At 64.1% G+C, this 50475-nt stretch carries 44 protein-coding genes, 1 tRNA gene and 3 pseudogenes; 28 read left to right on the forward strand and 20 right to left on the reverse strand.

All coding sequences use genetic code 11. The features are described from left to right. Positions 1 to 48 precede the first annotated feature (48 nt). Entirely contained in the window at positions 49 to 1434 is a 1386-nt protein-coding gene (locus CWO91_RS21260) for an MFS transporter (protein WP_130215986.1), read from the reverse strand. 101 nt (positions 1435 to 1535) lie between these two features. Here CWO91_RS21260 and ggt point away from each other — a divergent pair, with 101 nt between their 5' ends. After that, complete coding sequence (gene ggt / locus CWO91_RS21265) at positions 1536 to 3287, forward strand: gamma-glutamyltransferase (RefSeq protein ID WP_130215988.1); 1752 nt, start codon at positions 1536 to 1538, stop codon at positions 3285 to 3287. 75 nt (positions 3288 to 3362) lie between these two features. Here ggt and CWO91_RS21270 read toward each other — a convergent pair whose 3' ends face one another. Next, positions 3363 to 4028, reverse strand: coding sequence for a glutathione S-transferase family protein (locus CWO91_RS21270; protein WP_130215990.1), 666 nt, complete (start codon positions 4026 to 4028; stop codon positions 3363 to 3365). Positions 4029 to 4189: 161 nt separating this feature from the next. On the opposite strand from CWO91_RS21270, the gene CWO91_RS21275 reads away from it, so the two are divergent. From CWO91_RS21275 to panE, 4 genes are all read left to right on the forward strand, one after another. After that, positions 4190 to 4774: a DUF2239 family protein gene (locus CWO91_RS21275; RefSeq protein WP_165405602.1), complete on the forward strand. Its 585-nt coding sequence runs from the start codon at positions 4190 to 4192 to the stop codon at positions 4772 to 4774. Positions 4775 to 4858: 84 nt separating this feature from the next. Next, positions 4859 to 6208, forward strand: a complete 1350-nt coding sequence (locus CWO91_RS21280; protein WP_245471325.1) for an MATE family efflux transporter — start codon at positions 4859 to 4861, stop codon at positions 6206 to 6208. A 95-nt stretch (positions 6209 to 6303) separates the two neighbouring features. Then, the gene (locus CWO91_RS21285) at positions 6304 to 6912 is read left to right on the forward strand and encodes a 2-hydroxychromene-2-carboxylate isomerase (protein ID WP_130215995.1); all 609 of its coding nucleotides are present in this window, start codon (positions 6304 to 6306) and stop codon (positions 6910 to 6912) included. A 92-nt stretch (positions 6913 to 7004) separates the two neighbouring features. Then, positions 7005 to 7928 carry a 2-dehydropantoate 2-reductase gene (gene panE, locus CWO91_RS21290; protein WP_130215997.1) on the forward strand — a complete coding sequence of 308 codons (924 nt, stop codon included), beginning with the start codon at positions 7005 to 7007 and terminating at the stop codon, positions 7926 to 7928. A gap of 205 nt (positions 7929 to 8133) precedes the next feature. Here the strand turns inward: panE and CWO91_RS21295 are convergent, their stop codons facing one another. The 4 genes and pseudogenes from CWO91_RS21295 to CWO91_RS21315 form a co-directional block, all read right to left on the reverse strand. Further along, on the reverse strand, positions 8134 to 8727 hold the full coding sequence (locus tag CWO91_RS21295) for a c-type cytochrome (RefSeq protein WP_130215999.1): 594 nt from the start codon (positions 8725 to 8727) through the stop codon (positions 8134 to 8136). 186 nt (positions 8728 to 8913) lie between these two features. After that, positions 8914 to 10194 carry a PQQ-dependent sugar dehydrogenase gene (locus CWO91_RS21300; RefSeq protein WP_130216009.1) on the reverse strand — a complete coding sequence of 427 codons (1281 nt, stop codon included), beginning with the start codon at positions 10192 to 10194 and terminating at the stop codon, positions 8914 to 8916. A gap of 381 nt (positions 10195 to 10575) precedes the next feature. Continuing rightward, positions 10576 to 11561, reverse strand: a pseudogene (locus tag CWO91_RS21310) (NAD-dependent epimerase/dehydratase family protein). A gap of 76 nt (positions 11562 to 11637) precedes the next feature. Continuing rightward, positions 11638 to 11712: transfer RNA gene (locus CWO91_RS21315), tRNA-Gly, on the reverse strand. A gap of 272 nt (positions 11713 to 11984) precedes the next feature. Here CWO91_RS21315 and trxA point away from each other — a divergent pair. Then, positions 11985 to 12908 (forward strand): thioredoxin, encoded by a 924-nt coding sequence (gene trxA / locus CWO91_RS21320; protein ID WP_130216011.1) that lies wholly within the window; start codon positions 11985 to 11987, stop codon positions 12906 to 12908. A gap of 32 nt (positions 12909 to 12940) precedes the next feature. Beyond that, positions 12941 to 13618 (forward strand): LON peptidase substrate-binding domain-containing protein, encoded by a 678-nt coding sequence (locus CWO91_RS21325; protein ID WP_130216013.1) that lies wholly within the window; start codon positions 12941 to 12943, stop codon positions 13616 to 13618. Between the two features lie 12 nt (positions 13619 to 13630). On the opposite strand, the gene CWO91_RS21330 is transcribed toward CWO91_RS21325, so the two are convergent. From CWO91_RS21330 to CWO91_RS21345, 4 genes are all read right to left on the reverse strand, one after another. Continuing rightward, positions 13631 to 16132, reverse strand: a complete 2502-nt coding sequence (locus CWO91_RS21330; protein WP_130216015.1) for an EAL domain-containing protein — start codon at positions 16130 to 16132, stop codon at positions 13631 to 13633. A gap of 202 nt (positions 16133 to 16334) precedes the next feature. After that, a complete protein-coding gene (locus CWO91_RS21335; RefSeq protein WP_130216063.1) occupies positions 16335 to 16925 on the reverse strand; it encodes a cytochrome b/b6 domain-containing protein in 591 nt (196 codons plus the stop codon). 49 nt (positions 16926 to 16974) lie between these two features. Further along, entirely contained in the window at positions 16975 to 17253 is a 279-nt protein-coding gene (locus CWO91_RS21340; RefSeq protein ID WP_130216017.1) for a PepSY domain-containing protein, read from the reverse strand. Positions 17254 to 17462: 209 nt separating this feature from the next. After that, positions 17463 to 17813, reverse strand: coding sequence for a hypothetical protein (locus CWO91_RS21345; RefSeq protein WP_130216019.1), 351 nt, complete (start codon positions 17811 to 17813; stop codon positions 17463 to 17465). A gap of 108 nt (positions 17814 to 17921) precedes the next feature. Between CWO91_RS21345 and CWO91_RS21350 the strand changes: the two genes are divergently transcribed. Both CWO91_RS21350 and CWO91_RS21355 read left to right on the forward strand, forming a co-directional pair. Further along, positions 17922 to 18452 (forward strand): TetR/AcrR family transcriptional regulator, encoded by a 531-nt coding sequence (locus CWO91_RS21350; RefSeq protein ID WP_165405603.1) that lies wholly within the window; start codon positions 17922 to 17924, stop codon positions 18450 to 18452. 123 nt (positions 18453 to 18575) lie between these two features. After that, positions 18576 to 18773: a Trm112 family protein gene (locus CWO91_RS21355; protein ID WP_028133418.1), complete on the forward strand. Its 198-nt coding sequence runs from the start codon at positions 18576 to 18578 to the stop codon at positions 18771 to 18773. 227 nt (positions 18774 to 19000) lie between these two features. On the opposite strand, the gene CWO91_RS21360 is transcribed toward CWO91_RS21355, so the two are convergent. Then, positions 19001 to 20221: a ubiquinone biosynthesis hydroxylase gene (locus CWO91_RS21360; protein WP_130216023.1), complete on the reverse strand. Its 1221-nt coding sequence runs from the start codon at positions 20219 to 20221 to the stop codon at positions 19001 to 19003. A gap of 136 nt (positions 20222 to 20357) precedes the next feature. Here CWO91_RS21360 and tesB point away from each other — a divergent pair, with 136 nt between their 5' ends. Continuing rightward, the gene (tesB, locus tag CWO91_RS21365) at positions 20358 to 21221 is read left to right on the forward strand and encodes an acyl-CoA thioesterase II (protein WP_130216025.1); all 864 of its coding nucleotides are present in this window, start codon (positions 20358 to 20360) and stop codon (positions 21219 to 21221) included. 4 nt (positions 21222 to 21225) lie between these two features. Here tesB and CWO91_RS21370 read toward each other — a convergent pair whose 3' ends face one another. Next, positions 21226 to 22122, reverse strand: coding sequence for a DUF4339 domain-containing protein (locus CWO91_RS21370; protein ID WP_130216027.1), 897 nt, complete (start codon positions 22120 to 22122; stop codon positions 21226 to 21228). 237 nt (positions 22123 to 22359) lie between these two features. Between CWO91_RS21370 and CWO91_RS21375 the strand changes: the two genes are divergently transcribed. The 12 genes and pseudogenes from CWO91_RS21375 (at position 22360) to xth (ending at position 34130) form a co-directional block, all read left to right on the forward strand. Continuing rightward, positions 22360 to 22698 (forward strand): P-II family nitrogen regulator, encoded by a 339-nt coding sequence (locus tag CWO91_RS21375; protein WP_028176997.1) that lies wholly within the window; start codon positions 22360 to 22362, stop codon positions 22696 to 22698. Between the two features lie 80 nt (positions 22699 to 22778). Next, a complete protein-coding gene (locus CWO91_RS21380; RefSeq protein ID WP_130216029.1) occupies positions 22779 to 24080 on the forward strand; it encodes an ammonium transporter in 1302 nt (433 codons plus the stop codon). A gap of 41 nt (positions 24081 to 24121) precedes the next feature. Continuing rightward, on the forward strand, positions 24122 to 24436 hold the full coding sequence (locus CWO91_RS21385) for an ArsR/SmtB family transcription factor (protein WP_018646000.1): 315 nt from the start codon (positions 24122 to 24124) through the stop codon (positions 24434 to 24436). Positions 24437 to 24448: 12 nt separating this feature from the next. Then, the gene (locus tag CWO91_RS21390; protein ID WP_130216031.1) at positions 24449 to 24805 is read left to right on the forward strand and encodes an SRPBCC family protein; all 357 of its coding nucleotides are present in this window, start codon (positions 24449 to 24451) and stop codon (positions 24803 to 24805) included. 41 nt (positions 24806 to 24846) lie between these two features. Beyond that, positions 24847 to 25449: an ATP-dependent Clp protease proteolytic subunit gene (locus tag CWO91_RS21395; protein WP_128930524.1), complete on the forward strand. Its 603-nt coding sequence runs from the start codon at positions 24847 to 24849 to the stop codon at positions 25447 to 25449. 425 nt (positions 25450 to 25874) lie between these two features. Next, complete coding sequence (locus tag CWO91_RS21400; RefSeq protein ID WP_008142813.1) at positions 25875 to 26213, forward strand: P-II family nitrogen regulator; 339 nt, start codon at positions 25875 to 25877, stop codon at positions 26211 to 26213. Positions 26214 to 26251: 38 nt separating this feature from the next. Next, positions 26252 to 27700, forward strand: coding sequence for an ammonium transporter (locus CWO91_RS21405; RefSeq protein WP_130216033.1), 1449 nt, complete (start codon positions 26252 to 26254; stop codon positions 27698 to 27700). Between the two features lie 201 nt (positions 27701 to 27901). Further along, positions 27902 to 28306, forward strand: coding sequence for a GFA family protein (locus CWO91_RS21410; protein ID WP_130216035.1), 405 nt, complete (start codon positions 27902 to 27904; stop codon positions 28304 to 28306). A 196-nt stretch (positions 28307 to 28502) separates the two neighbouring features. Further along, positions 28503 to 29716 (forward strand): annotated as a pseudogene (locus CWO91_RS21415) (aminotransferase class I/II-fold pyridoxal phosphate-dependent enzyme). A 9-nt stretch (positions 29717 to 29725) separates the two neighbouring features. Further along, positions 29726 to 32200, forward strand: coding sequence for a DNA translocase FtsK (locus CWO91_RS21420; protein ID WP_130216037.1), 2475 nt, complete (start codon positions 29726 to 29728; stop codon positions 32198 to 32200). Positions 32201 to 32353: 153 nt separating this feature from the next. Beyond that, complete coding sequence (locus CWO91_RS21425) at positions 32354 to 33109, forward strand: outer membrane lipoprotein carrier protein LolA (RefSeq protein WP_130216039.1); 756 nt, start codon at positions 32354 to 32356, stop codon at positions 33107 to 33109. A gap of 205 nt (positions 33110 to 33314) precedes the next feature. After that, positions 33315 to 34130 (forward strand): exodeoxyribonuclease III, encoded by an 816-nt coding sequence (gene xth, locus CWO91_RS21430; RefSeq protein ID WP_130216041.1) that lies wholly within the window; start codon positions 33315 to 33317, stop codon positions 34128 to 34130. Between the two features lie 106 nt (positions 34131 to 34236). Here xth and CWO91_RS21435 read toward each other — a convergent pair whose 3' ends face one another. Then, positions 34237 to 34680 (reverse strand): cyclic nucleotide-binding domain-containing protein, encoded by a 444-nt coding sequence (locus CWO91_RS21435; protein ID WP_091882654.1) that lies wholly within the window; start codon positions 34678 to 34680, stop codon positions 34237 to 34239. Between the two features lie 59 nt (positions 34681 to 34739). Continuing rightward, on the reverse strand, positions 34740 to 35426 hold the full coding sequence (locus CWO91_RS21440; RefSeq protein WP_007598630.1) for a response regulator transcription factor: 687 nt from the start codon (positions 35424 to 35426) through the stop codon (positions 34740 to 34742). 200 nt (positions 35427 to 35626) lie between these two features. On the opposite strand from CWO91_RS21440, the gene CWO91_RS21445 reads away from it, so the two are divergent. Next, on the forward strand, positions 35627 to 36196 hold the full coding sequence (locus tag CWO91_RS21445) for a L,D-transpeptidase family protein (RefSeq protein ID WP_165405604.1): 570 nt from the start codon (positions 35627 to 35629) through the stop codon (positions 36194 to 36196). 6 nt (positions 36197 to 36202) lie between these two features. Then, positions 36203 to 36988: a 2-keto-4-pentenoate hydratase gene (locus tag CWO91_RS21450; RefSeq protein ID WP_130216045.1), complete on the forward strand. Its 786-nt coding sequence runs from the start codon at positions 36203 to 36205 to the stop codon at positions 36986 to 36988. A gap of 144 nt (positions 36989 to 37132) precedes the next feature. Here the strand turns inward: CWO91_RS21450 and CWO91_RS21460 are convergent, their stop codons facing one another. Continuing rightward, positions 37133 to 37822, reverse strand: a complete 690-nt coding sequence (locus CWO91_RS21460) for a YggS family pyridoxal phosphate-dependent enzyme (protein ID WP_130216047.1) — start codon at positions 37820 to 37822, stop codon at positions 37133 to 37135. 108 nt (positions 37823 to 37930) lie between these two features. On the opposite strand from CWO91_RS21460, the gene CWO91_RS21465 reads away from it, so the two are divergent. Beyond that, positions 37931 to 39634 (forward strand): diguanylate cyclase domain-containing protein, encoded by a 1704-nt coding sequence (locus tag CWO91_RS21465; RefSeq protein ID WP_165405605.1) that lies wholly within the window; start codon positions 37931 to 37933, stop codon positions 39632 to 39634. 99 nt (positions 39635 to 39733) lie between these two features. On the opposite strand, the gene CWO91_RS21470 is transcribed toward CWO91_RS21465, so the two are convergent. Beyond that, on the reverse strand, positions 39734 to 40780 hold the full coding sequence (locus tag CWO91_RS21470; protein WP_208753056.1) for a GGDEF domain-containing protein: 1047 nt from the start codon (positions 40778 to 40780) through the stop codon (positions 39734 to 39736). A 196-nt stretch (positions 40781 to 40976) separates the two neighbouring features. Here CWO91_RS21470 and leuS point away from each other — a divergent pair, with 196 nt between their 5' ends. The 3 genes and pseudogenes from leuS (at position 40977) to holA (ending at position 45290) form a co-directional block, all read left to right on the forward strand. Next, entirely contained in the window at positions 40977 to 43595 is a 2619-nt protein-coding gene (gene leuS, locus CWO91_RS21475; RefSeq protein WP_130216051.1) for a leucine--tRNA ligase, read from the forward strand. Then, the gene (lptE, locus tag CWO91_RS21480; protein WP_130216053.1) at positions 43582 to 44133 is read left to right on the forward strand and encodes an LPS assembly lipoprotein LptE; all 552 of its coding nucleotides are present in this window, start codon (positions 43582 to 43584) and stop codon (positions 44131 to 44133) included. Before leuS ends, lptE begins: the two co-directional genes overlap by 14 nt. Before the next feature lie 129 nt (positions 44134 to 44262). Next, positions 44263 to 45290: pseudogene (gene holA, locus CWO91_RS21485) on the forward strand (DNA polymerase III subunit delta). Between the two features lie 159 nt (positions 45291 to 45449). Here holA and CWO91_RS21490 read toward each other — a convergent pair. From CWO91_RS21490 to mnmG, 4 genes are all read right to left on the reverse strand, one after another. Continuing rightward, positions 45450 to 46334: a ParB/RepB/Spo0J family partition protein gene (locus tag CWO91_RS21490; RefSeq protein ID WP_165405606.1), complete on the reverse strand. Its 885-nt coding sequence runs from the start codon at positions 46332 to 46334 to the stop codon at positions 45450 to 45452. A 156-nt stretch (positions 46335 to 46490) separates the two neighbouring features. Next, entirely contained in the window at positions 46491 to 47357 is an 867-nt protein-coding gene (locus CWO91_RS21495; protein ID WP_130216057.1) for a ParA family protein, read from the reverse strand. 31 nt (positions 47358 to 47388) lie between these two features. Further along, a complete protein-coding gene (gene rsmG / locus CWO91_RS21500) occupies positions 47389 to 48066 on the reverse strand; it encodes a 16S rRNA (guanine(527)-N(7))-methyltransferase RsmG (RefSeq protein ID WP_433995569.1) in 678 nt (225 codons plus the stop codon). Between the two features lie 105 nt (positions 48067 to 48171). Then, positions 48172 to 50052 carry a tRNA uridine-5-carboxymethylaminomethyl(34) synthesis enzyme MnmG gene (gene mnmG, locus CWO91_RS21505; RefSeq protein WP_130216061.1) on the reverse strand — a complete coding sequence of 627 codons (1881 nt, stop codon included), beginning with the start codon at positions 50050 to 50052 and terminating at the stop codon, positions 48172 to 48174. Positions 50053 to 50475 lie beyond the last annotated feature (423 nt).

Genomic DNA, 50475 nt, shown 5'->3' on the forward strand with positions numbered 1-50475 from the left:
GATTCCGGGCTCGCGCTCCGCGCGCCCCGGAGTGACGGCGAGTTGCGGCTACTCCCGCACCCGCATCAGCAGCCCCAGCCCCGCGACGAAGAACACCACCAGCACGGCCATACCGGCTTTCTGGCTCGCCGTCGCCGCGGTGATCATGCCGATCAACAAAGGGCCGATGAAGGACGTCACCTTCCCGGTCAATGCGAACAGGCCGAAATACTGCGCGATGCGATCCTTTGGTGCGAGACGGATCAACAGCGTGCGTGAAGCGGCCTGGAGCGGGCCGCCGGCCGCGCCGATGAGACAGCCCAGCACCAGATAGGCGCGCTCCGCGGCGCTTGAGAACAGCGGAGCGCCCGGCTGGGGGGCCGCGACCTTGACGAACAACACACTGTCCTTGTCGACCAGCAGGATCGCCGCCACCGACAGCAGCAGGATCAGCAGGCTGCCGGCGATCACGCGCTTCGGGCCGAGATGATCGTCGAGCTTGCCGCCAAGCCACGCGCCAAACGCACCAGCGATCGCGAGCATGATGCCGAACGTGCCGATCTGGATCGTGTGCCAGCCGAAGGTGCCGGCGGCATAGATGCCACCGAACGCGAACAAGGACACCAGACCATCGGTATAGATCATGTTGGCGAGCAGGAACGCCGCAAGAGATTTCTGGTGCGGCAGACTCTTGATCGATTGCTTCAGCTCCCACAGCCCTTCGCGCAGCGCTTCGCGCACCGGCAGCTTCGCGGGATAATCCGGCGTGAACAGGAACATCGGCGTCACGAAGATGATGAACCACAGTCCGGTCAACGGCCCGGCGGCACGGTCGCCCTGATGAGTGACGGGATCGAGCCCGAAGAGCGGCGTGAGGCCGAGCAGCGTGCGGCCGGTCTCGGGATTGGCGGCGAGCAGGCCGAGCACGATGATCAGGCTGACGATGCCGCCAATGTAACCTGTTGCCCAGCCGGTGCCGGACAGCCGCCCGATGCGCTCTGGCGGCACCAGGGTCGGCATCATCGCGTTGTTGAAGACGGTGGCGAATTCCGCACCGACGCTGGCAAGCGCGACGGCGGCGAGCAGCGGCGGAATGATGGCGTAATCGCCGGGCTTGCCGATCCACAGCGTGCAGGACGCCAACACCAGCACCGTGCCGAAACCTGCGATCCATGGTTTCCTGCGGCCCGAAGCATCCGCGATCGCCCCGAGCACCGGCGACAACAACGCGATCGCAAGACCCGCGGCCGCCATCGCAAAGCCCCACAGCGATTGGCCGGTAGCGGGATTTGGCGCGATGCCGGTCGCGAAATAGGGCGCGAACACGAAGGTCGTGATCAACGTGAAATAAGGCTGCGCGGCCCAATCGAAGAAGATCCAGCTGACGACGGCGGCGCGCGGCGGATAGGTCCGCGGCACGCCGGCCATGCGCACATCCGGGGCGATCGTCGTCATCACGCAGTCCTCATCACGAACAGTTTTGCCTCTCTCGGGGCAAACCGTATAGCATTGCCGTGACGCGTGTGAACTGGCCCGGGGGCGCAACGGGAATTTTGATGATATCGTCATATTCGACACGGCGGGCATTTTTCGCCGTCGTAGCCGCTTTAGCGCTTGGTCTCGCCCCCGCGACGGCTCAGGATGCGCGGCGGGGCTATGTCCCGCCCGCGCGCGACACCGTGCGTGCCGTCGCTGCCGAGCACGGCATGGTGGTGGCGCAGGAGAAGATCTCCGCGCAGGTCGGTGCCGACATCCTGCGACGTGGCGGCAATGCCGTCGATGCCGCGGTCGCCACCGGCTTTGCGATAGCCGTGACCTATCCGCGCGCCGGTAATATCGGCGGCGGCGGCTTCATGGTGATCCATTCCGCTGATCGCAATGAAGACATCACGATCGACTATCGCGAGACCGCGCCAGCTGCGACCACGCCGCAAGTTTTCCTAGGACCCGATGGCAAGCCTGACGCGACGAAGTCCCGCGATTCCGCGCTCGGCGTCGGCGTGCCCGGCACCGTCGCAGGTCTCGCCCTCGCATTGGAAAAATACGGCTCGGGCCAGTTCACGCTGGCGCAACTGCTCGAACCGGCAATCGCGCTCGCCCGCGGCGGCTTTGTCGTCAGCGACGATATCGCCGATACGCTGCCGAGCTGGCACCGGCGGCTGGCGCGCTGGCCTTCCTCGGCCAAAATCTTCTCGCGTCCCGATGGCACGCCACTTGGCGAGGGCGACAGGCTGGTGCAAGCCGATCTCGCCGCAACGCTGTCAGCCGTCGCCGCACAGGGACCGCGCGGCTTCTATGAGGGGCCAGTTGCGGAAAAGCTCGCCAAGGCCGTCTCTGATGCCGGCGGCATCATGACGCCAGCCGACCTGAAGGCCTATCAGGCGGTGATCCGTGCGCCGGTGCGCGGCAGCTATCGCGGCTACGACATCGTATCGATGCCGCTGCCCTCATCCGGCGGCGTGGTGCTGGTGGAGACGCTCAACATCCTCGAAGGCTTTCAGCTCGCGGACTTGAAGCAAGGATCGCCCGCATCGCTGCATCTCCTGATCGAGGCCATGAAGCGCGCCTATGCGGACCGTGCGCGCTATCTCGGCGATCCCGCCTTCGTCAACGCACCGATCGAGACGCTGACCGCCAAGGACTACGCGGCCAAGCTGCGCGCGGGCATCTCCGCCGATCGCGCCACGCCTTCGAAAGAGCTCGTTTCCGCTGCTGCCGCGCCGCGCGAAGGCAGCAACACCACGCATTTTTCCGTCGTCGACGGCCGCGGCAATGCCGTCAGCAACACCTATACGCTGAACTTCAGCTATGGCGTCGGTCTCGTTGCCGACGGCACCGGCGTGCTGCTTAACAACGAGCTCGACGACTTCACCGCGGCGGTGGGCGCTTCCAATGCCTATGGCCTCGTCGGCTTCGAGGCCAATCTGCCCGGACCGGGCAAGCGGCCGCTGTCGTCGATGTCACCGACCATCGTGCTCAGGGGCGGCAAGCCGGTCCTGGTGACGGGCTCGCCCGGTGGCAGCCGCATCATCTCGACCGTGCTCCAGGTGATCGTGAACGTCCTCGACTACAAGATGGACGTGGCTGCTGCCGTTGCTACACCGCGGCTGCATCATCAATGGTTACCGGACGAGGTGCGCGTCGAGAGCGGCTTTCCCAGCGATGTCCTGTCCGAGCTGAAGGCGATGGGCCACCTCATCGTCGAGCCGATGGGACAGACATCGGCCAATTCGATTCTGGTCACGGCGAACGGGCCGCTCGGCGCGCCAGACCCACGCACGCGAGGCGCAGAAGCAGCGGGACAGTAACCCCGTCGTTTGCATGGCACGGCAGCGCGGGCTGGTCGGCTCGCAGAGCCGGACCGGGATCTCGCTGAAAGTACCTTACCGGCCGACCTGATAAGGCCCGCCCTTTTCGAGCGCGCGCGCATACGCCGGCCGCACATGAATGCGCTCCAGGAACGCCATCGCCTTGGGGTGGCCCTGCTCCAGCCCGCCGCGCGCTTGGGCTGCTTCCAGTGGAAAGCTCATCTGGATGTCGGCGGCGGTGAACTCGCTGCCCGCGAACCACTCACTCTTGCCGAGCTCGCCTTCCCAATAATCCATGTGCTGCTTGAGCTGCGGATTGACCAGCGCGGTCAGCGCCTGGTTGCAGACCTTGCGCACCAGCGGGCGGAGCAGCGCCGGCGCGCGCTTCGGCATCAGCGTAAACAGCAGCTTCAAGAGCAGCGGCTGCATCGCTGACCCTTCCGCATAGTGCAGCCAATAGGTGTAGCGCAGACGTTCCGGCGTGTTCGGCGGCGGGATCAGCCGGCCGCTGCCGTAGGTGGCGATGAGATACTCGATGATCGCGCCAGACTCGGCGATGGTGTTGCCGTTGTCGGTGATGACAGGCGACTTGCCGAGCGGATGGATGGCGCGCAGCTCCTTCGGCGCACGCATATCCGGCTGGCGCTGATAGCGCACGATCTCATAGGGCACGCCCAACTCCTCGAGCAGCCACAGCACGCGCTGCGAGCGGGAATTGTTGAGGTGGTGAACGGTCAGCATCGCGCAGGTCCCCAGCTTGGCTTTGGTCGGTTGCGCCGTTGGTGCCAGCCCAGGGACACAATGTCGAGCCATCGGTGCGGATATTTTCACCCGGGTATATTGACGCCATAAATTTACCCGGGTATTAAACTGCCAACGCGATCAATCTGGCAATGATTCCGATGCAAACCACCTTCACAGCCTTCATCGGCCAGCGCCGGCTGGCCTCGGGAGCGGCGGGCGACGTCGCGCTCGCGGTCAAGCGGGCATCACCGCAGCCGGACCAGCCGATTATCATTTTCGACGACGGGACGGGCCGGTCGATCGATTTCGACCTGCGCGGCGAGGATCACGAGGTGCTGGCGCGGCTGGCCAAGTTTGCTCCGCCACCGTCAACCGAGGTGACCGAATCGCCGGGCGAGCCGCGCGGGCGCGGCCGGCCGAAGCTCGGCGTGGTCGCGCGCGAAGTGACTTTGCTGCCGCGGCACTGGGAGTGGCTCAACGCGCAAGCCGGCGGCGCTTCGGTCGCGTTGCGCAAGCTGGTCGATGAGGCCAGACGCGCCAGCGGCGACAAGGACCGCGAGCGGCAGGCGCGCGATGCAGCCTATCACTTCATGTCGACCATGGCCGGCAACCTGCCGCAGTTCGAGGAAGCCTCGCGCGCGCTGTTCGCGGATGACCGGCGGCGCTTCACCGGGCTGATCGCCGACTGGCCGACCGACATCCGCGACCACATCGTCAAGCTCGCCTACAGCGACCGCGCTTAAGGCGCGCGCAGCATTCACCCCATCAACGGCCGAGCCGCGCATCGCGCGGCAACGGCTTCGCACGCCCTGATGAAAGGCAAATCCATGTCCGCACCCGCGCCTCTCTGGACGACGTTTCTTCGCTTCCTCGCACCGCTGATGCTGAGCAACGCGCTGCAATCGCTGTTCGGCACCGTCAGCAACGTCTATCTCGGCCATATGATCGGCATCGACGCGCTCGCTGCGGTCTCGGCCTTCTTCCCGGTGATGTTCTTTCTGTTCGCCTTCGTCATGGGCCTCAGCACCGGCGCCACCGTGCTGATCGGCCAGGCCTTTGGCGCGGGCGAGCACGGCCGGATCAAGCTCGTCGTCGGCACGACGCTCGCGATCGGCCTAACGCTCTCGGCAACGGTTGCACTCGCTGGCGGGATCTTCAGCCGGCCATTGATGGTCATGCTCGCGACGCCCGCTGATATCCTCGACCAGGCCAGCGCCTATGCCCGCATCATGCTACTCACGATGCCGCTCGGCTTCGTCTTCCTGCTGATGACCGCGATGATCCGCGGTGTCGGCGACACCGTGACGCCACTCCTCGCACTGGCGTTATCGACCGCGATCGGCCTGATCCTGACGCCGCTGCTGATCCGCGGCGCCTTTGGATTGCCGACGGCGGGCATCACCAGTCCGGCATGGTCAGCTGCGATTGCTAACGCGCTGACGCTGATCGTGTTGGCCGTCTATCTGCTCTGGAATAAGCACGCGCTGGCACCGGACGCGGCACTGCTGCGTCATCTGCGGCTCAACGGCGCCGTGCTCGGAAAAATCCTCGGCATCGGACTGCCGAGCGCAGTTGGCATGGTGGTGATGGCGATTGCCGAGCTGGTGCTGCTTGGGCTCGTCAACGGCTTCGGCTCAAACGCCACGGCCGCGTACGGCGCCGTCAATCAGGTGATGGGCTACACCCAGTTCACGGCAATGTCGATTTCGATCGCGGTCTCGATCCTCGGTGCGCAGGCGATTGGCGGCGGCGACAGGGCGCGACTCGACGGCATCGTGCGCACCGGCCTTGCGTTCAACCTCGTGCTGACCGGCGGGCTGGTGGCGCTGATCTATCTCGTACCGCGCGCCGTGCTCGGCATCTTCATCACCGACGGCGCCGTGCTCGATCTGGCGAAGCAACTGCTTTACATCGCCTTGTGGAGCTCGGTGCCGTTTGGCCTCGCCACGGTGTTTTCGGGCGCCATGCGCGCCGCCGGCGTCGCCTTGACGCCGATGCTGCTGGCGATCTTCGCCATTGTCGCGATCGAGTTGCCGTCTGCGATGATCCTGAGCCGCACGATTGGCCTTGAGGGCGTATGGGCCGCCTATCCGATCGTGTTCTGCGCCATGTTCGTTTTGCAGATGGGCTATTACCTCCTGGTGTGGCGCAAGCAGGCGATCCGGCGGCTGATCTGACGGAATCATCAAGGTATTATGATCATCATTAAACGGTGGACCTGTGGCGCGGCCTGCGCCAAAATGGATGAAAACCGCCGCCAGGGAGATCGAATTTGACCCGCACAACCCCGCAATTCCTGTTCGATTTCGGTAGCCCGAACGCCTATCTCAGCCATCTGGCGATCCCGGCGATCGAGCAACGCATCGGCGTCAAGTTCGAATATGTGCCGATTCTGCTCGGCGGCATCTTCAAGGCGACCAACAACAAGTCGCCAGCCGAGACGCTCGCCGGCATCAAGAACAAGCGCGAATTCCACGCGATCGAGACCGAGCGCTTCATCAAGCGCTTCAAGGTCCAGCCCTACGTCATGAATCCATTCTTCCCCGTCAACACGCTGAACCTGATGCGCGCGGCGATCGCGGCGCAGCTCGAGGGCGTGTTCGAGGCCTATGTCGAGGCGGCCTTCCACCACATGTGGCGCGAGCCGAAGAAGATGGATGATCCCGAGATCGTGGCGAAGGCGCTGGCGTCATCCGGCCTCGATGCGCAAAAGCTGTTCGCCCGCGCGCAGGAACCCGAGGTGAAAGGCAGACTGATCAAAAATACCGAAGAGGCGGTGGCGCGCGGCGCGTTCGGCTCGCCGACCTTCTTCGTCGGCAATGAGATGTTCTTCGGCAAGGAGCAGCTGCGCGAGGTCGAGGAGATGGTGCTGGGGAAGTGATTTCCGTATTGCTTTGAAAGCTGGCAAGCTCCTCGCGTCGTCCTGGCGAAAGCCAGGACGACGGCAAAGAAGAAACAACAAGGACAATCCCCATGCGTATCCTCGTGGTCGGCGCCGGCGCCATCGGCGGCTATTTTGGTGGCAGGCTGTTGCAGGCCGGCCGCGACGTCACCTTCCTGGTCCGGCCGCGCCGCGCCAGCGAGCTCGCGAGCGCCGGTCTCGTCATCAAGAGCCCGAATGGCGATGTGACGCTGAAGGACCCGCCGACCGTGCAAGCGGACAAGCTCGCGGAAAAATTCGACGTCGTGCTGCTCAGCTGCAAGGCGTTCGACCTCGACGACGCCATCAAGTCGTTCGCGGCCGCCGTAGGGCCGAACACTGCGATCATCCCCATGCTCAACGGCATGAGGCATCTCGACGTCCTCGACCAGAGATTCGGCGCCGAGCGCGTGCTGGGCGGACTTTGCGCCATCGCCGCGACGCTGAACGAAAAGCGCGAGGTGGTGCAGCTGCAGCCGATGCAATCGATCAATTACGGCGAGCGCGACGGCAAGCTGTCGGACCGCGTCAAGGCGATCGACGAGGCCTTCAGGAGCGGCATCAATGGCGCCTCCGCCAGCCAGAACATCATGCAGGACATGTGGGAGAAGTGGGTGTTCCTCGCGACGCTCGCCGCATCCACCAGCCTGATGCGCACCTCCGTCGGCAACATTCTCGCCGCCCCCGGCGGCAGGGATTTTCTGCTCGGCATGCTGGACGAGACCAGCGCGATCGCCGCGGCGTCGGGCTACGCACCTGGCGGACCATTCTTCGAGCGGGTGAAGGGCAATCTGACCACCGAGGGCTCGCCGATGACGGCATCCATGTTCCGCGACATCAAGGCGGGCCTGCCGGTCGAAGCCGATCACGTCATCGGCGATCTCATCGCACGCGGCGATGCTGCCAAGGTGCCGGTGCCGAAGCTGCGCATCGCCTATACGCATCTGAAGGCGTATGAGAAGCAGCGGGCGGGGTAGGGGGCCTCATACTCAACTGTCGTCCCGGACAAACGAACGAAGTGATCGCTGATCCGGGACCCATAACCACAGCAAGTGGTTGTTGCGCGAGACGGAAGCTACGAGTCTTCGCAAAACGCGATCTTGTGGCTATGGGTCCCGGATTGACGCGCGCTTGAGGCGCGCTTGTCCGGGACGACTGTGGAGTTTGCCGCAACAGCCCCAGCTATTTCAGATGCGCAAGATAGTGCGAGACGGCGGTGATTTCCTCATCGCTCATGTGATAGGCGACATCGGCCATCGCGGCGACGCCGCCGCCGACGCGCTGGCCCGCTTTATAGTCGTGCAGCGCCTTGACCAGATATTCCTCGCGTTGACCCGCGAGCCGCGCGACCGCCTTGGTACCGGCATAGCTGTCGGTATGGCATGAGGCGCAGCGGCGGCCGGTGGCCACCTGCGCGCCCTTTTTCGACAGGTCCGGATCCCCATCCTCCGATCCCTTCGGCGGCGCCAGCTGCGAGAAATAGGCGCCGAAATTGCGGATGTCCTCGTTGTTGATCTCCTCGACGATCGGCTGCATCTGATCGTTCTTGCGCGAGCCGGCACGGAAGAACACCAGCTGCCATTGCAGGAATTGATCGGGCTGACCGGCCAGCGAGGGGATGTTCTCGGTCTGCGAGATGCCGTTCTCGCCGTGGCAGCCGGCGCAGGCCGCCGCCTTCTCCTTGATCGCGGAGTTGTCGGCGGCGCCTACTGGAAGGGCGCCGAGCGTCAGGAGCGCAATCGCGCTGATTGCCTGCGAGGTGAACTTCCGGCGCATGATGGAGATTCCGTTCTGTCGAGTTCGTCATTCGGGGGCACGAGCCCGGAATCCATAACCCCCGCTCGTGGGTATGGGTTCCGGACTTGCGCTCAAGTCGCGCGCAATCCGGAACGACGGCATGGGACTTTGAGAATGAAAGAGGCTGCGACCGTCGCCCGGTCGCAGCCTTCCCGTTACGTCGCGCTACTTCTTGCTGTAGCTGATGCGATAGATCGCGCCGGCCCAGTCGTCGGCGACGAGGATCGAGCCGTCCTTGGCGAGAATGATGTCGGCGGGACGGCCGAGATAGCCCTGGTCACCCTCGAGCCAGCCGGAGGCGAAGATCTCCTGCTTGGGGTTCTTGCCGTCGGGCCCGACGATCACGCGCACGATGCGCGCGCCCTGATACTTGTGGCGATTCCAGGAGCCGTGCTCGGCGATCAGGATGTTGTTCTTGTAATCGGCGGGGAATTGGTCGCCGGTGTAGAACTTCATGCCGAGCGGAGCGACATGCGCGCCGAGATTCAGCACCGGCGGCGTGAACTCGGAGCACTTGTGGCCCATCGCAAACTTGTCATCGGGCAAATTACCCTGGTGGCAATAGGGATAGCCGAAATGCTCGCCGATCTTGTTGATCATGTTCAGCTTGTCCGAGGGCAGATCATCGCTGATCCAGTCGCGGGCATTCTCGGTGAACCAGTACTTGCCGGTGCGCGGATCGACGTCGCCGCCGACGGAGTTGCGGACGCCGAGCGCCCAGATCTCGGCATTGCCGGTCTTGGGATCGACGCGCCGGATCTGTGCGACGCTGGTCGGCGGGATGCCGATATTGAAGGGCGGCCCGAACGGCAGGAAGAACCAACCATCCTTGTCGACCGAGATGTATTTCCAGCCATGCGCGGCATAGGACGGCATGTCGTCATAGACGACCTTGCCGTCGCCGAGCTTGTCGAGATTAGCTTCGGCGTCGTCGTAGCGGATCAGCTTGTCGACGGCGATGACATAGAGCGCGCCATCCTTGAAGGCGAGACCGGTGGGCATGTTGAGCCCCTTGAGGACGGTCTTGACCTCCTTCTTTCCGTTGTTGTCCTTGATGGCATAGACGTTGCCGAGGCCGAACGAGCCGACGAACAACGTGCCCTTGTCACCCCAGGCCATTTGCCGCGCGGCGAGCACGCCGGAGGCGTAGACCTCGATCTTGAAGCCCGGCGGCAGCTTGATCTTCTTCATCATCGCCGCGAGCTCGGACTCCGACGCGCCGGTCGGCGGACCCGATGGCGGCGCCAGGCCCTTCTGTGCCTCGGTCTCGTCGCCGAGGAACCAGTCGTCCGGCGGATGGGTCCAGAACTCCTTGGTGCCGGATTCGTATTTCTTCAGCGTCCGATTCTTGTCCTGCTGTTGCGCGTTGCCAGCGCTGGTCCCCGCGAGAAGGGCAACCGCTGCAAGCGCCAGGACGGATTGAAAGACGGATTTATGGAATTTCATCGCGTCACTCCCCTAAGGCAGCCGTCAGGGCTGCACGTTGTTTTATTTTGCTAGTCGAGAGGCGAAGTTTTGGGTCCGTCGGACGACAGACGCAAAAAAGGTTAGCACATCTGCGAACGGTGAGAAGCGCGCCGCGTGCACCGCGGTTGCGCTCCGTGAAAATTGAGACGGATCGTCAATGAGCAGCGAACGCCGCGACGACAACGCTCTCGCTGCAGCGCGGAATCAAATGGCGCGTGGATCGTTCGCAGGCGGCATGAGGGTAAGACCTACAAAAAATGCGAAAACAACCCCATGCACAGTAGAACGGCTCAGGCCGGCTTGTTCTCGGTGACGCCGGACAGACATTTGAAGCGTCGAGCAAGATAGCAATCGCGGCGCTCACGAGGCGACGGGATAGGGCCCATCGTCGAACACCGTGTCATGATAGCCTTTCGATCCGATCTCGCGCGCCAGCGTGCTGCGAAAATCGCGGTCACCATGCAGGCTGCGCAGCACATGCGCGAAGTCGAATTCGGGCCGCCAGCCCAGCTCACGCCGCGCGCGTTCATTGACATAGATGCGGTCGATCTCGGGGAAGAGGCGCCAGCCGCGCCCCGCATAAAGCTGCGCACAATCCGGATAGAGCTCGCGCACGACACTGGCGGCATCGCGCGCGAGCGCCGCGAGATGGCGTTGCTCGAACGGGCTCGTGGCCGAGACGATGTAGCGGGCAAACCCGATTCTGGGCGCGCGCTCGGCGGCAAGCAGGTGGGCGCTCACCGCGTCCGCGATATCCAGCCGGCGATAGAGCAGCTCGTTGGCCTGCGCGTTCTCGGTCGTGTACGCCGATCGCATCGCCAGATCGTCATCGGCTTCCGGAAAGAAGCGCGAGGTCCGCAAGATGACGACCGGCAGGGCACGCTCGCGAAAGAACAGCTCGCAGAGGTTCTCGGCCATCAGCTTGGTCGTGCCGTAGATGTTCTTCGGCACCGGCGGCAGGTCCTCGGTAACCCACACGGCGGCCTGTCCCGCTTCCGGCCTGAGCTGCGAGCCGAACGCGCTGGTGGTGCTGGTGAAGACAAAACTCTTCACGCCGGTGGCCGCGGCGCCTCGAGCAGATTGAGCGTGCCGGTGAGGTTGGTGTCGACGAAATCCTGCTTGCCGTGGGTCGCCACATGCGGCTTGTGCAGCGTCGCGGTGTGGATCACCGCGGTGACGCCGTCCATCTGGCGCTGGACGAAGGCTGGGTCGACGATCGAGCCGACGGCATCGGTGAAAGGCGATGCCTTCAAATCTATCCCGCGCGCGGGCGAGCCGCGCCCCCGCAGCGTCCGGAGGATGGCCTCCCCGAGGTGGCCTGCGCTGCCCGTGACTAGGATTGTCATTTGGGACCCAATACAGCCGCCAGTGGCGTGGAAAACCACGGCCCGACTCGGTTTAGCTGGATGCTCTGGGAAAAAATGGAGCGGGCGAAGGGGCTCGAACCCTCGACCCCGACCTTGGCAAGGTCGTGCTCTACCACTGAGCTACACCCGCATCCTGTGTCGGTCGCGTGACGCGCCGGCAACGGCTGTCGTATGCCAAAAGCGGGAGGGGAATGCAACAGCTACCGGCGGCATAGATTCGCAATCGGAGGCCCGATATGGACCCTGAATGCGACCAAATCGCCCGAAACTGCCCCGGAACCGGCGAATCGGCCGCAACGGATTGAAATTCGGCCGTCCCGGCCCAATTTAGGAGCCGACGACGCGCATCTGCATCGACGACGTGCTAAACAGCCGCCATTCCAGACATGACGAGGGGATCCCGTGACGATCATCGACCAGGGTAACGGAGCGGCGGGCCCGGCCGCCGCCGATCTGATCAAGGACACCACCACCCAGACCTTCGTGAAGGACGTCATCGAGGAATCGAAGCGCCAGCCGGTGCTGATCGATTTCTGGGCGGAGTGGTGCGGCCCCTGCAAGCAGCTCACCCCGGTCCTGGAAAAGGCAGTCAAGGCGGCCAAGGGTAAGGTCAAGCTGGTCAAGATGAACATCGACCAGCACCCGGCGATTCCGGGCCAGATGGGCATCCAGTCGATCCCGGCCGTGATCGCCTTCGTCAACGGCCAGCCGGCCGACGGCTTCATGGGAGCGGTGCCGGAGAGCCAGGTCAATGCCTTCATCGAGCGACTGACCAAGGGCGTGACCGCGCCGGGCGAGGTCAACGTCGCCGAGATCGTGCAGGAGGCCGAGGCCGTGCTCGCCGAGGGCGACACGGCTGCGGCAGCGCAGATCTATGCCGAGGCGCTGCAGCATGATTCGACCAACATCGCGGCGCTTGCGGGCCTTGCGAAGTGCTACGCGGTCTCCGGCGCGATGGAGCAGGCCAAGCAGACGCTGGCCATGGTGCCGGAATCCAAGCGCAACGATCCCGCTGTGAAAGCCGTGCAGACCACGATCGACCTCGCCGAGCAGGCTGAAGCGCTGGGGCCGGTGGCCGAGCTGGAACAGAAAGTCGCCGCAAACCCGCTCGATCATCAGGCACGATTCGATCTCGCCACCGCGCTCAATGCGCAAGGCAATCGCGCGGCCGCCACCGAGCAGTTGCTCGAGATCATCAAGCGCGACCGCAAGTGGAACGACGACGGCGCCCGCAAGCAGCTGGTGCAGTTCTTCGAGGCCTGGGGCGGCACGGATGATGCAACCGTCGAGGGACGCAAACGTTTGTCGACGATCCTGTTTTCGTAGGGCGTGCTGGCAACGCCAGGGGGACCGGGCAGATGCCGATCAACATCGAATATCGCGGGCCCGCCGACCTGCCGGAGATCATTCCGGTATTTCCGCTGCCGGGCGCGCTGCTGCTGCCCCGCGGCCAGATGCCGCTGAACATCTTCGAGCCGCGTTACCTTTCGATGGTCGACGATGCCTTGCGCGACGGCCATCGCCTGATCGGCATGATCCAGCCTGATGTGGCGCACTCGCCGAAGGATTCGGACAAGCCGGCGCTGTTCCGCGTCGGCTGCGTCGGCCGCATCACCCAGCTCGCCGAATCCGGCGATGGCCGCTACATCCTCGAGCTCACCGGCGTCTCACGCTTCAAGGTGGTCGAGGAGCTCGACGTGCTGACCGCCTACCGGCAGTGCAAGGTGGATTTCTTCGCCTTCGTCGACGATTTCACCGCGCGCATGGGCGAGGACCAGGTCGATCGCGAAGCGCTGCTGGCGGTGCTGGCGGACTTCCTGAAGGCCAACAACCTCAAGGTCGATTGGGAGGGCGTCGAGAGCGCCCCCAACGAGGCACTGGTCAACGCGCTGGCGATGATGTCGCCCTATGGACCCGCGGAGAAGCAGGCCATGCTGGAAGCGCCGGACCTGAAGACCCGCGCCGAGATCCTGATCGCGGTCACCGAGATGGACCTTGCCAAGAGGCGCACCAGCGGCGATCCGCCGCTGCAGTAACGGCCTGAATGCTCACGCAGCGCGGATGGCCGCTCCGGAGCCTTCCCGCAGCATTCGAGCGACGTCGGACGCAGGCATCGGCCGGCTGAAATAGTAGCCTTGCGTTTCGGCGCACCCCTCTTCACGGAGGATATCCAGCTGCTCCTTCGTTTCGACGCCTTCGGCGGTCGTCGTCTTGCCGAGGCTGACTGCGAAACGAACCACTGCTCGCGCCAGATGGTGCGCCTCTGCCCTTGCGCTGGATAGTTCGTTGACGAAACTGCGGTCGATCTTGACCTTGTCGAACGGGAATCTTTGCAGAAAGCTCAGCGATGAATAGCCAGTGCCGAAATCGTCCAGGGCGATTCGCACGCCGAGCTCGCGCAGCTGAGCGAGGACTGCAAAAACAGCCTCGCTATCATGCATGATCACGGTCTCGGTGACCTCGAGCTCGAGCCTGTGCGGCGCAACTCCTGAACTCGCCAGCGCGCCGACAATGACCGGAACAAGCTCCGTGCTCCTGAATTGGGCGGGAGACAGGTTGATTGCGATCCTGACATATGCAGGCCATTTGGCAGCTTCCGCGCAGGCGGTCCTCAAGACCCATTCTCCCAGCGGCACGATCAAGCCGGTCTCCTCCGCAAGCGGAATGAATTCGCTCGGCAGGACCAGGCCTCGCTGCGGGTGATGCCAGCGTAGCAAGGCCTCGAAGCCGATGGTCTTGCCGGTGGCAGCGCTGACGAACGGCTGGTAGTGAAGCTCGAATTGACGGCCGGCAAGCGCATCCACCATGTCGCGCTCCAGGTTGCGTCGCGCATGCATGAGCTCGTCGAGTTCCGGCTCGAAGAAACGGAATGCACCGCGTCCGCCACTCTTGGCCGAGTAGAGCGCGAGATCCGCGCTCTTCATGATCACGTCGGAATCGTTGCCATCGCGCGGCGCGATGGCAATGCCGATGCTGGTGCCCACCGTGACCCGGTGATCGCCGAGATCGAAGGGTTCGCAAAGCGCCTTTCTGATGTTCTCGGCAAGGGCGGCGGCCTCCACGGCCGGGTTGGTCACGTAATCGATCACCGCGAACTCGTCGCCGCCCAGTCGGGCAATCAACGCGGTTTCCGAGGTGCATTCGCGCAGACGCGCAGCGACGGCGCGCAGCAGGGAATCGCCCGCCGGATGTCCAAGCGTGTCGTTGACTTCCTTGAAGCGATCGAGGTCGAGCATGAGCACGGCCAGATCGAGGCCGCCGTTGCGCGTAACCGCAATGGCATGCTCCATCCGTTCCCTGAGCAGCACGCGATTTGGCAGATCGGTCAGCGCGTCGTGTTGCGCCATATGAGTGATCTTGGCCTCGGACCGGCGTTGCTCGGTAACATCGAGATGCGTGGCCACCCATCCGCCGCCGGCCATCGGCTGTCGCGTCACGCGGATCAGCCGACCATCCGCAAACTCGTCGATCCTGCTCGAGACTGCATCGAACGGCAAAGCCGCCAATTTCGAGATGAATTGCTCGGCAGCACCCTCGCTGGAATCGCCCTTGAGGATTCCCTTCACAATACGATGCCTGATGATGTCGGTGTGCGATGTCCCCGTCCGCAGCAGTTCCGGCGGCAACCGATACAGTCGGGCATAGCGCTCGTTGCACACGACAAGCCGCTTCTCCGCATCGAACATGCAAAGGCCCTCGACCATGTGGTCGATGGCCGTGTCCAACCTGAGCTTCTGTTCCTGCAATTCTTTCTGCGAGCCTTCCAGCTGCTGCCGGGCATCCGAAAGCTGGCTGATGATCTCCTCGAACTTGGCGGTTCTGCTTGCCAGGCGACGATCGGCCAGCACGCCGATCAGGCTCATGCCCAGCACAGACAGCGCGACACCGGCGATAGCCAGCGCGAGCACGGCCGGAGAAAGCGACAGGGCGCCCGTCGCACGCGTTGGATCCGGCGTGATCTGCACGGCACCCATGGCCGTGAAGTGATGCGATACGATGGCGAGCGTCAGCAGGACCGCCGCTGCGAGCGTGCCCCGGTAGTTCTGATACTTGATCGCGACGACCAGGGCGGCATAGCCGAGGCACATGCCCAGAAGGATCGAGACGAATACGAGGTCCAGCGACCAGGCGACGCGGCCCGGCACTTCAAGTGCCCACATTCCGAGATAGTGCATGCTGGCAATGCCGCCGCCGATGATGACGCCGCCGGCCCCCGCGCGCCACCGGCCGGAATCGCCGACCGCAACGCCGAAGCCCCCCGAGGTCAGCAGCATTGCCGTCGCAAGCGAAAGTGCCGTCAGCACGATTCCGTAGCCGGTCGTAACGCCGGGCTCGTAGGCGAGCATGGCGACGAAATGCGTCGCCCAGATTCCGTATCCGATGGCGGCGCCGGCAATCGCGATCCAGATCAGCCGCGTTCTTGCATGCGCCGCGATCGCACGATGGAAGATACTGACTGCAACAATACTCGCGACGAAGCAGACCAGGCCAGCGAGCACGACGAGCCGGAAGTCATGCTCGACGGTAAGGCAAGACAAAACGCGGAACATCCAATATCGCTCCATCGCCAATAGTGTCGATGGTGGTCGGGCTAAACGTCGTTCGCGTTAATTTTGTGCAACGCCTGATTGCATGCTTACCAGCGCGTTAATGCTTCCGGCGCAATTCAATTTTGCCGAGCATTGCGCATGCGTCCTACCGCAATCGCGCCCAAGCCGAGGAAATAACGCGTGCAACGATGGCAAGTTAATCCTAGAGGCGATTGCGGATGCGCTTGCGTCCGGTGAACATCGCGCGGATCAGGTTCTCGCGCTGGAGAATCCCCATCAGCACCACGCCGAGCACGTGCAGCACGACCAGGACGATGACCGCGTCCGATGAATAATGGTGGGCATCCTCGACCCACCAGACGCCGAAAAAGGTGACGGTCACCGACATCACGCCCGTGATGGTCGATACCGCGAGCGAGACCAGCAGCGCTACCAGCATCAAGGTGCCGGCGGGGTTGAGCCCGATATAGCGGCCGGTGATGCCGCGGCGCAGATTCCAGAGATAGTGTGGTGCGGCGCGCAACCTGACGCCGACCATCCGGAAGCGCGAATAGCGGCTTCCCATCAAGCCCCAGAGCAGACGAAAGGCGAGCAGGCCGATGACCGCATAGCCGACGATGCGGTGAAGGCCGTCATAGACGGTCGGCGTGAACCACGCCATCAGAACTGAGATCGCAAGCAGCCAATGCCAGAGGCGCAGCGGGAGATCCCAGACCGCGACCGTCCGCGAAACGATTCGATTCGCGGGGGTCCTGTCGGACGCCCCGCGCGTTTGTCGCGCCGCTTCTTCCATCAAGCCCGTTTCGCTTTGGGGCTCACTTGCCGCAGTTTACTTGCGCAGCTTACTTGGCAATCGTGTGCTTCAGGCTGAGGTCTTCGGGGCTGTAGAACAGCTCGTAGAGCTTGCCTTCCTTGACGCCGTAGACCTCATAGCACGAGCCTTCGATCTTGGAGCGCCGCACCTCGTAGCCCAGCGCCTTGGCCTTGGCTTCGGCTTCGCTGGCCGGCTTCCACGACGCCTTGTCGAGCTTGGTGCAGTCCTTGAAACCGTCGGCCATGGCCGCCGATCCCGTACCAATCCCGATCGTCAGCGCAATGGCAACAACACGAATGACCTTCACGAACGTCTCCTTCTCTGTCGTGTGCGCTGTGTGCTCAGCGCGAAGCGCAGCCGAAGGAAGCAAAGGCGAAGGTGAAGTCAATCCGGTTCGAGGGTGACCGGTCTTAGATTCGTTCTAATGGTCGCCAAAAGATCAGCGCTCTCCGTATGCAGCGCGCATTTGAAGCGCCGCTGCGGCCTTACGCCTCATGGGCCAAAACGCGGGGGCCGCTAGTAGCCGGCAACCGCAAGCGCCACCACAGTGCCCATGCCGACCCAGCCAAAGTGGCGGCCGCGCGTCGCGAAGGCATTGGCGAGTGCCGCGAAGCCGAACACGACGGCGAGCGTCACGATGATCCAGTGCCGGGCCAGGTTCGACTGCATCCAGGGCGCGGCGAGCAGCAGCACGCCGCCACCGATCCACGCCACCGTGCCGGCCTGCCACACCAAGCGGATCAGCGTACGAAGGCGCAGCGGTTCGATCGTGGCGCGAGCGAACACTTTGGTCTCGCCGAGCATACCATGGATCAGCGCCAGTACGACCGCGGCGGCGCCGGAGCATTGCAGCAGAAGGTCGCGCATGACGGAAACTCCCGATCCATCAGTTGTCCATACAGTCGTGTATGGTATGGACCCGGGCGCGGTGACCTGTCAATACACTAGTGTATGGTCAGGCCCTGGGAACCCGACATGACCGAACAGCTCTCCGCCGACGACTGGATCAAGGTGGGGCTCAAGGCGCTCGCCAGAAGCGGCTTCACGGCGCTGAAGGCCGAGCCGCTCGCCAAGGCCATGGGCGTATCGCGCGGCAGCTTCTATTGGCATTTTGCCGATCTCGGCGCCTTCCACGCGGCCTTGCTGAAACGCTGGCGCGAGATCGCGGCGGAGCAGATCATTGCCGATGTCGAGGCTGGCAGTGACGAGCCGCTGACAGCGCTGTTGCGAAGATCCTTCGGCGCGCGGCTCGACCTCGAGCGCGCCGTGCGCAACTGGGCGGCGTTCGACGCGGCCGCGCAAGGCGCGGTCCGTGCGATCGACCGCCGCAGGCTCGACTATATCGAGGCGCTGCTGAAGAAGCGGGGGCTCGACCCGGCGATGGCGCAGGCGCGCTCGCAGATCCTGTACTGGACCTTTCTCGGCTTCGCCTTGTCGGGCGCGCCGGTGCCGCCGGCGCGGCTCCAGGACCTGCTCGACGAGCTCTTGCGGATGATGTCCGCTTAAATTCTTATTCTGACGCGTTTCTTTCCGCGAACCGGTACCCACTTCACTGGAAAACGCCTTGGCAGCCGCGATGGGCGGATGCGAATTTCTGTGCTAGAGGCAGCCGACTGCCGGAGACCACCCATGAACGCGCCCACCGAACGTCCCGAAGCCAGCGTCGATCCGAAACTGCTGGAGATTCTGGTCTGCCCGCTGACCAAGGGCCCGCTGGAGTTCGACGCCGCGCGGCAGGAGCTGATCTCGCGCAGCGCCAAGCTCGCTTATCCGATCCGCGACGGCATCCCGATCATGCTGCCGGAAGAGGCGCGCAAGATCGATTAAAGTTTTGTAGCCGGTGGAGCGCAATATGGCGCCACACTCTCGGTGTCGTCCCGGCGAAGGCCGGGACCCATAACCACGGAGAGAGGTTATGACGCGAAACTGGGTAACTCCAAGTCTTCGCAAAATTATTGCTGCGGCGTATGGGTCCCGGATCTGCGCGCGCTCGGAGCGCGCTTGTCCGGGACGACGAGGAGAGAGGGGGCGCGAGACGCTCTTGAAACGTCTGCCTACAGCGCCTCGCCCTTCAATAGCCGCGGCACCTCGCCCATGAGCCCGGCGGCCTGGCGGATGAAAAGATTCTTCAGCGGCGGGGCGCGGTCGACGAGGCCGAGGCCGATGTCGCGCACCGTGCGCAGCAGCGTCGACTGGTTGGAGAACAGGAAGTTCAGCGAGTTGGTGGCAACGCCCATCGCCATGGTGTCGAACCGGCGCCAGCGCTGGTAACGGTCCAGCACGTCGGCGCCGCCGAGATCCATGCCGAGCCGCGCGGCATCGACGACCACCTCGGCCAGCGCGGCGACATCCTTCAGCCCCATGTTGAGGCCCTGGCCCGCGATCGGATGGATGACATGGGCGGCATCGCCGACCAGCGCCAGGCGCTCGGCGATGAAGGAGCGCGCAACGAAATAGCACAGTGGGAATGCGCGCGGCTTGTCGAGCGCCTTGACCTCGCCGAGATGCAGACCAAAGCGCTGCTCGAGTTCAGCGTGGAACTCCTCGTCACTGAGCGCGATGATGCGCGCGGCCTCGCTGCGGCGCTCGGTCCACACCAGCGATGACCGCCTGCCGGATAGCGGCAGGATCGCGAACGGGCCGGCGGGCAGAAAGTGCTCTTCGGCGCGGCCCTCGTGATCGCGCTCGTGGCCGACGGTGACGACGATGCCGGACTGGTCATACTCCCAGCCATGGGTGGCGATGCCGGCGCGCTCACGCAGCCTGGATCTGGCGCCATCGGCGGCGACCAGCAGGCTCGCCGCGATCACGCTACCATCGCCGAGCGTCACGTCGATGCCCTCGGAACGCGCGTCGTAGGACGCGACAGTGGTGGCGCGGAGATCGATGCCCTCGGCCTCGGCGCGCGCCACCAGCGCATCGATCAGGCGGCGGTTCTCGACCATATGCGCAAAGGGCTCGCCCGGCGCGACATCGCCGGCGAAATTCAGGAACACCGGGCGCGTAGCGTCCTCCAGCTTGGAATCGGTGACGACCATGTCCAGGATCGGCTGCACCTCGCCCCGGACATCGTCCCAGGCGCCGATCGCCTCGAACAGGCGGCGGCAGGCGGCCACGATCGCGGTGGCGCGCGGGTCGCGGCTCGGACGCATGCTGAGCGCGGGATCGGCGACGATGACGGGAATCTCGGGCCCGAGCCCCTGGCGCAGCGCCAGCGCCAGCGCCAGCCCTGCAAACGCGCCGCCGCCAATGACAATGCTACCCTGTACCGACATACCCGACTTTCCCGGCCAATTCCTGGACTTGCTAGCAGACTTGAGGTGGGCGAAACAGTGCGGTGAAACAAGGGCGGAACGGCCCGAATGTCATTCCGGAGCTTCAATCCGGAAATGACGGCAAGAAAGCTCACGCATGTCCAAAAGCCTGATCGACCTCATTTCGATCCTCGACCTGGAGCAGCTCGAGGTGAACCTGTTCCGCGGCAACAGCCCGAAGACGAGCTGGCAGCGGGTGTTCGGCGGCCAGGTGATCGGGCAGGCGATGGTGGCGGCCTGCCGCACCGTCGAGGGCCGGCTGCCGCATTCGCTGCATTGCTATTTCATCCTGCCGGGCGACCCGCAGATCCCGATCATCTACCAGGTCGAGCGGCTGCGCGACGGCAAGAGCTATTCGACGCGCCGCGTCACCGCCATCCAGCACGGCAATGCGATCTTCTCGATCATGGTGTCGTTCCACGCTGAGGAGGAGAGCGCGTTCGACCATCAGGACAAGATGCCCGACGTGCCGCCGCCGGAAAAGCTCACGGCGGAGGAGGTGGCGAAGCAGCCGATGTTCAAGGAGATGCCGGAGTTCATCCGCCGCTACTACGAATCCGATCGTCCGATCGAGCTGCGCCCGGTCGAGCTTGGCCGTTATTTCGGCCAGAAGATTGACGACGGCCGCATTCACGTCTGGATCAGGACCGCGGCGAAACTGCCCGACGATCCGGCGCTGCACATGTGCGCGCTCGCCTATGCCTCAGACTTCTCGCTGCTGGACGCGATCATGGCGCGCTATGGCCGCACGCTGTTCGACAAGCGCATGATGCCGGCGAGCCTTGACCATGCGATGTGGTTTCACCGCCCGTTCCGCGCCGACGAATGGCTGCTCTACGCCCAGGATTCGCCGAGCGCACAAGGCGGCCGCGGCTTGACCCGTGGTTCGATCTTCAAGCCCGACGGCACGCTGGTCGCCTCCGTCGCGCAGGAAGGCTCCGTGCGCGAGCGGAGGGCGTGATCGCTTAGAGCGAGCCGCGCGGAGCGAGCTCGGTCTGCGACGCAAACCAGTTCATGATCCAGCGATACACCCACGGGATCGGGATGATGAAGCTGCACAGGATCGCGGCCACGATTCCGCGCCACAAAATCTCGAGACCGCTGCCGTTGAACACGATTTCGCGCCGTGTGCCTTCGACGCTGCGGCAGAACCAGCGCATCTGCGCCGCGGCGACCCAGGCCCAGCCGATGATGGTGATGATGGAGATCGCGAACAGCAGGCTCCAGCCGATATAGGCCCAGATCGAGCCGGTGAAGCTCAGGCCCAGCGGCTGCCCGTTCGAGGCGAGGTTCGCGACCATCCATTTGATCAGCAGCCAGTAGAGGACGATCTGCACGACGAACAGCAGGTTGCTGAGCAACTGGCTGCCGATGAAGGAGATGGCGATCGCCAGGACGATGAAGCCGAAATACCAGGGCACCAGCGTCATCGCATTGCCGGTGAAGCTGAGATTCGGGCGCCCCGGGACCTTCACGCAGGACACGATCCATTGCGTGTACCAGACGAACGCCCACGGCGCCGGCAGGACGAAGATCATTCCGATCAGCAAGACGATGCTACGCCAGGTGAACTCGAGGATGCCGAAATCGACCGCCAGCGATCCTCCACCTGCGCCACCATAGCCGCCGGCGCTGGCATACCCACCGCCCATCATCGGCGGGCCGCCGGCCGGCATCATCGGCGGCGCGCCGCCGCCTCCGATCAAGCCGGGGATTTCGGCGGCCTTCTGCCAGCCGGCCATGCCCTCGGTCCACACCAGCGTGTCCGGGCGCACGACGCCTTGGGCGATGAGATCGCGGAACTGCCCTTCCGCAAAGGGCCCCTGCTGCTTGCCCTCGGATGCGTAAAACCAACTCGCCATGGTGCGTCCCCCCCAAAATACTTATGTGCCGCCCGGGACCGGCAGGTTCACCCGATCCATGCCGAAAATGCATTGTGAAGGATGGACGGCTGCCCTGTACAGAGGCGGCCGTTCACATGGTCAAACGTTTTTCCGCTTCAATCTGCAACTTTTTTGTGCCATTTGCCCGGAAAGATGCCAGATTGACGCGGCGCCGGGGACATACGGCGCGACGCATCCCGGGGAATAGGCCTGACCATGAAACTCGTCGTCGCGATCATCAAACCCTTCAAGCTCGATGAGGTCCGCCAGGCCCTGACGGCGATCGGCGTCCACGGCATGACCGTAACCGAGGTGAAGGGCTATGGCCGCCAGAAGGGCCATACCGAGATCTATCGCGGCGCCGAATATGTCGTGAACTTCCTGCCCAAGCTGCGCATCGAGATCGCGGTCGCGTCCGACGTTGCCGACAAGGCGGTCAGCGTGATCACCGCGACCGCGCGCACCGGCCAGATCGGTGACGGCAAGATCTTCGTCACGCCGATCGACCACGCGCTGCGCATCCGCACCGGCGAAACCGACAGCGACGCACTCTGATCTAATCTAATACGTCTTCTTCGATTGCACCGGGCAACGACGCCACAGCGTGCAACGCAATCTATGCTGGGGGGAACGACATGGCGGGATATTTGCGCCGCGCAGCCGCTATGGCTGCGTCGATCGGATTTGCGTCTGCCATTGCCTCGCCCGCGTACGCCGCAGACCCCGAGATCAACACCGCCGACACCGCCTGGATGATCGTCGCCACCGCGCTGGTGCTGATGATGACGATCCCCGGACTTGCGCTGTTCTACTCCGGCATGGTGCGCAAGAAGAACGTGCTTGCCACCATGGCGCAGAGCCTCGCCGCGGTGACGCTGATCTCGATTCTCTGGGTCGCGTTCGGCTATTCGCTGTGCTTCGTCGGCGATGGCCCGTGGATCGGCACGCTCGACCGCTGGTTCCTCGCGGGCATGACCATGGACAGCGTCAACCCGGCGGCCAAGACGATCCCGGAATCGCTGTTCATGCTGTACCAGATGACGTTTGCGATCATCACGGTAGCGCTGGTCGCGGGCTCGGTTGCCGATCGCATGCGGTTCTCCGCCTATCTCTTGTTCTCCGTCGCCTGGTTCATCTTCGTCTACATTCCGCTGGCGCATTGGGTGTGGGGCGGCGGTTTCCTCGCCACCACGGGCGTTTTGGATTTCGCCGGCGGCCTCGTGGTGCATCTGTCGGCCGGCACCGGCGGCCTCGTCGCCGCGAAGGTGATGGGGCGCCGTCACGGCTACGGCACCGAGAATCTTTCGCCGTTCGATCTCTCGCTCGCGGTGATGGGCACCGGCTTGTTGTGGGTCGGCTGGTTCGGCTTCAACGGCGGCTCGGCTGGCGCGGCCAATTCGCGCGCGGTGATGGCGATCATTGCCACCCATCTCGCCGCCTGCGCCGGCGCCCTGACATGGGGCGCGATCGAATGGTCGACGCGGCGCAAGCCCTCGGTGCTCGGCATGATCTCCGGCGCGGTCGCGGGCCTCGGCACCATCACGCCGGCCTCCGGGTTCGTGGCGCCCTGGCACGGCATCGTCATCGGCATCATCGCCGGTGCGGTTTGCTATTGGGCCTGCACCTGGCTGAAGCACCGCTTCAACTATGACGATTCGCTCGACGTGTTCGGCGTCCACGGTATCGGCGGCCTGACCGGCACATTGCTTGGCGGCGTGTTCGCAACCAGCGCCATCGGCGGCACCGCCGGCCTGATCGAGGGCCACCCGCAGCAAGTGTTGATCCAGCTCTATGGCGTCGCCGTCACCTTCGTGTGGTCGGCAGGCGTGAGCTTCGTCCTGCTCAAGCTGGTCGGCCTGTTCGTGCCCTTGCGCGTATCCCGTGAGCACGAACTCGAGGGGCTCGACATCTCGCAGCATGGCGAAGCGCTTCAGTAACAGGGCTTGCGCAACACATAAGTACATGCTTATGTGTTGTCATGATCGAAGCCGACATCTTCAAGGCGCTGGCCGACCCGACGCGCCGCAAGGTCTTTGAAAAGCTCGCTGGCGGAAGCCTGAATGCCAGCGCCTTGCGCGACGGATTGGAGATCAGCCAACCCGCGATGTCGCAGCATCTTTCGGTGCTGCGCGCGGCAGGCCTCGTGCGCGAACAGCGGCAGGGCCGCTTTGTGAATTACGAAGTCGACCCGGACGGAATCGTCGCCATCGGGGCATGGCTTGCGCGCTACCGCGCCTATTGGCCGAAGCGCATGGAAGCACTCGCTGACCTCCTGAAGGACATGGATCAATAAGGATCTGGATCAATGAGCGACACCGTGAAGCCTGATCGTCCCGACGAAGCCCTCGTGCTCGAATATGATTTCGATGCACCGCCGGCAAAAGTCTGGCGCGCCGTGACCATTCCTGCATTGCGCGAGCGCTGGCTGCCGGATTGCGACCTTGCCGGCGCCGAGCCGGAATCAACGATCGCAGGTGAAGAGGTGCGCTACCGGCTTCGCGATTCCAAGCCGCCATTTCGCGAGAGCCACGTCATCTTCCGGATCGAGCCGAACGAAGACGGCGGCACCCGCTTTCGCATCATCCAGCAAGCCTGCGACGAGCGAACAAGGCTGCCGCAGCCGGCCAATAGCAATTGCTACCTGATGCGCGCGGCGGCCTAGCAACAACACAACTTCATCACCTGCAGACATGGAGGTCGCCGATGCGCGACATGCTTCAGCTCGTCCCTATGGTCGTCGAACAATCCGCCCGCGGCGAACGATCCTTCGACATCTACTCGCGGCTGCTGCGCGAACGCATCATCTTCCTCAACGGCGAGGTCAATGATGCGATGTCCGGGCTGGTTTGCGCGCAGCTGCTATTCCTGGAGGCGGAGAATCCGAGCCGGCCGATCAATCTCTACATCAATTCCTATGGCGGCGTGGTTACCAGCGGGCTCGCGATGTACGACACCATGCAGTTCATCAAGGCGCCGGTTCATACGCTGTGCATGGGCACCGCGCGCTCCATGGGCTCGTTCCTGCTGATGGCCGGCGAACCCGGTCACCGCGCCGCGTTGCCCAATGCGAGCCTTCACGTGCATCAGCCGCTCGGCGGTTTCCAGGGCCAGGCGTCAGACATCCTGATCCACGCCAACGAAATGCAGGAAACCAAGCGGCGCATCACCAGGCTCTATGCGCAGCATTGCGGACGGACCGAAGAGGAGGTGGAACGGACCCTGGACCGCGACCACTTCATGACCGCGCAGCAGGGAGTCGAATGGGGATTGGTCGACCGGGTTTTTGCAGAGCGCGACGCCGCCTGATGGTGCGACAGCGGCCCTCAGCGGGATACCCTCGGCGAGGTTCGTCTGCTCGACCCGCGACCGCCGCGATGAGCGTATCCGGTAAGCAGCGGGCGCAGTGGTCTCGATATTTCTCAAGTCCCTGCCGTATCAAAATACCTTTTGACTGCCCGACACATGAGCAACATTGTGTCGGCAGCCTGTCCTGCCTGCGTTTTGAGCAGGTGTGACCACGTTTTGAGCGCGACGTAATATCGCACTGCACGGCAATGCGCGTTAGACGCGAAAACACGCGTTTTCATAATCCGTTAGGCAACGCGCCTGATCTGGCACGGCATTTGATTCTACGGGTCCTGGCTGAGCCCGCGTAGTGAACTTCTCCCTCGTGGCGAACCAGTCGAGAACGCCCGGCCATGTCCGGACCGGGCCAAGCGGGGATAGGACCCATGAAAATCGTTATGGCGATTATCAAGCCATTCAAGCTGGAAGAAGTCCGTGACGCCCTGACCGCCATCGGCGTTCACGGCCTCACGGTGACGGAAGTCAAGGGATATGGCCGCCAGAAGGGCCATACGGAAATCTATCGCGGCGCCGAATATGCCGTGAGCTTCCTGCCCAAGATCAAGATCGAGGTCGCTGTCGCCTCCGACCAGGTCGACAAGACCATCGACGCCATCACGTCTGCCGCGAAAACCGGCCAGATCGGCGACGGCAAGATCTTCGTCATCAACCTCGACCATGCGGTGCGCATCCGCACCGGCGAGGCCGACGCCGCGGCCCTTTGATTTCGCGCTCAACCTTTATCCAATCAGGAGTGAATAAAATGACGTTTAAGCGTCCCTATGGCGCGGGACTGGCGGCTCTCGCAGTCGGCCTGTTCGCTGCGACCGCAGCCTATGCCGAGCCAACGGTCAACAAGGGAGACAACGCCTGGATGCTGACATCGACAGTGTTGGTGCTGTTGATGACGATCCCCGGCCTCGCACTGTTCTACGGCGGCCTCGTCCGTTCCAAGAACATGCTCTCGGTCCTGATGCAGGTGTTCTACACCGTCTGCGTCGTCACCGTGATCTGGGCCGTGTACGGCTACAGCCTCGCCTTCACCGGCGGCTCCGACTTCATCGGCGGCTTCTCCAAGGCCTTCATGATGGGCGTCACCACCGACTCGAAGGCGGCCACCTTCTCGGTCGACGCCAACATCTCGGAGCTCATCTACATGTGCTTCCAGATGACCTTCGCGGCGATCACGCCCGCCCTCATCGTCGGCGCTTTCGCCGAGCGCATGAAGTTCTCGGCGATCGCGCTGTTCATCCCGCTCTGGGTCACGCTGATCTACTTCCCGATCGCGCACATGGTCTGGTACTGGCCCGGCCCGGACATGATCCAGGATGCGGCCAAGGCGCTCGCTGCAGCGGGTGATGCGGCAGCCAAGACGGCGGCGCAGGCCAAGCTCGACGAGATCAACGCCGACGCCGGCTGGATCTTCAAGAAGGGCGCGATCGACTTCGCGGGCGGCACCGTGGTGCATATCAACGCCGGCATCGCAGGTCTCGTCGGCGCTCTCCTGATCGGCAAGCGCGTCGGCTACGGCAAGGAGCTAATGGCTCCGCACTCGCTGACCATGTCGATGATCGGCGCCTCGCTGCTCTGGGTCGGCTGGTTCGGCTTCAACGCCGGCTCCAACCTGGAAGCCAACGGCGGCGCCGCGCTCGCCATGACCAACTCCTTCGTCGCCACCGCTGCCGCCGCGCTGTCGTGGATGTTCGCGGAGTGGATCATCAAGGGCCATCCGTCGGTGCTCGGCGTCATCTCCGGCGCTGTCGCAGGTCTCGTGGCCGTCACGCCTGCCGCCGGCTTCTCCGGCGTCATGGGTGCGATTATCCTCGGCCTCGTGGTCGGCGTGGTCTGCCTGTTCTTCTGCACCGTCGTGAAGAACGCGCTCGGCTATGACGACTCCCTCGACGTGTTCGGCGTGCACTGCGTCGGCGGCATCGTCGGCGCTCTCGGCACCGGCATTCTGGTCAACCCGGCGCTCGGTGGTGCCGGCATCATGGACTACACCGCGATCCCGCCGAAGGTTGCCGACTACGACTTCGCCACGCAGATGATCGCCCAGCTCTGGGGCGTCTGCACCACGCTGGTGTGGTCGGGCATCGGTTCGGCGATCCTCTACAAGGTCGTCGATGTGATCGTTGGCCTTCGGACCAATGTCGAGAGCGAGCGTGAAGGCCTCGACATCACCGAGCACACCGAGCGCGCCTACAACATGTAACTCTCCTCCCGGTCGCGATCTCCTCGGGATCACGACCAGACCTACGGTTTGGGCACATACCCGGCAATGCCCCGACCGTTGAGGGGCTCCAGCGCAAGCTGGAGCCCCTTTCTTTTGACCGGAGCGCCGAAGAAAAACATTGCCATTGCGCACCGCCGGCGCAGAAATATCGACCTCAAGAACAACAATCGGGAGGTCGTCATGCGTTTGGAAGGCGGATGCTATTGCGGCGCAGTGCGCTACAAGGCCGAAGGTGATCCGATGATGCAGGCCCAATGTCATTGCCGCGAGTGCCAGTACATCACCGGCGGCGCGCCCAACACCTTCATCGCAATGCCGGCGGCCGGCTTCAGCTACATCACCGGACAGCCCAAGCAGTTCACGCGCAAGGATCTCGAACGCGCCGTCACGCGCGAATTCTGCGCCGAATGCGGCACCCATCTGGTGACCAAGGTTCCAGGTCTCCCGGCCGCGGTCGTGAAGGTCGGCACGCTAGACGAGCCCGGCCAGTTCCATCCGCAGATGGCGATCTACACCTGCGACAAGCAGGAGTTCCACGCGATCCCGTCGGGTATGCCGGCATTCGAGAAGCTGCCGGGGCGCTAGGCCTCGTTGCAACCGGGATGCCTGGCAATGAAGCGCCAGGCATCCCGTTGTTATCCGGCCTCATTATTCCCGCTCTGGACGGGGGCGGCGGCCGATGGTTAATCGCGTCTTAACCTCGCCCTATCTATGGTGAACTGAACCGCTTCCCGCCGGCGCCTTGGTGCGACCGGCTGTTCCAAGAGTGCTGGCGCCCAGAATGGTCATGACCGCTTCATCCCGTGCGCCGCAGGCCAGTGGAAGCTCCGACAGCGAACGCTCGCCCTTCGTCCGGCTGAACGAGCTCTTGGGCCCGCATCAGCCGGGTAAACCCTTGATTACGCTTGCAGTCGGCGAGCCCCAGCATCCCGTGCCTGACTTCGTCGGCCCGGTATTGGCCAAGCACATCGCCGAATTCGCCGTTACCCGGCGAACAAGGGCACCGACCCCTTCCGCAACGCGGCGGGCGCCTGGCTGTCATCGCGCTTCAAGCTGCCGCGGCCGCTCGACCCCGAGAACGAGATTCTCGTCCTCAATGGCAGCCGCGAGGGGCTGTTCCTCGCCGCGATCGCCGCGGCGCGCTATGTCGGCCCGCGCCCCGGCAAGCCTGCCATCCTGATGCCGAACCCGTTCTATCCGGTCTATGGCGCCGGCGCTCGCGCCGCGGCCTGCGAGCCGGTTTACCTGCCGACCACCGTCGAAAACGGCTTCCTGCCCGATCTCGACGCCATCGACGAAGCGACGCTGGCGCGCACTGTGGCGTTCTATCTGGCCTCGCCCGCCAATCCGCAAGGCTCGGTCGCCAAGCCCGACTATTTCAAGCGGTTGAAACAGCTCGCCGACCGCTACGGCTTCGTGATCCTCAGCGACGAGTGCTATTCCGAGATCTACACCCGCGAGGCACCGGGCAGCGCGCTCGAATGCGCCGGCCCCGATTTCACCCGCGTGGTTGCGTTCCAGTCGCTGTCGAAGCGCTCCAACCTGCCCGGCCTGCGCGTCGGCTTCGCCGCTGGCGACAAGAAGTTCATCAGCACGTTCCTCGAGCTGCGCAACATCGCAGCGCCGCAGGTGCCGGTACCGCTCCAGCATGTCGCGACCGTTGCTTACGGCGACGAAGCGCATGTCGAGGAGAACCGCAGGCTCTACCGGATCAAGTTCGATCTCGCCGACCAGATCATCGGCAATCGTTACGGCTATCGCCGGCCCGATGCCGGCTTCTGCGTCTGGCTCAACACGTCCGCGCTCGGCGACGACGTGTCGGTGACGTTGAGACTCTTCAAGGAAGCAGGCGTGCGCGTGGTGCCCGGCAGCTTTTTGGCCCGGCAGCAGCCTGACGGATTCAATCCCGGCGCGGGCTATATTCGCCTCGCGCTGGTGCAGGATGGCGAGACCACGGCGCAAGCGCTGCACCGCCTGGTCGAGACTCTGGGTTAGGCGGGGCCCATGAGCATGTCGGCAATCGAACGTGTCATTCCACTGGTCGGCCATCTGCCGCCCTCGATCCGCGAGGGGCTGGCGCGGCGTCTGCGCGAGCTCACCGGTCTCGGCCTGATCGCGCTGGCGGGCGTCGCCTCGGCGGCGCTGATGACCTGGTCGGTGCAGGATCCCAGCCTCAGCCACGCGACCTCACGGCCGATCCGCAACATCCTCGGCTATGCCGGTGCGATCGGTGCCGACCTCGCGATGCAGATCCTCGGCCTTGGCGCGATCATGCTGGTCCTGACCGTCGCGGTCTGGGGCTGGCGCATGATGACGCATCGCCCGTTCGACCGCGAAGCGCTGCGGCTCGGCTCGTGGATTCTCTGCACGGTGATCGCCGCGGGTTTTGTCAGCTGCTGGCCGCATGGCGGCGCCTGGCCGCTGCCGACCGGCCTCGGCGGTGTCGTCGGCGATGCCCTGGTGAGGGCGCCCGCCGTGATCTTCGGACCTGCAGGAATAATCTATCGCATCGTGCTGGGCACGATCCTGTTCGCCGCGATGGCCGTGACGTTCCTGATCGCCTGCGGTCTCGGTGCACGCGAGCATGACGACGAGCTCGCGGAGATCGGGGATGACGACAAGCCGCTCGACGAAGACGAGGAGAGCGATCGCGGTTCGGTGTCGCTGGGCTGGCTGTTCCACGCCTTGATGAGCACCAAGGCGCGACTGATCTGGCTCTTCGGTGCCGCTTACCGCTCGCTGGTCTCGAGCGGGCCGAAGACCAAGGCCGCTCAGTTCAGCCGTCAGGAGCCCAATCTCGGTGGCGGCCGCGCGGCGCCCTCGATCTCACCGCAGTCCGAAGACGAGGACCACGAGGACGAGTACGAAGAAGAGGAAGACGAGGAGGAAGAGGAGGAGCCCGCCGCGCGCGCACCGCGCAAGAAGGCCGCGCCGAAAACCTCTGCCAAGAAATCCTCCGACAAGTTCGATCTTCCGTCCGTCTCCATGCTGGCTGCACCAAAGGCCGGTGACCGCCAGCCGCTCAGCAAGGCGGAGCTGGAGACCAATTCCCGCTCGCTCGAAGGCGTGCTCCAGGATTTCGGCGTGCGCGGCGAGATCGTGAAGGCCAATCCGGGTCCCGTGGTCACGCTGTACGAGCTGGAGCCGGCGCCCGGCATCAAGTCGTCGCGCGTGATCGGGCTTGCCGACGACATCGCGCGCTCGATGAGCGCGCTGTCGGCACGCGTCGCCGTCGTGCCCGGCCGCAACGCGATCGGCATCGAATTGCCGAACGCGCATCGCGAAAAAGTTTACCTGCGCGAACTGCTGGTGGCGAAGGAGGCGACCGACACGGTGGCAAAGCTGCCGCTGTGCCTCGGCAAGACCATCGGCGGCGACCCCGTGATCATCGACCTCGCGCGCACGCCGCACATGCTGATCGCCGGTACCACCGGCTCCGGCAAATCGGTCGCCATCAACACGATGATCCTCAGCCTGGTCTACAGGTTGCGCCCCGACCAGTGCCGGCTGATCATGGTCGATCCGAAGATGCTCGAACTCTCCGTCTATGACGGCATCCCCCATCTGCTCACGCCTGTTGTGACCGATCCGAAGAAGGCGGTGGTCGCGCTGAAATGGGCCGTGCGCGAGATGGAAGAGCGCTACAAGAATATGGCCAAGCTCGGTGTGCGCAACATCGACGGCTACAACACGCGCCTGCTCGAACTGAAGGCCAAGGGCGAGGAGCCGACGCGCACGGTGCATACCGGCTTCGACAAGGAAACCGGCAAGGCGATCTACGAGGAAGAGAAGCTCTCGCTCGACCCGCTGCCTTATATCGTGATCATCGTTGACGAAATGGCCGACCTGATGATGGTCGCCGGCAAGGACATCGAAGGCGCGGTGCAGCGTCTGGCACAGATGGCGCGCGCCGCGGGCCTGCACGTGATCCTGGCCACGCAGCGGCCGTCGGTCGACGTCATCACCGGCACCATCAAGGCGAACTTCCCAACCCGCATCGCCTTCCAAGTGACGTCCAAGATCGACAGCCGCACCATTCTCGGCGAGATGGGCGCCGAGCAGCTGCTCGGCCAGGGCGACATGCTCTACATGGCCGGCGGCGGCCGCATCAGCCGCGTGCACGGACCTTTTGCCTCCGACGAGGAGGTCGAGAAGGTGGTGCGTCACCTCAAGACGCAGGGCCAGCCCGAATATCTCGAAGCGGTCACGGCCGAAGAGCCCACCGAGGACGAGGACGGCGCGGTGTTCGACGCGACAGGCATGGGTGCCGACGGCGGCGGCGATTTGTTCGCGCAGGCCGTTGCCATCGTCAAACGCGACCGTAAGGCTTCGACCAGCTACATCCAGCGCCGCCTGCAAATCGGCTATAACCGCGCGGCATCGCTGATGGAGCGCATGGAACTGGAAGGCATCGTCGGGCCCGCCAACCACGCCGGCAAGCGCGAGATTCTGGTCGAGGAAGAAGACAGCCATATGTGAGGCAAAGCGGCCTCAACGCATCATTTCACGCAAAATCGATATCTGCTTTTGCCCGAAATCACGCTAAAAGGCGCCCAGCCACGTTAGGACGACGCGTTGATCAGACATCCGGACATTCGATTCGCTGCCACCATCGCTGCGCGAAGCGCGCGCGTGGCCGGTGTGCTTCTCGTCACCGCCGCGATGGTGACCGCTGCGTCGCTCGCGCAGACCGTGCCCGTGCCGAAGCCAGCGCCGAAGGGCCGCGATGGCGGTGCGGCGGGGGGAGGGCCCGCCGTCACCGGCGCGACGCAGGCGCCGCCGAATCCGGTCATTCCGGATCCGCGCCGCAACGTGCCGAGCAGCATCTTCCAGACCTTCGATGCCAACCAAAAGGCGCAGGCCGCCAAGATCAGCGCCTATCTCTCCTCGCTCCAGACCCTGGTCGGGAATTTCGTCCAGGTCGGCCCCGACGGCAGCAAGACGCAAGGCGATTTCTACATCCAGAAGCCGGGCAAGGTGCGCTTCGAATATGACGCGCCGAGCCCGATCGACATCGTCGCCGATGGATCCTCGCTGGTGGTGCGTGATCGTAAGCTCGCGACCCAGGACATCTATCCGCTGTCGCAGACGCCGCTGCGTTTCCTGCTGTCCGATCGCATCGACCTGATGAAGGACACCAATGTCGTCAATGTCTCGGCCGACGACGTCTTCACCAGCGTCACCATCGAGGAGAAGCAGGCGCTGGTCGGCACCAGCCGCCTCCTCTTGATGTTCGGCGCCAAGGACGGCCAGTTGAAGCAGTGGACCGTCACCGACCCGCAGGGCTACGACACCACGATCGCGGTCTACAATCTGGATTCGAGCAAGAAGCTCGATCCGAGCATGTTCAAGATCGATTTCACCAATTACGGCCCGTCGCCGGGTTGAGCGCTCCGCTGCCGTAGGGTGGGCAAAGGCGCGTTTGCGCCGTGCCCACCATCTTTCCTCCTCGCGATCGGCACGTGGGCACGCTTCGCTTTGCCCACCCTACGAAAGCACGCCCAGATCCTCACATCTCGCACCCGAAAAGACGGTGGGCACGGCGCCTTGCGCCTTTGCCCACCCTACGAGAGCTTGCTAAGACGCATCCCTCATGCGTCTCTCCCTCACAACCTGGAACATCAATTCGGTGCGGCTGCGCATCGATCTGGTCGCGAAATTCCTCAAGAGTGCGCGGCCGGACGTGCTGTGCCTGCAGGAGACCAAATGCATCGATGACGCCTTTCCGCTGAAGCGCTTCAAGCGGCTCGGCTATGAGCACGTCGCGCTGAACGGACAGAAGGGCTATCACGGCGTCGCCATCGTCTCGAAGATCCCGTTCGAGTCGAAGGACATCCGCACCTTCTGCGACAAGATCGATTCGCGCCACATCTCGGTATCGTTCGGCGAGAAGGCCAACATCGCAAAGCCGCTGGTGCTGCATAATTTCTACGTGCCCGCCGGCGGCGACATTCCCGATCCCGCGCTGAACGAGAAGTTCGACCACAAGCTCCGCTTCCTCGACGAATTGAAGGCCTGCGAACCGCTGCATCCGCGCGGCGAGGACCGTCACATCCTGGTTGGCGATCTCAACGTCGCCCCGCACGAGAACGACGTATGGTCGCACAAGCAGCTGCTGAAGGTGGTCTCGCACACGCCTGTCGAAACCGAGAAGCTGAAGGCGGCGCTGGCGGCCGGCGAATGGATCGATGTCGCGCGCGAGCGCATTCCGATGTCGGAGAAAGTCTATACATGGTGGAGCTACCGCTCCGCCGACTGGACCGTCGGCGATCGCGGCCGCAGGCTCGACCATATCTGGGTCTCGCGCGCGCTGAAGGACGCCGTCAGTGATTTCAAGATTCTGCGCGACGCGCGGAGCTGGGAGCGGCCGTCGGACCATGTCCCTGTTACGGTGACGCTGGAGGTGTAGCCTCTCGGGAAGCCCGTAGCCCGGATGGAGCGCAGCGCAATCCGGGGTTCTCGCATACGGAAAGGCTGTCCCGGATTACGCTTCGCTCCATCCGGGCTACGACAGCTCAGCTCGTCAGCTTCGCGCCGGCCATCAGGATATCGCTGGCGATCTGGCTGGAGCGCACCGCGAATTCGTCGCGGAGGCGAACTGCGGCGGCGGGGTCGCTTTCGAGCACGCGCTGGAACAGGCTGCGCGCGATGCGGATGACGGAGGCGTGCTCCAGCGCAACCGCGCTCGACGGCCGCTTCATCGGCACCACCAGCGCGAGCTCGCCGATCAGGGCGCCGGGACTGGCGATCATTTCGGCACCGGCGCCGTCCTCGACCCGGAAGGCGCCGCGCTGGACCACGAAGCCGGCATCGGCCTCGTCGCCGAGATTGAACAGGACGTCGCCGCGGACGAAATTCCGCTGCTCGGAGCCGATCGCCAGCATGCGCAACGATGCGTCTCCCAACAGGCGCAGTGTCGGGACTCGCTCGAGAAGCGCTACATCGTCGTCGATTGACATTCAGGTCCGAGGCTCAAGGGCGCGCGATCTCAAACGATTCGCAGGCCCCCTGAAGCGTATCACGGCACCAGCTTGTAGCCACCGGCTTCCGTGACCAGGATTTCCGGGTTGGCGGCGTCCTTCTCGATCTTCTGGCGAAGGCGGTAGATGTGAGTTTCCAGGGTGTGGGTGGTGACACCGGAATTATAGCCCCAGACCTCCTGGAGCAGGGTCTCGCGCGAGACGGGCATCTGGCCGGCCCGGTAAAGGAAACGGAGGATGGCGGTCTCCTTCTCGGTGAGGCGGACCTTGCGCGCGTTCGCCGCGGTCAGCATCTTCGAGCCCGGGCGGAAGGAGTAGGGGCCGACCGAGAACACCGCGTCCTCGCTGGCCTCGTGCTGACGGAGCTGGGCGCGGATGCGGGCGAGCAGCACGGCGAAGCGGAAGGGCTTTGCCACATAGTCGTTGGCGCCGGATTCCAGCCCCAAAATCGTGTCGGAATCGGTGTCGTGGCCGGTCAGCATGATGATCGGGGCCTTGAAGCCGCCCTTGCGCAGGGAGCGGACCACCTCGCGGCCATCGGTGTCGGGCAGACCGACATCCATCAGAACGAGATCGGGAGCATTGGCCTTTGCGGCGCTCGCGCCCTTGGCGCCGGTATCGACGGCGGACGCTTCGAATTCTTCGTGCAGCGATAATTGCTCCACCAACGTATCGCGCAGATCGGTATCGTCATCCACGATCAGGATCTTGCGGGCATTGGCCATGGGGGGTCATCCTTTTGGATCCGGCTCGGCGCGCATCCATGCTGCACCCAGCCGCGAGGGAAAGTTAGGGTCGCCGTTGTTATTGTTGTTCGTGTTGAAGTAGTGGGCTGTTACCGATTCACAAGCCAGAACCACTCTAACCCAGAATAGCAGGGCGTTTTGATGAATGTCCTGTAATGAATTCGACATCGCATGTTCACATGAAAAACAACGCTGCGTCAGCTAGTTACACCCAGAATCGAAGGGCCAGGCCGCTGTCCGCGATCCGCGTTAAGCCGGCTGCCGGTAATCCGCGCCGGGGCTGGCTGACGGCCGGAGCACTGACGATACCGGTGGCGCTGGGGCGAGGCGGCATTCTCGCCAACAAGCGCGAGGGCGACGGCGGCACCCCGCGAGGCAGCTTCCGTCCCAGGCGATTGTGGTGGCGGGGCGACCGGCACAGCCGCCCGCAGACGTTCTTGCCGGCCCGGATCATCACCGGCGAAGACGCCTGGTGCGAGGATCCCAAAGACCGTCATTACAACCAGGGTATCCGGCTCGGCGAGGGGCAGGGCGGCGACCGGCTCAAGCGGGCCGACCACCTCTACGATTTCATCATCGAGATCGACCACAACACCAGGCCGCGCATCGCCGGCCGCGGCAGCGCGGTGTTCTTGCACCTCGCCCGCGACAATTTCGGCCCGACCGCAGGCTGCGTCTCCATGACGAAATCTGCAATGCTGCAATTGCTGCGACGACTGGGGCCAAGAACAAGAATCATCATCGGGTGAGGACGGATGCTCGACAAGGATCGGATCGCCGCCGCATCGCAGGTTCTGGTGAAGCATTGGCGCGACGGCACCAAGCTTGACGCACTGGATGCCCGGTTGCGGCCGCAGAGCCGCGCTGATGGCTATGCCATCCAGGCCGCGCTCGAAACGCAATCGAGCGGAAAATTATTCGGCTGGAAGATCGCGGCAACGAGCGTATCAGGACAGAAGCACATCAACGTCACGGGACCGCTGGCCGGCCGCATCATGAGTGACACCGTGATCGCCGATGGCGGCACCGCGTCGATGAAGGGCAACGAGATGCGCGTCGGCGAGCCGGAATTCGCCTTCCGCATGGGGCGCGATCTACCGCCGCGCGCGGTGCCGTTCACTGTCGACGAGGTCCTCGCCGCCGTAGACACCTTCCATCCCGCAATCGAAATTCCCGATTCGCGCTTTACCGATTTCGCCCGCGCCGGCGAGGCGCAGCTCATCGCCGACAATGCCTGCGCGCATCTGTTCGTGCTGGGCGCGCCGACGACTGCGGATTGGCGTGCGCTGGATCTCGTCGAAGAGCGGCCGCAAATCACGCTGCACGGGCAGCGTTATCTCGGCCACGGCAAGAACGTGCTCGGCGATCCCCGCGCGGCCCTGGCCTGGCTTGCCAACGAGCTCCGCGGGCTCGGCATCCCCTTGCGGGCAGGGGAGGTGGTGACCACAGGCACATGCCATCCGCCGCTGCCGATTAAGGCCGGCGATCATTTTGCGGCGGATTTCGGCGTGTTGGGGAAGGTGTCGGTGGGGTTTGTGTAGGCGCGCACGCTCCGCTGTCATTGCGAGGAGCCCTTGCGACGAAGCAATCCAGAATCCCTCCGCGGAAAGATTCTGGATTGCTTCGCTTCGCTCGCAATGACGAAATCGATGACGGTTGCTGGGTGCGTTCCTCGCTAACGGCTCTCACCTGTGCCCGAAGATCGCGCTTCCCACGCGCACATGGGTGGCGCCGAGCATGATCGCGGTCGCAAAATCCGCGCTCATGCCCATCGACAGGTTCTTCAATCCATTGCGAGCCGCGATCTTGGCAGTGAGAGCAAAGTGCGCCGCCGGCGGTTCGTCGACGGGCGGGATGCACATCAGGCCGGAAATCGTCAGCCCATAGGTATCGCGGCAGTTCGCGAGGAAGGCATCGGCCTCGCCAGGCGCGACGCCGGCCTTCTGCGGCTCCTCGCCGGTGTTGATCTGGACGAAAAGCTGAGGGTGCTTGTTCTGGGATTCGATTTCCTTGGCTAATGCTTGGCAAATGCTCGGACGGTCGACCGAATGGATGGCATCGAACAGCGCGACCGCCTCTTTCGCCTTGTTGGATTGCAGCGGGCCGATCAGATGCAGCGCGATGTCGGAGTAAACAGACGTTAACGCGGGCCACTTGGCTTTGGCCTCCTGCACCCGATTCTCGCCGAATACGCGCTGTCCGGCGGCAATGACCGGGGTAATCGCATCCGCGGCGAAAGTCTTGGACACCGCAATCAGCGTCACGGAGGCGCGATCGCGCTGCGCATCCTTGCAGGCGCGTGCAATTTCGGCTTCGACTGCGGCGAGCGCGTTTGGTGAATGGCCGGTTACCGGCGCGGCATTGGCTTCTGTCATGACGTCGCTTGGCTGTGGTCGTAACCGAGGTAAGTCCAATTTTACCGAGTTCAAGAAAGAGTTTTTGAACCCTTCGCTTTACCTTGGCCCATGGGGTGGGTAGCGAAGATGGCAAGCGTCAGTCTCAACCGCAAACGAGCGAAACTCAAGCAGGTTCTCGGAATCCGGGCGCGGCTGGCGTTGCTCGCGGTGATTCTGGTGGCCCCCTTGATGCTCGAGCGCATCCGTTCGCTCGAAAACACGCGCGCGCGGCAGATCGCGCAGGCCGCCGCCGAATTCACCACCGTCGCAAGGCACAGCGCCGATGCGCAGCGCGAGGTGATCTCGTCGGTCGAGACCATCCTGAAATCCGAGGCCTTCATCCGGGCGTCCGCCGGCGGCATCAGCAAGAGCTGCGACGTGCTGCGCGCGAGCCTGCCGTCCAGCCTGCCCTGGATCCGCACGCTTCTGATCGCCGGTCAGGACGGACGCATCCAGTGCGCCACCAACAACATGTATGTCGGCCTCGATCTGAGTGACCGGCCTTACTTCCTGCAGGCACAGCAAACCGGCCGCTTCGTCTTGAGCGACTTCATCCTGTCCCGGCCCGCGCCGACGCCGACCGTCATGGCGGTTTATCCGGTGTCCGCGTTCAGCGGCGTCCCGGATGCCGTCGTGCTCGCCACCGTCAATCTCGACTGGATGTCGAAAGTCATGAGCAATCTCGGTGGCCGCGCCGGCATTACCGCAGTTCTCGTCGACAGCGCCGGCACCGTGCTGGCCGCGCCCGCCGACCAGCACAGCGCGGTCGGCCGTCCCCTCGACAACATGCCGCTGATGTCGGCGATCGCCGACAGGGCACTGCGGTCGGATCAGGACGAAGGCGCGCTGTCCTTTCTTGCTGCCGACGGCTCCCGCCGCGCGGTCAGCTATATCCGCATCGCCGGCACCAATGCGCGCCTGATCGCCAGCATCGACGAGGACAAGGTATCTGCGGCCGTGAGCCGCGACATCCGCACCGCCTATCTCCAGTTCGCCTTCGTCGTCGTGTTCGTCCTGCTCGGCGCGCTGATCGCCGCCGAGAAACTGGTGATCAAGCCGATCGAGATGCTCGCCGACATGGCCAAGCGTCTCGGCGAAGGCGATCTGTCGGCGCGGGCGGCGCGTAGTCGCCTGCCCGCCGAGTTCGTGCCGCTGGCCCGCGCGTTCAATGCAATGGCCGCGCAATTGAGCCAGCGCGAGCGCGAGCTGATCGCGAGCAACGACCGCCTGACGGTGATGGCCTCGATCGACATGCTGTCCGGCCTCGCCAACCGTCGCGGCTTCCAGAGCCGGCTCGATTTCGAATGGATGCGCGCGCAGCAATATGGCAGCGAACTCGCGCTTCTGATGATCGACGTCGATCACTTCAAGCTCTTCAACGACACCTATGGCCATCTCGAAGGCGATTCCTGCCTGACCCGGCTCGGCGAATCGCTGTCCGGCATTGCCGCCGACACGATGGGCTTTGCGGCACGCTATGGCGGCGAGGAATTCTGCCTGCTGCTGCCGAACACCGACGTACCCCGCGCCGTCGAAATCGGCGAATTGGTGCGCGCGGCGGTGCTGAAACTCTGCCTGCCGCACATCACCTCCGCGCATATGATCGTCACCGTCTCGATCGGCGTTGCTGCGACGAAGCCAAACGAGACACTGCGCCCCGGTGATCTCATCGAAGCCGCCGACGCCGCGCTCTACGCCGCCAAGCATCGCGGCCGCAACAACGTCGTCGAGCACGGCGTGCAGGCGATCGAGACCGGCGCAGCTGACATGATGATGGCGGCCAACGCCTAGAGCGTTTTCGAGCGAAGTGGATACCGGTTCGCGTGAAGAAAACGCGTCAAAACAAGAATCTAGAGCTTCGGTTCTGATTCAATCAGAACCGATAATGCTCTAGCCCGCCGCTCCAGCGCGCTCGAGCTCGATCTCGGTTACCACGCGATTGCGGCCACCGCCCTTGGCGAGATAGAGCGCGCGGTCACAGCGCTCGATGAGATCGGTGATCGCTTCGCCGGTCCGGTATTGCGCGACGCCGATCGACACGCTGATATTGGGCAAGATCTCACCGGTCGAGCGACGGGTGATCCTGCATTCGGCGATCGCACGCCTGATGCGCTCGGCGGTCTCGGCAGAAGCGGCAAGGTCGGCATCCGGCAGCACCGCGATCAGCTCCTCGCCGCCATAGCGGGCCGGCAGATCCTGCTCGCGAACCTTTTCGCGCAACACCTTGGCGATCAGGCGTAACACCTGGTCGCCGATGCCATGGCCGAAATTGTCGTTGAAGGTCTTGAAGTGGTCGATGTCGAGCAGGATCACGGTGAGCGGCTCGCCCCATTCCGCGGTCGCCTGCGCCTTGCGCAGGAATTCGTCGAGCGCCCGCCGATTCGCCAGCCCCGTCAGCGTGTCGGTCCGGGCGCGCTGCTCGGACCTCGACAGCGAATCGCGGATCACGTCGAGCTCGCGGGTCTTTTCCGCAAAGCCCGCCTCGAGCCGCGTCGCGCGGGTGGCGGCGCGGGCCAGCTCGTTCATGAGCTGGGCGACCAGCGCCTTCGGATCGACGCCGGCCTTGCCTTGGTCCGCGACCTCGCTGATCGCCTGCATCTGCGAATGGTTGTCGGCGATGGCCGTCGTCAGAAACTCCTTCGCCGCGCCCATGAGGGCATGCAGCCGCTCGGAGGTGCGGACGACGATGGCACTGACCTGCGGAGCGATGTAGGTCTCGAACAGATCTTGATTAGTTCTGCTGTCGAAAGGACGGTTGTGGTCGATCAGGAGATCGATCGCATCGCGCAGATCGTCTTGGCCGCCGGCGAGATATTGGAACCAGACGGCAAAATTGGCCGGGGTCGGCGCAATCCGCTGCTCGGCCATGCTCCGCATCGCCCGTCCGGCAATGGACGCGGCATAGTCGTAATCGGGATCGTCGAAGCTGGAATCCATCGCAAGTATTTGGGGGTCCTTGGCGGCCGCAACTTCGCATTGACCCCTTAATCACACCCCAACGGCGGCCTCGGTATTTTTGCGGAGCAGTCCGGGAGGTTCCCCGGATTGCGGGCAACCCATTGACCCCTTGCGGACTTCTATGGCCTAGTCCGCCGTCTTTAAGCCGGCCGAACCACGAAAACCCAACGATTCCATGACCTCCGAACGCTACAACGCCCGCGACGCCGAACCGCGCTGGCAACGCCTCTGGGACGAACAGGCGATCTTCGTCTCCCGAAACGACGATTCGCGGCCGAAATACTACGTCCTCGAGATGTTCCCCTACCCGTCCGGGCGCATCCATATCGGCCATGTCCGCAACTACACGCTCGGCGACGTGCTGGCCCGCTTCATGCGCGCCAAAGGGTTCAACGTGCTGCACCCGATGGGCTGGGACGCCTTCGGCCTGCCGGCCGAGAACGCCGCCATCGAGCGCAAGGTCGCGCCGAAAGCCTGGACCTACGACAACATCGCCGCGATGAAGAAGCAGCTCCGCTCAATCGGGCTGTCACTGGACTGGAGCCGCGAGATCGCAACCTGCGATCCCTCCTACTACAAGCACCAGCAGAAGATGTTTCTGGACTTCCTGCGCGAAGGGCTTGCCGAGCGCGAGAAGCGCAAGGTGAACTGGGATCCTGTCGACATGACCGTGCTCGCCAACGAGCAGGTGATCGACGGCCGCGGCTGGCGTTCCGGCGCTGTCGTCGAGCAGCGCGAGATGAACCAGTGGGTCTTCAAGATCACGAAGTACTCGCAAGAGCTGCTGTCCGCGCTGGATGGGCTCGACCGCTGGCCCGACAAGGTGCGGCTGATGCAGCGCAACTGGATCGGACGCTCCGAAGGCCTGTTGATCCGCTTCGCGCTGGATGCGGCGACGACGCCGGCCGGCGAGAACGAGCTGAAGATCTTCACGACCCGGCCCGACACGCTGTTCGGCGCGAAGTTCATGGCGATCTCGGCGGATCATCCATTGGCGCAGGCGGCCGCCGCGAAGAACCCTGAGCTCGCGGAGTTCATCACCGAGATCAAGAAGATCGGCACCGCGCAGGAGGTCATCGACACCGCGGAGAAGCAGGGCTTTGACACCGGCATCCGCGCGGTGCACCCGTTCGATCGCTCCTGGAAGCTGCCGGTCTATGTCGCCAATTTCGTGCTGATGGAGTACGGCACCGGCGCGATCTTTGGCTGCCCGGCGCACGACCAGCGCGACCTCGACTTCGTCAACAAGTACAATCTCGGCAACACGCCGGTGGTCTGCCCCGAAGGGCAGGATCCGAAGACATTTGTCATCACCGACACCGCCTATGATGGTGACGGCCGCATCATTAATTCACGCTTCCTCGACGGCATGACGATCGATCAAGCCAAGGAAGAGGTGGCGAAGCGGCTGGAAGGCGAGCTGCGCGGCAATGCGGCGGTCGGCGAGCGGCAGGTCAATTTCCGCCTGCGCGACTGGGGCATTTCGCGCCAGCGTTATTGGGGCTGCCCGATTCCCGTCATCCATTGCCCGAAATGCGATGTGGTGCCGGATGCCGATTTGCCGGTGAAGCTGCCTGATGATGCGACCTTCGACCGGCCGGGCAACGCGCTCGATCATCACCCGACCTGGAAACACGTCACCTGCCCGAAATGCGGCGGCAAGGCGCAGCGTGAGACCGACACCATGGACACCTTCGTGGATTCGTCCTGGTACTTTGCGCGCTTCACCGATCCCTGGAACGAGACCGCGCCGACGACGCCTGCCGTCGCCAACCGAATGCTACCGGTCGACCAGTATATCGGCGGCGTCGAGCACGCGATCCTGCATCTGCTCTACAGCCGCTTCTTCACCCGCGCGATGAAGGCGACCGGGCACATCACGCTGGACGAGCCGTTCGCCGGCATGTTCACGCAGGGCATGGTGGTGCACGAGACCTACCACAAGGCCGACGGCACCTATGTGCAGCCGGCCGAGGTCAAGGTCGAGGTCGGCGGCAATGGACGCCGCGCCACGCTGCTCGCGACCGGCGAAGACATCCAGATCGGCCCGATCGAGAAGATGTCAAAGTCGAAGAAGAACACGGTCGATCCCGACGACATCATCGAAACCTACGGCGCCGACGTCGCTCGCTGGTTCATGCTGTCGGATTCCCCGCCTGATCGCGACGTGATCTGGAGCGACGAGCGCGTCCAGGGCGCATCGCGTTTCGTGCAGCGGCTATGGCGGCTGGTGAACGATGCGAAGGAACTCGGCAAGGAGGCGCCGGCGGCCCGGCCGGCTTCGTTCGGGACGGATGCGACCGCCTTGCGCAAGGCCGCCCATGGCGCCCTGGACAAGGTCACCACCGGCATCGAGCGGCTGCACTTCAACGTCTGCCTCGCCCATATCCGCGAATTCGCCAATGCCCTGTCCGAGGTGCTCCAGCGCCCCGGCCAGCCTGCCGCGGACCTGGCCTGGGCGATCCGGGAGGCCGGCCAGATCCTGGTCCAGCTGTTCTCCCCGATGATGCCGCATCTGGCCGAGGAGTGCTGGCAGGCCTTGGGCCAGAGCGGGCTGGTTTCGGAGGCCAATTGGCCCCAAATCGAACGCGATTTGCTGGTTGAAGACAGCGTGACCCTGGTGGTCCAGGTCAATGGCAAGAAGCGGGGTGAGGTCACGGTTGCAACAGTGGCCCAGAATCCGGAAATCGAGGCTGCCGTTTTGGCCCTCGATGCGGTAAAGCTGGCCCTGGACGGCAAGCCCGTCCGCAAGGTGATCATCGTCCCCAAGAGGATCGTGAATGTTGTCGGCTAGGATCCGCATCGCAGCCCGCTTGCTGGCGGTCGCCGCCCTGGCGGCGCTGACGGCCGGCTGCTTCCAGCCGATGTATGCCGAGCGTAACGACGGCACCCCTGGCCTGCGCGAGAAGCTGATGGGGGTCGAGCTGCCGCCGATCGCCAAGCCGAACGCCTCGCGCGAGGCGCGCGTTGGCGTCGAGGTCCGCAATGCCCTGGCTTTCAAGCTCTACGGCACGGCGACGGGAATGCCGCCGACGCACCGCCTGGAGATCCGCTTCACCTCCACCCGCTCCTCGCTGATCGTCAGCGCCGCGACCGGACTGCCGACCAGCGAGAATTACGGCATCGACGCCCAGTACAATCTGATCGACGCCGTGACCGGCAAGTCGGTGATGACCGGCACCACCTTCTCGCGTGTGTCCTACGACATGCCCGGCTCATACCAGCGCTTCGCTCGCAATCGCGCCTATCGCGACGCCGAGGATCGTGCCGCCAACGAGATCGCCGAGAACATCACGACCCGGCTCGCCTCGTTCTTCACCGCGGGCACCTGATTCATTCCTGTCATTCCGGGGCTCGCGAAGCGAGAGCCCGGAATCTCGATTCCCAACCTCTGGTTTCTCTGGTGCGCAATTGCGCACCGTAGCTCGCGCTTCGCGGGCTCCGGAAAGACGATCTAGGCCATGGTCGCGCTGCGCGGAAAAGAGATCGATGCCTTCCTCGCCCGCCCCGATGCGGGCCACCCGATCATCCTGCTCTACGGTCCTGACGCGGGCCTTGTGCGCGAGCGCGCCGATGCGCTGATCGCATCCGCCGTCGACGATCCCAACGATCCATTCTCCCTGGTCAAGCTCGATGGCGACGAGCTCTCCGCCGAGCCGTCCCGGCTCGTCGACGAAGCCATGACGGTGCCGCTGTTCGGCGGCCGCCGCGCCATCCGCATCCGCGCCGGCTCGCGCAGCTTTGCAGGCGGCATCAACACTCTGGCCGAGATGAACGTGAAGGATTGCCGCATCGTGATCGAGGCCGGCGAGCTGCGCCCGGAATCGCCGCTGCGCAAAGCCTGCGAGCGCGCCAAGTCGGCGGTGGCGATCGGCTGCTACCCCGACACAGAGCGCGACCTCGCCAAGCTGATGGAGGACGAGCTCCGCATCGCCAATTTGCGCATCGCGCAGGACGCCCGCGCGGCGCTGATGTCGTTCCTCGGTGGCGACCGCCAGGCCTCGCGCAACGAGCTGCGCAAGCTCACGCTCTATGCCCATGGCAAAGGCGAGATCACGCTGGACGACGTGATGTCCGTGGTCGCCGACGCCTCAGAGCTGAAGCTCGATCCCATCGTCGACGGCGCCTTCGCCGGCCGGCCCGACATCGTCGAGACCGAATTCGCCAAGGCCATGATCGCCGGCACCTATCCCGGCGTGATCATCTCCGCCGCGCAGCGTCAGGCCGCGTGGCTCCACAAATCGGCGCTCGCGATCGCGACGGCACGCCGGCCTCAGCCGTGCTCGATGGCGGCTTTCCACGGCTGCACTTCTCGCGAAAGCCCGCGGTCGAAACGGCGCTGCGCAATTTCAGCCCGGCCCGGCTTGCCGCCATCATCGAGCAGCTCGCGACAGCCGCGCTCGAGACCCGCAAGCAATCCACCCTCGCCGCCGCCATCGCCCAGCGCACGCTGATGGCGATCGCCGCGAATGCGAAGCGGCGGGGGTGAGGCTATCCACGTCATTGCGAGCGTAGCGAAGCAATCCAGAATCTTTCCGCGGAGGGACTCTGGATTGCTTCGCTGCGCTCGCAATGACGTAGTTGATGTAGGGGCGCGCCACACATTCAGCTGTCGTCCCGGCGCACACCGGGACGACAGCGAGGGCAGCTACAGCCCGCCCTTCGCCAGCCGCTTCATCACCTCGTCGAGCTGATCGAGGTTGCGGTAGTTGATCTGCACGGAGCCGCCGGGATCGCGGTGATTGACGGTGACCTTGAGACCCAGCGCGTCGCTGACGCGCTTTTCGAGATCGATCGTATCGGGGTCCTTTTCCTTCGCGCCAGCGCGCGCCTTCTGCGGCTTGCGCTCGGGCACGCCCTCCTCGTGCGCCAACGCCTCGGCCTGACGGACGTTGAGGCCCTCCGCGACGATGCGCTTGGCGGCCGTGAGCGGATCGGGCACGCCGATCAGCGCGCGGGCATGGCCGGCCGTCAGCTCGCCGGTCGCGATGAAGGCCTGCACCTCCGCCGGCAGCTTCGTCAGCCGCATCATGTTGGCGACGTGGCTGCGGCTCTTGCCGACGACTCTTGCGATGTCGTCCTGGCTGCGTTTGAACTCGTTGGCGAGCGCGTGATAGCCCTGCGCCTCTTCCATCGGGTTGAGGTCTTCGCGCTGCACGTTCTCGACGATCGCGAACTCCAGCGCATCGCTATCGCTGATGTCGACCGGCACGATCGGCACCTCGTGCAGGCCAGCCATTTGCGAGGCGCGCCAGCGCCGTTCGCCGGCGATGATCTCATAGCGATCCTGCGCGCCCTTCACCGGACGCACCACGATCGGCTGGATCACGCCGTGCTGCTTGATGGAGTCGGAGAGCTCCTTGAGCTCGGCCTCCGAAAAGGTACGGCGCGGGTTGCGCGGATTGGCCTTGATGAATTCGATCGGCACCTTGCGCTGTGCGCGCGGACGATCGACATGCTGAGCCTCGCCGCCGACATCACCGATCAGACTCGCAAGACCTCGGCCCAGTCGCGAACGCGCTTCGTCGGCCATCGCCAGCTCCCTTGGATTCACGGTGCAGCACTCCAGAACTGAATTTCACACTCTCGATCGTAGGGTGGGCAAAGGCGCGTCTTCGCGCCGTGCCCACCATCTTTCAATCGAATGGTTTTGGTGGGCACGCTTCGCTTTGCCCACCCTACGGCATCGTCAATGCGTCGTGCGCAGCTCGCGCTCGCGCTGGATCACTTCGGTGGCGAGCCGCAAGTAAGCTTCGCTGCCGACGCATTTGAGATCGTAGACCAGCACCGGCTTGCCATAGGACGGCGCTTCCGAGATGCGCACGTTGCGCGGGATCATGGTCTTGTAGACTTTCTCGCCCATGAACTGGCGGACGTCGGCGACGACCTGGTTCGAGAGGTTGTTGCGCGAGTCGAACATGGTCAGCACGATGCCGTGGATCGACAGGTTCGGGTTGAGCGTCGAGCGCACCTGCTCGACCGTCTGCAGCAATTGCGACAGACCTTCGAGCGCGAAGAACTCGCATTGCAGCGGCACCAGGATCGCATCGGACGCCGCCATCGCGTTCACCGTGAGCAGGTTGAGCGAGGGCGGGCAGTCGATCAGCACATAAGTGTAGTCGGCGTCCGGCGAGACGTTGTTGTTGAGCGCGCCGATGGCGTCGCGCAGCTTGAAGGCGCGGCCGGGGGTGGTGCCGAGCTCGAGCTCGAGGCCGGAGAGGTCCATGGTCGATGGCGCGATGTGCAGCCGCGGCACCGCGGTCGAGACCACGGCCTCGCGCAAGGCGGCTTCGCCAACCAGCACGTCATACATGGAGCAGGAACGGTTGCGGCGATCGATGCCGAGGCCGGTCGAGGCGTTGCCCTGCGGGTCGAGATCGACGATCAGGACGCGTTCGCCGATCGCTGCGAGCGCTGTGCCGAGGTTAATCGCTGTGGTTGTTTTTCCCACGCCGCCCTTTTGATTCGCCAGCGCCAGGATACGGGGGTGGCCATGCGGCACCTCATTGGTCTCTTGGGCGGTCTGTTCTTGCTGCGGCTCGTCAATCACGCTCATCGCAAATTCCCCACTCAGGCCCCTGAACGCCTCACCCGCGCCGTTCGACGGACGTCAGTTCCACGATCCATCCGTCACCAGTACGGCTACGATGGAGCTGAGGCCGAATATTCCAATATTTAGCGGCTTCGGTCAATTCAGCCTCTACATCTTGACCCTTGAGAAATAACGCCTTTGCGCCGTCGCGCATCAGCGGCTCCGCAAAGCCGATAAGTTGATGTAGCGGAGCCAGCGCACGCGCGGTGACGCAATCGACGGGGCCGGTGATTCTATCCACATTATCCCCGATCTCAGCGAGATGTACGACTCCCGGAGATGTGGTGACGCGAATCGCCTCGCGCAGGAACGCCGCCTTCTTGGCGATTCGCTCGACCAGATGGACGCTGGCATCCGGCGTCCCGGCCATGGCGCAGGCGAGCACGACGCCCGGGAAGCCACCGCCGCTGCCGAGGTCGGCCCAGCGTTTTGCCGCCGGCGCGAGATCAACGAGCTGAAGCGAGTCGGCAATGTGCCGGGTCCAAAGGTGCGGCAGCGTCGAGGGCGCGACGAGGTTGGTCTTGGCCTGCCACTCCCGGAGCAAGGCGATGTAGCGATCGAGCCGGTCCTCCGTTTCATGTGAAACGGGTGCGAGCTTGAGGGCCGCGATCTTGTCGGCAGCGATGATCGCGTCTAGCGATTGATCGGCGGCGCTGGCCTTGCCGGCCTTCAGCTTGGTCGGCCCCAGCCCGGATCGACGACCGGCGCCCTCGCCCGCAATGGATTTTCCTGATGACGATCTGCCGCCTCCCGGCCCGCGCTGTTTCACGTGAAACGCCTATGCGATCGCCTTTGAGGTCTTCCGTGCCTCGCGCCGCAGATACGCAGCGAGAATGCCGAGCGCGGCCGGTGTCATCCCATCGATCCGGCCGGCCTGGCCGACCGTGAACGGCCGGGCCTTTTCCAGCTTGGCCCGCACCTCATTGGAGAGACCGGGAACCTGCTGGTAGTCGACCTCAGCCAACACCATCCCCTCGTCGCGCCGGAAGGCTTCGACATCGGCGCTCTGGCGCTCCAGATAGACGTCGTATTTGGCGTCGATCTCGAGGTGGGTCGCGATGACGGGGTCGATCGCCGACAGCTCCGGCCAGATCGCGCGGACCTGGCCCCAGCCAATATCTGGGTACGCCATCAGCTCGAAGGCAGATCGGCGCTGGCCATCGCGGTTCAGGGACAGTCCGTACTTGATCGCCTCGTTCGGGGTGATCGCGAGCGACTTCGAGAGCGTTCGGGCCGCGTTCAGGGCATCCATCTTGGCGCGGTGGTGCTGCGTGCGGGCACTGCCGACACACCCCAAGGTGATGCCCTTCTCGGTCAGACGCTGATCGGCGTTGTCGGCCCGCAGCGTCAACCGGTATTCGGCCCGGGAGGTGAACATCCGATAGGGCTCGCTGATCCCGCGGGTGACGAGGTCATCGATCATCACACCGAGATAGCCATCCGCCCGGTCGAATACGGTCAGCGCGGCCCCGCTCGCCCAGAGCGCGGCGTTCAACCCGGCCACGATGCCCTGCCCGGCGGCCTCTTCGTATCCGGTGGTGCCGTTGATCTGTCCTGCCAGGAACAGACCGCGTAGACGCTTGGTCTGGAGGGTCGGATCGAGCTCCCGGGGATCGATATGGTCGTATTCGATGGCATAGCCCGGACGGACCATCTTCACCCGCTCCAAGCCAGGAATGCTGGCGAGGATCGCGAGCTGGACCTCTTCGGGAAGTGAGGTCGAGATGCCGTTGGGATAGACGGTCGTGTCGTCGAGCCCTTCCGGCTCCAGGAAGATCTGATGCCCGTCGCGGTCGCCGAAGCGGACGATCTTGTCCTCGATCGACGGACAATAGCGCGGACCGGAGCTCTTGATCTGACCGGAATACATCGGGGAGCGATGGACATTGGCACGGATCACCTCATGGGTCGCCGAGGTGGTCCGGGTGATCCCGCACTGGATCTGCGGGGTCGTGATCTGCTCCGTCATCACCGAGAACGGCTCCGGCGGTTCGTCGCCAGGCTGCATCTCGACCGCCGACCAGTCGATCGTGGTGCCATCGAGACGGGGTGGAGTCCCCGTCTTCAGCCGCCCGAGGGTAAAGCCGGCGCGCTCAAAGGAGCTGGACAGGCCCATCGCTGGCGCCTCGCCGACACGACCGGCGGGCCAATTCTTCTCGCCGAGATGGATCAGACCGCGCAGGAAGGTGCCGGTGGTGACGACAATTGCCCCTGCCCGAAGCTGCCGGCCGTCGGCCAGGCGCAGAGCGGTGACCCGGCCTTCCACCACGATCAGCTCGTCAGCCTCACCCTCGATGACGGAAAGACCCTCGGTTTCCCTGATCGCGGCCTGCATCGCGGCCGCATAGAGCTTCCGGTCAGCCTGAGCGCGAGGACCACGGACGGCCGGACCCTTGCGACGATTGAGGACGCGAAATTGGATGCCGCCGGCGTCGCCGACCCGGCCCATCAGACCATCGAGAGCATCGACTTCGCGGACCAGATGACCCTTGCCGAGACCGCCAATGGCGGGATTGCAGGACATGGCGCCAACGGTGGAGAAACGGTGCGTCACCAGAGCGGTCGTTGCACCCATCCGCGCAGCAGCCGCCGCGGCCTCACAGCCGGCGTGACCGCCGCCAATCACGATGACGTCGAAACTCTCTCGCTCTGTTCGCATGAGCGGACTTCTAGCTCAGAGGCGGAAAAGCCGGAAGTGGAAACTGGGTGGCAGATGTTTCACGTGAAACGATGCGAGAGCAAATTTTGTGAAAACAACCCCATGCACATAGAAGGGGCGGACATTGTTTCACGTGAAACGAGAGCGCCGTTCGATGGGTAGGGATTGCAAAGCCGTCATTGCGAGGAGCCCTTGCGACGAAGCAATCCGTCTGCCTCCGCGGAGAGACGCTGGACTGCTTCGCTGCGCAATGACGGGCGGGGCGTCGCTCTCGCTCCCTGTTTAAATACCCGGGGATCGAAGCATGGCGAGATTGAGCGCTAGGTTTTTCGGCTCCCGGCCGTCACTGTTTTCGGGCTTAATTGAAGAGGACCAAGGCCGAAACCTGTTTCAAGTGGAACAACGGTCTCCACCGTTTCACGT

It is taken from the genome of Bradyrhizobium genosp. SA-3, from assembly GCF_004212635.1.
In the GTDB taxonomy this organism is placed as follows: domain Bacteria; phylum Pseudomonadota; class Alphaproteobacteria; order Rhizobiales; family Xanthobacteraceae; genus Bradyrhizobium.

Bases quoted from the DNA above. Each gene is read 5' to 3' on its own strand.
- CWO91_RS21260 (WP_130215986.1), bottom strand. From the start codon at position 1,434: ATGACGACGATCGCCCCGGATGTGCGCATGGCCGGCGTGCCGCGGACC.
- ggt (WP_130215988.1), top strand. From the start codon at position 1,536: ATGATATCGTCATATTCGACACGGCGGGCATTTTTCGCCGTCGTAGCC.
- CWO91_RS21270 (WP_130215990.1), bottom strand. From the start codon at position 4,028: ATGCTGACCGTTCACCACCTCAACAATTCCCGCTCGCAGCGCGTGCTG.
- CWO91_RS21275 (WP_165405602.1), top strand. From the start codon at position 4,190: ATGCAAACCACCTTCACAGCCTTCATCGGCCAGCGCCGGCTGGCCTCG.
- CWO91_RS21280 (WP_245471325.1), top strand. From the start codon at position 4,859: ATGTCCGCACCCGCGCCTCTCTGGACGACGTTTCTTCGCTTCCTCGCA.
- panE (WP_130215997.1), top strand. From the start codon at position 7,005: ATGCGTATCCTCGTGGTCGGCGCCGGCGCCATCGGCGGCTATTTTGGT.
- CWO91_RS21295 (WP_130215999.1), bottom strand. From the start codon at position 8,727: ATGCGCCGGAAGTTCACCTCGCAGGCAATCAGCGCGATTGCGCTCCTG.
- CWO91_RS21300 (WP_130216009.1), bottom strand. From the start codon at position 10,194: ATGAAATTCCATAAATCCGTCTTTCAATCCGTCCTGGCGCTTGCAGCG.
- CWO91_RS21325 (WP_130216013.1), top strand. From the start codon at position 12,941: ATGCCGATCAACATCGAATATCGCGGGCCCGCCGACCTGCCGGAGATC.
- CWO91_RS21330 (WP_130216015.1), bottom strand. From the start codon at position 16,132: ATGTTCCGCGTTTTGTCTTGCCTTACCGTCGAGCATGACTTCCGGCTC.
- CWO91_RS21335 (WP_130216063.1), bottom strand. From the start codon at position 16,925: ATGGAAGAAGCGGCGCGACAAACGCGCGGGGCGTCCGACAGGACCCCC.
- CWO91_RS21345 (WP_130216019.1), bottom strand. From the start codon at position 17,813: ATGCGCGACCTTCTGCTGCAATGCTCCGGCGCCGCCGCGGTCGTACTG.
- CWO91_RS21350 (WP_165405603.1), top strand. From the start codon at position 17,922: ATGACCGAACAGCTCTCCGCCGACGACTGGATCAAGGTGGGGCTCAAG.
- CWO91_RS21355 (WP_028133418.1), top strand. From the start codon at position 18,576: ATGAACGCGCCCACCGAACGTCCCGAAGCCAGCGTCGATCCGAAACTG.
- CWO91_RS21360 (WP_130216023.1), bottom strand. From the start codon at position 20,221: ATGTCGGTACAGGGTAGCATTGTCATTGGCGGCGGCGCGTTTGCAGGG.
- tesB (WP_130216025.1), top strand. From the start codon at position 20,358: ATGTCCAAAAGCCTGATCGACCTCATTTCGATCCTCGACCTGGAGCAG.
- CWO91_RS21370 (WP_130216027.1), bottom strand. From the start codon at position 22,122: ATGGCGAGTTGGTTTTACGCATCCGAGGGCAAGCAGCAGGGGCCCTTT.
- CWO91_RS21375 (WP_028176997.1), top strand. From the start codon at position 22,360: ATGAAACTCGTCGTCGCGATCATCAAACCCTTCAAGCTCGATGAGGTC.
- CWO91_RS21380 (WP_130216029.1), top strand. From the start codon at position 22,779: ATGGCGGGATATTTGCGCCGCGCAGCCGCTATGGCTGCGTCGATCGGA.
- CWO91_RS21385 (WP_018646000.1), top strand. From the start codon at position 24,122: ATGATCGAAGCCGACATCTTCAAGGCGCTGGCCGACCCGACGCGCCGC.
- CWO91_RS21390 (WP_130216031.1), top strand. From the start codon at position 24,449: ATGAGCGACACCGTGAAGCCTGATCGTCCCGACGAAGCCCTCGTGCTC.
- CWO91_RS21395 (WP_128930524.1), top strand. From the start codon at position 24,847: ATGCGCGACATGCTTCAGCTCGTCCCTATGGTCGTCGAACAATCCGCC.
- CWO91_RS21400 (WP_008142813.1), top strand. From the start codon at position 25,875: ATGAAAATCGTTATGGCGATTATCAAGCCATTCAAGCTGGAAGAAGTC.
- CWO91_RS21405 (WP_130216033.1), top strand. From the start codon at position 26,252: ATGACGTTTAAGCGTCCCTATGGCGCGGGACTGGCGGCTCTCGCAGTC.
- CWO91_RS21410 (WP_130216035.1), top strand. From the start codon at position 27,902: ATGCGTTTGGAAGGCGGATGCTATTGCGGCGCAGTGCGCTACAAGGCC.
- CWO91_RS21420 (WP_130216037.1), top strand. From the start codon at position 29,726: ATGAGCATGTCGGCAATCGAACGTGTCATTCCACTGGTCGGCCATCTG.
- xth (WP_130216041.1), top strand. From the start codon at position 33,315: ATGCGTCTCTCCCTCACAACCTGGAACATCAATTCGGTGCGGCTGCGC.
- CWO91_RS21435 (WP_091882654.1), bottom strand. From the start codon at position 34,680: ATGTCAATCGACGACGATGTAGCGCTTCTCGAGCGAGTCCCGACACTG.
- CWO91_RS21440 (WP_007598630.1), bottom strand. From the start codon at position 35,426: ATGGCCAATGCCCGCAAGATCCTGATCGTGGATGACGATACCGATCTG.
- CWO91_RS21445 (WP_165405604.1), top strand. From the start codon at position 35,627: ATGAAAAACAACGCTGCGTCAGCTAGTTACACCCAGAATCGAAGGGCC.
- CWO91_RS21450 (WP_130216045.1), top strand. From the start codon at position 36,203: ATGCTCGACAAGGATCGGATCGCCGCCGCATCGCAGGTTCTGGTGAAG.
- CWO91_RS21460 (WP_130216047.1), bottom strand. From the start codon at position 37,822: ATGACAGAAGCCAATGCCGCGCCGGTAACCGGCCATTCACCAAACGCG.
- CWO91_RS21465 (WP_165405605.1), top strand. From the start codon at position 37,931: ATGGCAAGCGTCAGTCTCAACCGCAAACGAGCGAAACTCAAGCAGGTT.
- CWO91_RS21470 (WP_208753056.1), bottom strand. From the start codon at position 40,780: ATGGATTCCAGCTTCGACGATCCCGATTACGACTATGCCGCGTCCATT.
- leuS (WP_130216051.1), top strand. From the start codon at position 40,977: ATGACCTCCGAACGCTACAACGCCCGCGACGCCGAACCGCGCTGGCAA.
- lptE (WP_130216053.1), top strand. From the start codon at position 43,582: ATGTTGTCGGCTAGGATCCGCATCGCAGCCCGCTTGCTGGCGGTCGCC.
- CWO91_RS21490 (WP_165405606.1), bottom strand. From the start codon at position 46,334: ATGGCCGACGAAGCGCGTTCGCGACTGGGCCGAGGTCTTGCGAGTCTG.
- CWO91_RS21495 (WP_130216057.1), bottom strand. From the start codon at position 47,357: ATGAGCGTGATTGACGAGCCGCAGCAAGAACAGACCGCCCAAGAGACC.
- mnmG (WP_130216061.1), bottom strand. From the start codon at position 50,052: ATGCGAACAGAGCGAGAGAGTTTCGACGTCATCGTGATTGGCGGCGGT.